The 57,671-nt window shown below is 37.7% G+C and carries 51 protein-coding genes, 1 pseudogene, 1 riboswitch and 1 other annotated feature (1 of these 54 only partly in view); of the genes and pseudogenes, 44 read left to right on the top strand and 8 right to left on the bottom strand.

Annotation, left to right across the window (positions count from 1 at the left end):
• Nucleotides 1–601: 601 nt before the first annotated feature.
• The 12 genes from ACFO3L_RS08620 to rbsU all read left to right on the top strand — a co-directional run bounded on the left by ACFO3L_RS08620 (nt 602) and on the right by rbsU (nt 11,240).
• Complete coding sequence (locus tag ACFO3L_RS08620) at nt 602–1,738, top strand: PIN/TRAM domain-containing protein (RefSeq protein WP_379966043.1); 1,137 nt, start codon at nt 602–604, stop codon at nt 1,736–1,738.
• A 116-nt stretch (nt 1,739–1,854) separates the two neighbouring features.
• Nucleotides 1,855–3,312, top strand: a complete 1,458-nt coding sequence (gene gltX, locus ACFO3L_RS08625) for a glutamate--tRNA ligase (protein ID WP_379966046.1) — start codon at nt 1,855–1,857, stop codon at nt 3,310–3,312.
• 1 nt (nt 3,313) lies between these two features.
• Nucleotides 3,314–3,513 (top strand) — a binding site (T-box leader).
• A 60-nt stretch (nt 3,514–3,573) separates the two neighbouring features.
• Nucleotides 3,574–4,983, top strand: a complete 1,410-nt coding sequence (gene cysS, locus ACFO3L_RS08630) for a cysteine--tRNA ligase (protein WP_379966049.1) — start codon at nt 3,574–3,576, stop codon at nt 4,981–4,983.
• Nucleotides 4,980–5,366 (top strand): Mini-ribonuclease 3, encoded by a 387-nt coding sequence (locus tag ACFO3L_RS08635; protein ID WP_379966052.1) that lies wholly within the window; start codon nt 4,980–4,982, stop codon nt 5,364–5,366. Before cysS ends, ACFO3L_RS08635 begins: the two co-directional genes overlap by 4 nt.
• Before the next feature lie 9 nt (nt 5,367–5,375).
• The gene (gene rlmB / locus ACFO3L_RS08640) at nt 5,376–6,248 is read left to right on the top strand and encodes a 23S rRNA (guanosine(2251)-2'-O)-methyltransferase RlmB (protein ID WP_379966055.1); all 873 of its coding nucleotides are present in this window, start codon (nt 5,376–5,378) and stop codon (nt 6,246–6,248) included.
• Entirely contained in the window at nt 6,245–6,778 is a 534-nt protein-coding gene (locus ACFO3L_RS08645; protein WP_379966058.1) for an NYN domain-containing protein, read from the top strand. Before rlmB ends, ACFO3L_RS08645 begins: the two co-directional genes overlap by 4 nt.
• Nucleotides 6,779–6,864: 86 nt before the next feature.
• Entirely contained in the window at nt 6,865–7,407 is a 543-nt protein-coding gene (locus ACFO3L_RS08650; protein WP_379966061.1) for a sigma factor, read from the top strand.
• 109 nt (nt 7,408–7,516) lie between these two features.
• Nucleotides 7,517–7,765 carry a Veg family protein gene (locus tag ACFO3L_RS08655; protein WP_379966064.1) on the top strand — a complete coding sequence of 83 codons (249 nt, stop codon included), beginning with the start codon at nt 7,517–7,519 and terminating at the stop codon, nt 7,763–7,765.
• Between the two features lie 149 nt (nt 7,766–7,914).
• Nucleotides 7,915–8,907 carry a ribose utilization transcriptional repressor RbsR gene (gene rbsR, locus ACFO3L_RS08660; RefSeq protein WP_379966067.1) on the top strand — a complete coding sequence of 331 codons (993 nt, stop codon included), beginning with the start codon at nt 7,915–7,917 and terminating at the stop codon, nt 8,905–8,907.
• 108 nt (nt 8,908–9,015) lie between these two features.
• Complete coding sequence (rbsK, locus tag ACFO3L_RS08665; protein WP_379966070.1) at nt 9,016–9,921, top strand: ribokinase; 906 nt, start codon at nt 9,016–9,018, stop codon at nt 9,919–9,921.
• 18 nt (nt 9,922–9,939) lie between these two features.
• Nucleotides 9,940–10,335 carry a D-ribose pyranase gene (gene rbsD, locus ACFO3L_RS08670; protein ID WP_379966073.1) on the top strand — a complete coding sequence of 132 codons (396 nt, stop codon included), beginning with the start codon at nt 9,940–9,942 and terminating at the stop codon, nt 10,333–10,335.
• Nucleotides 10,336–10,352: 17 nt separating this feature from the next.
• The gene (gene rbsU, locus ACFO3L_RS08675) at nt 10,353–11,240 is read left to right on the top strand and encodes a ribose/proton symporter RbsU (RefSeq protein WP_379966076.1); all 888 of its coding nucleotides are present in this window, start codon (nt 10,353–10,355) and stop codon (nt 11,238–11,240) included.
• Nucleotides 11,241–11,292: 52 nt separating this feature from the next.
• On the opposite strand, the gene mscL is transcribed toward rbsU, so the two are convergent.
• A complete protein-coding gene (gene mscL / locus ACFO3L_RS08680) occupies nt 11,293–11,721 on the bottom strand; it encodes a large conductance mechanosensitive channel protein MscL (RefSeq protein WP_379966079.1) in 429 nt (142 codons plus the stop codon).
• 156 nt (nt 11,722–11,877) lie between these two features.
• Here mscL and yfmF point away from each other — a divergent pair, with 156 nt between their 5' ends.
• The 7 genes from yfmF to rny all read left to right on the top strand — a co-directional run bounded on the left by yfmF (nt 11,878) and on the right by rny (nt 20,384).
• Nucleotides 11,878–13,146, top strand: coding sequence for an EF-P 5-aminopentanol modification-associated protein YfmF (gene yfmF, locus ACFO3L_RS08685; RefSeq protein WP_379966082.1), 1,269 nt, complete (start codon nt 11,878–11,880; stop codon nt 13,144–13,146).
• Entirely contained in the window at nt 13,139–14,440 is a 1,302-nt protein-coding gene (gene yfmH / locus ACFO3L_RS08690) for an EF-P 5-aminopentanol modification-associated protein YfmH (protein ID WP_379966085.1), read from the top strand. The genes yfmF and yfmH overlap by 8 nt, the downstream gene beginning before the upstream one ends.
• Nucleotides 14,441–14,537: 97 nt before the next feature.
• Nucleotides 14,538–15,431 (top strand): helix-turn-helix domain-containing protein, encoded by an 894-nt coding sequence (locus ACFO3L_RS08695; protein WP_379966088.1) that lies wholly within the window; start codon nt 14,538–14,540, stop codon nt 15,429–15,431.
• A gap of 35 nt (nt 15,432–15,466) precedes the next feature.
• Nucleotides 15,467–16,045 (top strand): CDP-diacylglycerol--glycerol-3-phosphate 3-phosphatidyltransferase, encoded by a 579-nt coding sequence (gene pgsA, locus ACFO3L_RS08700; RefSeq protein ID WP_379966091.1) that lies wholly within the window; start codon nt 15,467–15,469, stop codon nt 16,043–16,045.
• A gap of 99 nt (nt 16,046–16,144) precedes the next feature.
• Entirely contained in the window at nt 16,145–17,389 is a 1,245-nt protein-coding gene (locus ACFO3L_RS08705) for a competence/damage-inducible protein A (RefSeq protein ID WP_379966094.1), read from the top strand.
• 122 nt (nt 17,390–17,511) lie between these two features.
• Nucleotides 17,512–18,561 carry a recombinase RecA gene (gene recA / locus ACFO3L_RS08710; RefSeq protein ID WP_379966097.1) on the top strand — a complete coding sequence of 350 codons (1,050 nt, stop codon included), beginning with the start codon at nt 17,512–17,514 and terminating at the stop codon, nt 18,559–18,561.
• Nucleotides 18,562–18,818: 257 nt separating this feature from the next.
• Nucleotides 18,819–20,384 (top strand): ribonuclease Y, encoded by a 1,566-nt coding sequence (gene rny / locus ACFO3L_RS08715; RefSeq protein ID WP_379966100.1) that lies wholly within the window; start codon nt 18,819–18,821, stop codon nt 20,382–20,384.
• A gap of 46 nt (nt 20,385–20,430) precedes the next feature.
• Here rny and treR read toward each other — a convergent pair whose 3' ends face one another.
• The 3 genes from treR to ACFO3L_RS08730 are packed head-to-tail and all read right to left on the bottom strand — an operon-like array spanning nt 20,431 to nt 24,487.
• Nucleotides 20,431–21,147 carry a trehalose operon repressor gene (gene treR, locus ACFO3L_RS08720; protein ID WP_379966103.1) on the bottom strand — a complete coding sequence of 239 codons (717 nt, stop codon included), beginning with the start codon at nt 21,145–21,147 and terminating at the stop codon, nt 20,431–20,433.
• Nucleotides 21,148–21,189: 42 nt separating this feature from the next.
• A complete protein-coding gene (gene pgmB, locus ACFO3L_RS08725; protein WP_379966106.1) occupies nt 21,190–21,840 on the bottom strand; it encodes a beta-phosphoglucomutase in 651 nt (216 codons plus the stop codon).
• Between the two features lie 13 nt (nt 21,841–21,853).
• Nucleotides 21,854–24,487 carry a glycoside hydrolase family 65 protein gene (locus ACFO3L_RS08730; protein ID WP_379966109.1) on the bottom strand — a complete coding sequence of 878 codons (2,634 nt, stop codon included), beginning with the start codon at nt 24,485–24,487 and terminating at the stop codon, nt 21,854–21,856.
• 141 nt (nt 24,488–24,628) lie between these two features.
• Between ACFO3L_RS08730 and ACFO3L_RS08735 the strand changes: the two are divergent.
• The 8 genes and pseudogenes from ACFO3L_RS08735 to ACFO3L_RS08770 form a co-directional block, all read left to right on the top strand.
• Nucleotides 24,629–25,693 (top strand): annotated as a pseudogene (locus ACFO3L_RS08735) (glucose PTS transporter subunit IIA); the annotation flags it as partial.
• Nucleotides 25,694–26,074: 381 nt separating this feature from the next.
• Nucleotides 26,075–26,932: a 4-(cytidine 5'-diphospho)-2-C-methyl-D-erythritol kinase gene (ispE, locus tag ACFO3L_RS08740; RefSeq protein WP_379966239.1), complete on the top strand. Its 858-nt coding sequence runs from the start codon at nt 26,075–26,077 to the stop codon at nt 26,930–26,932.
• Nucleotides 26,933–27,109: 177 nt separating this feature from the next.
• The gene (locus tag ACFO3L_RS08745) at nt 27,110–28,060 is read left to right on the top strand and encodes a metal ABC transporter solute-binding protein, Zn/Mn family (RefSeq protein ID WP_379966112.1); all 951 of its coding nucleotides are present in this window, start codon (nt 27,110–27,112) and stop codon (nt 28,058–28,060) included.
• 10 nt (nt 28,061–28,070) lie between these two features.
• Nucleotides 28,071–28,751, top strand: coding sequence for a metal ABC transporter ATP-binding protein (locus ACFO3L_RS08750; RefSeq protein ID WP_379966115.1), 681 nt, complete (start codon nt 28,071–28,073; stop codon nt 28,749–28,751).
• Complete coding sequence (locus tag ACFO3L_RS08755; RefSeq protein WP_379966118.1) at nt 28,724–29,551, top strand: metal ABC transporter permease; 828 nt, start codon at nt 28,724–28,726, stop codon at nt 29,549–29,551. Before ACFO3L_RS08750 ends, ACFO3L_RS08755 begins: the two co-directional genes overlap by 28 nt.
• A gap of 156 nt (nt 29,552–29,707) precedes the next feature.
• On the top strand, nt 29,708–30,526 hold the full coding sequence (gene purR / locus ACFO3L_RS08760; protein WP_379966121.1) for a pur operon repressor: 819 nt from the start codon (nt 29,708–29,710) through the stop codon (nt 30,524–30,526).
• Between the two features lie 173 nt (nt 30,527–30,699).
• Complete coding sequence (glmU, locus tag ACFO3L_RS08765) at nt 30,700–32,082, top strand: bifunctional UDP-N-acetylglucosamine diphosphorylase/glucosamine-1-phosphate N-acetyltransferase GlmU (protein ID WP_379966124.1); 1,383 nt, start codon at nt 30,700–30,702, stop codon at nt 32,080–32,082.
• A 114-nt stretch (nt 32,083–32,196) separates the two neighbouring features.
• On the top strand, nt 32,197–33,177 hold the full coding sequence (locus ACFO3L_RS08770; RefSeq protein WP_379966127.1) for a ribose-phosphate diphosphokinase: 981 nt from the start codon (nt 32,197–32,199) through the stop codon (nt 33,175–33,177).
• A 202-nt stretch (nt 33,178–33,379) separates the two neighbouring features.
• On the opposite strand, the gene ACFO3L_RS08775 is transcribed toward ACFO3L_RS08770, so the two are convergent.
• The 3 genes from ACFO3L_RS08775 to ACFO3L_RS08785 form a co-directional block, all read right to left on the bottom strand.
• Complete coding sequence (locus ACFO3L_RS08775) at nt 33,380–33,901, bottom strand: cyclase family protein (protein ID WP_379966130.1); 522 nt, start codon at nt 33,899–33,901, stop codon at nt 33,380–33,382.
• A gap of 144 nt (nt 33,902–34,045) precedes the next feature.
• Nucleotides 34,046–35,929 carry an ABC transporter ATP-binding protein gene (locus ACFO3L_RS08780; RefSeq protein WP_379966133.1) on the bottom strand — a complete coding sequence of 628 codons (1,884 nt, stop codon included), beginning with the start codon at nt 35,927–35,929 and terminating at the stop codon, nt 34,046–34,048.
• Nucleotides 35,916–37,658 (bottom strand): ABC transporter ATP-binding protein, encoded by a 1,743-nt coding sequence (locus tag ACFO3L_RS08785; RefSeq protein WP_379966136.1) that lies wholly within the window; start codon nt 37,656–37,658, stop codon nt 35,916–35,918. Before ACFO3L_RS08785 ends, ACFO3L_RS08780 begins: the two co-directional genes overlap by 14 nt.
• Nucleotides 37,659–37,857: 199 nt before the next feature.
• Nucleotides 37,858–37,958, top strand: a riboswitch (TPP riboswitch).
• Nucleotides 37,959–38,017: 59 nt separating this feature from the next.
• On the opposite strand from ACFO3L_RS08785, the gene thiT reads away from it, so the two are divergent.
• Nucleotides 38,018–38,608, top strand: a complete 591-nt coding sequence (gene thiT / locus ACFO3L_RS08790; RefSeq protein ID WP_379966140.1) for an energy-coupled thiamine transporter ThiT — start codon at nt 38,018–38,020, stop codon at nt 38,606–38,608.
• 144 nt (nt 38,609–38,752) lie between these two features.
• Here the strand turns inward: thiT and ACFO3L_RS08795 are convergent, their stop codons facing one another.
• Nucleotides 38,753–39,520 (bottom strand): hypothetical protein, encoded by a 768-nt coding sequence (locus ACFO3L_RS08795; RefSeq protein WP_379966143.1) that lies wholly within the window; start codon nt 39,518–39,520, stop codon nt 38,753–38,755.
• Nucleotides 39,521–39,769: 249 nt separating this feature from the next.
• Here ACFO3L_RS08795 and ACFO3L_RS08800 point away from each other — a divergent pair, with 249 nt between their 5' ends.
• The 16 genes from ACFO3L_RS08800 to ACFO3L_RS08875 form a co-directional block, all read left to right on the top strand.
• Complete coding sequence (locus ACFO3L_RS08800; protein WP_379966146.1) at nt 39,770–40,480, top strand: class A sortase; 711 nt, start codon at nt 39,770–39,772, stop codon at nt 40,478–40,480.
• Between the two features lie 13 nt (nt 40,481–40,493).
• A complete protein-coding gene (locus tag ACFO3L_RS08805) occupies nt 40,494–40,712 on the top strand; it encodes a YdbC family protein (RefSeq protein WP_379966149.1) in 219 nt (72 codons plus the stop codon).
• A gap of 15 nt (nt 40,713–40,727) precedes the next feature.
• On the top strand, nt 40,728–41,609 hold the full coding sequence (locus ACFO3L_RS08810; protein ID WP_379966152.1) for a YicC/YloC family endoribonuclease: 882 nt from the start codon (nt 40,728–40,730) through the stop codon (nt 41,607–41,609).
• A gap of 130 nt (nt 41,610–41,739) precedes the next feature.
• Entirely contained in the window at nt 41,740–42,354 is a 615-nt protein-coding gene (gmk, locus tag ACFO3L_RS08815) for a guanylate kinase (RefSeq protein WP_379966155.1), read from the top strand.
• A 6-nt stretch (nt 42,355–42,360) separates the two neighbouring features.
• A complete protein-coding gene (rpoZ, locus tag ACFO3L_RS08820; RefSeq protein ID WP_379966158.1) occupies nt 42,361–42,660 on the top strand; it encodes a DNA-directed RNA polymerase subunit omega in 300 nt (99 codons plus the stop codon).
• A gap of 128 nt (nt 42,661–42,788) precedes the next feature.
• Complete coding sequence (gene priA / locus ACFO3L_RS08825; RefSeq protein WP_379966161.1) at nt 42,789–45,200, top strand: primosomal protein N'; 2,412 nt, start codon at nt 42,789–42,791, stop codon at nt 45,198–45,200.
• Between the two features lie 15 nt (nt 45,201–45,215).
• Nucleotides 45,216–45,707: a peptide deformylase gene (gene def, locus ACFO3L_RS08830; protein WP_379966164.1), complete on the top strand. Its 492-nt coding sequence runs from the start codon at nt 45,216–45,218 to the stop codon at nt 45,705–45,707.
• Complete coding sequence (gene fmt / locus ACFO3L_RS08835; RefSeq protein WP_379966167.1) at nt 45,700–46,656, top strand: methionyl-tRNA formyltransferase; 957 nt, start codon at nt 45,700–45,702, stop codon at nt 46,654–46,656. Before def ends, fmt begins: the two co-directional genes overlap by 8 nt.
• Nucleotides 46,643–47,995, top strand: coding sequence for a 16S rRNA (cytosine(967)-C(5))-methyltransferase RsmB (rsmB, locus tag ACFO3L_RS08840; RefSeq protein WP_379966170.1), 1,353 nt, complete (start codon nt 46,643–46,645; stop codon nt 47,993–47,995). Before fmt ends, rsmB begins: the two co-directional genes overlap by 14 nt.
• Before the next feature lie 15 nt (nt 47,996–48,010).
• Nucleotides 48,011–48,754: a Stp1/IreP family PP2C-type Ser/Thr phosphatase gene (locus ACFO3L_RS08845; RefSeq protein WP_379966173.1), complete on the top strand. Its 744-nt coding sequence runs from the start codon at nt 48,011–48,013 to the stop codon at nt 48,752–48,754.
• Nucleotides 48,747–50,945, top strand: coding sequence for a Stk1 family PASTA domain-containing Ser/Thr kinase (gene pknB / locus ACFO3L_RS08850; RefSeq protein ID WP_379966176.1), 2,199 nt, complete (start codon nt 48,747–48,749; stop codon nt 50,943–50,945). Before ACFO3L_RS08845 ends, pknB begins: the two co-directional genes overlap by 8 nt.
• Before the next feature lie 751 nt (nt 50,946–51,696).
• Complete coding sequence (locus tag ACFO3L_RS08855) at nt 51,697–52,164, top strand: CtsR family transcriptional regulator (RefSeq protein WP_379966179.1); 468 nt, start codon at nt 51,697–51,699, stop codon at nt 52,162–52,164.
• A gap of 5 nt (nt 52,165–52,169) precedes the next feature.
• Nucleotides 52,170–54,680, top strand: coding sequence for an ATP-dependent Clp protease ATP-binding subunit (locus ACFO3L_RS08860; RefSeq protein ID WP_379966182.1), 2,511 nt, complete (start codon nt 52,170–52,172; stop codon nt 54,678–54,680).
• A 328-nt stretch (nt 54,681–55,008) separates the two neighbouring features.
• A complete protein-coding gene (locus ACFO3L_RS08865) occupies nt 55,009–55,929 on the top strand; it encodes a peptidase U32 family protein (RefSeq protein ID WP_379966185.1) in 921 nt (306 codons plus the stop codon).
• A gap of 12 nt (nt 55,930–55,941) precedes the next feature.
• Nucleotides 55,942–57,183 (top strand): peptidase U32 family protein, encoded by a 1,242-nt coding sequence (locus tag ACFO3L_RS08870; protein ID WP_379966188.1) that lies wholly within the window; start codon nt 55,942–55,944, stop codon nt 57,181–57,183.
• Between the two features lie 67 nt (nt 57,184–57,250).
• Nucleotides 57,251–57,671 carry the 5' portion of a GNAT family N-acetyltransferase gene (locus ACFO3L_RS08875; RefSeq protein WP_379966191.1) on the top strand. The gene runs 35 nt beyond the window's last position, so the window shows 421 of its 456 coding nt (coding positions 1–421); it begins with the start codon at nt 57,251–57,253; the stop codon falls past the right edge of the window.

The following is a 57,671-nucleotide window of genomic DNA, read 5'->3' on the forward strand; positions in this document are numbered from 1 at the left end:
TGGATCGAGAGATAAGCAAACTTACGAAAAAATCGTTTTTTGATTTTCTTCGAAAGTCAGCTTATCTCCGAGATCCAGCACAAAACATGCCGTTTAAACTAGAGGTCGTACAGGAAGTGTCCAGTGATGAGTAATAAGCAAAGAATCGTTCAAAAGTTTTTTTTTACTTTTGAAAAGATTCAGGCTTATTACCGAATCACTACTTCCTGTACACCGTTTGTAAAAGAGGCTATTTTTTGTGCGGTCTGGATCGAGAGATAAACAAGCTTACGAAAAAATCGTTTTTTGATTTTGTTCGAAAGTCAGCTTATCTCCGAGATCCAGCACAAAACATGCCGTTTAAACTAGAGGTCGTACAGGAAGTGTCCAGTGATGAGTAATAAGTAAAGAATCGTTCAAAAGTTTTTTTTACTTTTGAAAAGATTCAGGCTTATTACCGAATCACTACTTCCTGTACACCGTTTAATCTAGAGGTTGTACAGAAATTGTTTAAGGATGAACTATAAGTAATTATCTGGAAAGCAAGTTCCAGATTTGCTTCTACCGATAGTCTTAAGGAACAAAGATAAATAAAAAAAACAAAAAAATAGGAGGTTAGGTTATGCAAAAAAGAATTATTCGCGCATTGTTAATTTTAGCTGGCGCGAGCTTGGGTATTTCATTATTGCCTGCTGCCTGGACAGCAATGGGTTATGAATCAAATCAGTGGCTGAATAATACAGTAACGAACAGTTTGTTAGGTGCAATTATTTTCTTTTTATTCTCGTTATTAATCGTGAACTATATTTCAGCAGGTATTAAAAAAATTGAGAAAGCGCTGGGTGAATTGAGTTTATCGTTCATTTTATTTGGCGCAATCGGTTCACTTATCGGACTATTAATAGGGGTTATCATTTCGATTCCATTCTTCGCTTGGAACTTGCCTTTTGTAAATAGTGTTGTTCCCGTCATTTTAATGTTGCTTTTTGGTTATTTGGGTTTTCAAATGGGGACAACAAGAGTTGAAGAGTGGATGAAAATTTTCAGCTCTAAAAATAAAAAACAAGAGCAACAAAATGAACAACAAATATTAGAGCGCAAAGTTGATGATTACTTTCATAAATATAAAATTTTAGATACAAGTGTGATTATTGATGGCCGGATTTATGATATTGCTAAGACAGGATTTTTAGAAGGAACGATTTTAATTCCTAATTTTGTCCTTTATGAATTACAATATATCGCTGATTCGGGTGATAACTTAAAACGAGTACGTGGTCGTCGTGGTTTAGATATTTTGAACTCCTTACAAAAAGAAGAAGGCATCTCGGTTGAAATGTATGAAGGTGACTTTGAAGAAATTACAGAAGTTGATAGTAAATTATTGAAATTAGCGAAACTACTCGACGGTGTTGTTGTAACGAATGATTATAATTTAAACAAAGTTGCCGAGTTCCAAAATGTCCCAGTCTTAAACATTAATGAACTAGCCAATGCAGTCAAACCGGTTGTGATTCCAGGTGAAACGATGGAAGTCGTTGTAGTAAAAGCAGGAACGGAACGTCAACAAGGAGTCGCCTACCTAGATGATGGTACGATGATTGTTGTCGAAGATGGTCAGCACTATATGAATGAGAAATTAACAGTTGTTGTCACAAGTGCCTTACAAACGGCAGCAGGTCGAATGATTTTTGCTCGTCCATCACATTCACGCCGAGGGATTACCAAATCGGAAGAAGAGGAATTAAAAGGCAAATAAGTCGATTTATCATGAGCGAGACTTTACTAATCTTCTTATAAAATGTACAATTCTAGACAAGTAGTTGTTCAAATAAACGGATGACTAAAATAGCCTATATAAAAGGGATGAAGAACATGACAAAAATTCGCGTGCGCTATGCACCAAGTCCAACAGGGCATTTACATATTGGAAATGCTCGAACAGCTTTATTTAATTATTTATTTGCACGTCATCACGACGGTGAGTTTATTATTCGAATTGAAGATACGGACCAAAAACGTAACATTGACCATGGAGAAGAAAGCCAATTAGAAAACTTAACGTGGTTAGGCATTGATTGGGACGAATCACCAGATAAGCCAGGCGCTTACGGTCCTTATCGCCAATCAGAAAGAAAAGAAATTTACTTGCCATTAATCGATCAATTATTAGCAAGCAATCGTGCGTATAAATGTTACTGTACAGAGGAAGAATTAGAAGCAGAAAGAGAAGCACAACGTAGCCGGGGCGAAATTCCTCGTTACAGTGGAAAGTGTGCCCATTTATCTGTTGAAGAACAAGCGGCTAAAGAAGCAGCAGGACTGGAATCAGTGATTCGCTTCCGCGTACCACGTAATGTAGAATACCGTTTTAATGACCTTGTAAAAGGTGAAATTGTTTTTGAATCAGACAATGTCGGTGGCGATTTTGTTATTTTAAAACGTGATGGAATGCCAACGTATAACTTTGCGGTAACGGTTGATGACCACGAAATGAAAATTACTCACGTTTTACGTGGGGATGATCATATCGCTAATACACCGAAACAAATGATGATTTATGAAGCATTTGGCTGGAATTACCCTGAATTTGGTCATATGACGCTAATTATCAATTCTGAAACAGGTAAAAAATTAAGTAAACGTGATGAATCGATTTTACAATTTATCGAACAATATCGTGACCTTGGTTATTTACCAGAAGCGATGTTCAACTTTATTTCATTATTAGGTTGGTCACCGGTTGGGGAAGATGAAATCTTCTCGCAAGAAGAATTTATTAAAATGTTTGATACGAATCGTTTAAGCAAATCACCAGCAGCTTTTGATAGTAAAAAATTAGAATGGATTAATAACCATTACATTAAACAAATGGAATTAGCGCAATTAACAGAAATGTGCTTACCTTACCTTGTAAAAGAGGGCTTATTGGAAGCTGAATTGTCAGCCGAAAAACAGGCATGGTTTGAGCGAATTGTGGCTTTATACCAACCACAAATGAGTTTTGCTGCTCAAATTACAGAACTATCAAGCTTATTCTTTGCAGAACATCCTGTTTTAGATGAAGCAGCTAAAGAAGTCTTAGCAGGCGAAACTGTTCCAACGGTTTTAGCAGCTTTTAAAACACAACTTGAAGCGATGGATGTTGTTGAAGCCGCAACGGTTAAAACAGCGATTAAAGCTGTTCAAAAAGAAACTGGCGTGAAAGGTAAAAACTTATTTATGCCAATTCGTGTCGCTGTTTCAGGTCAAACACATGGACCAGAATTACCAGAGACGGTTGAATTATTAGGAAAAGAAAAAGCGTTAGCACATTTAAATCAAGTCTTATAAAACAAACACATTGAACAGACGAAGTACTGATTTCTTTTTTTTAGGAAGATTGCGGCCGCTGAGAGCAATTAAAAAGAAACAGGAAATGCACCTGGGAGTGGCTTTAGTGAAAACTAAAGACGAAAAAGCACGTTACGCGTTAAAGGCAGAAACATTTTTCTGTGAAAAAAAGTGGAACCACGCCAAGCACGCGTCTTTTGAATAAGGGAACTTATTTGAAAGGCGCTTTTTCGTTGCAAATCCGTTGAAAGGGGAAGAAAGATGATTCAAATTTATAACACACTGACACGTCAAAAAGAAGTATTTAAGCCCATTGAAGAAGGCAAGGTTCGGATGTATGTTTGTGGTCCAACAGTTTATAACTACATTCATATCGGTAATGGTCGTAGTGCAGTGGCTTTTGATACGGTTCGTCGTTACTTAGAATACCGTGGTTATAAGGTCAATTACGTCTTAAATTTTACCGATGTTGATGATAAAATTATTCGTACCGCTCAAGAAGTTGGTAAAACAGCACCAGAAATTGCCCAAAAATTTATTGAGGCCTTTAATCAAGATACGGCTGCTCTAGAAGTAAAGCCGGCTTGTTTTAATCCAAAAGTAATGGATCATATTCCAGATATTATTGAATTTATCGAAGCGCTGATTGAAAAAGGTTATGCCTATATTTCGCAAGGTGATGTTTACTATCGAACACGTAAGTTTGAAAAGTATGGTCAATTAAGTGATCAATCCATCGATGAATTGGAAACAGGTGCCAGTCAAAGAATGGGTAACGAACAACAAATTAAAGAAGATCCACTTGATTTTGCTTTATGGAAAAGTGCCAAACCAGGTGAAATTTCATGGAAGGCACCTTGGGGGGCGGGGCGACCAGGCTGGCATATTGAATGTTCAGTTATGGCAACGAAACATTTAGGGGATACCATTGATATTCATGGTGGTGGTCAAGATTTAGAATTCCCACACCATGAAAATGAAATTGCACAAAGTGAAGCGAAAACAGGCAAAACGTTTGCCAATTATTGGATGCACAATGGATTTGTAACCATCGGTGAAGACGAGGAAAAAATGAGTAAATCGTTAGGTAACTTTGTAACGGTTCATGAAATGGTTCAAAAAGTTGATCCACAAGTGTTACGCTTTTTCTTAGCAACGACGCATTATCGTCGACCATTGCGTTATAGTGAGGTAACCTTTAAAGAAGCCGAGACGAATTTAAATCGTTTACGTATTGCCTATGAAAATCTAGATTTTCGTTTAAATGATAGTCAAGTAACAACGGATCAAGATGTAGAATTACTAGAAAAATGGAATCAATCACTAACACAATTTACAACCGAGATGGATGATGACTTTAATGCGGCCAATGGTATGACAATCTTATATGAGATGGCCAAATGGTTAAACATTTATGCGCAAGAAGCAGTCGTTTCTCGTGCGGTCATCGAACAAGTTTTAGTTGATTATCGTGAACTGTTAAGCATTTTTGGTATTTATTTCCAACAAGAACTCGTGGATGCCGAGGTCGAAGCTTTGATTGCTGAAAGAAACCAAGCACGTGCGGAGCGAAACTTTGCTCGTAGTGATGAAATTCGTGATTTATTTAAAGAACAGGGGATTGTCTTGGAAGATACACCACAAGGAACCCGTTGGAGAAGAGAAAAATGAAAGATTACCGTCAATTAAATGGTCTAGCACTGGCTTATGTAGGGGATGCGATTTATGAAATTTATATTCGTCAGCACCTTGTGGCTACGGGACAAGCACGACCAAGTCAATTGCATCGTTTAGCAACCCATTATGTTTCAGCCAAAGCGCAAGCGATGTTAATTCAAAAAATGTTAGATGAAAAAATGTTAACCGAAGAAGAAGAAGATTTTTACCGTCGTGGGCGTAATAGTAAAAGCCAAACTAGTGCTAAAAATACCGATATTAAGACGTATCGCATGTCAACAGGCTTTGAAGCGCTAATGGGATACTTACACCTCACAGAACAAAAAGAACGCTTAGAAGAGCTAATAGAATGGTGTATTCAACACGCCGAAGTTTAGAAAGAAAGGATGGTTAAAATGAGAAAAAACACGCCAAAGTTTGATGGGAAAAAACGTCATTTTAATAAAAACGAAGCCCCTCAACGAAAAAATAAAGCACGAGATGCCTATCAAGAACAAGATTCAAAACATGATAAAAGTGCAGAAGAAATTGCCGAGAACTTTGTCTTTGGGCACCATGCAGTTGCCGAAGCGATTAAAGAAGGTCGCGGAAATAAATTATTTATTTTAGAAGATGCACGTGGCGATAAAATCAATGATTTAAAAGAGTTAGCACAAACGGCTTCTGTCCCAGTAAAATGGGTACCAAAACAGAAATTAGATAGTATGTCACAAGACGCTGTGCATCAAGGTGTTGTTTTGGCAATCACACCGTATGATTATTTATCACTAGCTGATTTACTAGCACAGAAAAAAGAAAATCCATTTTATCTGATTTTAGATCGTTTAGCTGATCCACATAATTTTGGATCAATTTTACGAACCGCAGATGCTTCAGGTGTTGACGGAATTATTATTCCCAAACACCGTTCTGTAGGGATTACACCAGTCGTTGTTAAAACATCAACAGGAGCTGTTGAACATGTTCCTGTCGCTCGTGTGACGAATCTAAGTCAAACGATTAAAGAGTTAAAAGAGCAAGGTTTTTGGATTTTTGGCACCGATATGCAAGGGACTTCTTACAATAAATGGAATGCTCAAGGCTCGATTGCTTTAATTATTGGTAATGAGGGCAGTGGCATGAGCGAAGGTTTGAAAAAAGAAGTCGATGAAATGTTAACGATTCCGATGACCGGTCATGTTCAAAGTTTAAATGCATCCGTTGCAGCGAGCCTATTGATGTATGAGGTGTTCCGTCAGAGAAATTTCGGTGACCTATGAAAAAAGATTTATTAATCGTGGATGGATATAATATGATTGGCTTTTGGCCAGAACTCGTTCGATTAAAAAATCAAGATCGTTTAGAAGAGGCTCGTGAAGAACTTTTAAAACGATTATCAAGTTACGGAAAATATGAAGGCATTGAAATTATTGTCGTTTTTGATGCACAGCTTGTGCCAGGAATTACGCAAAGTTATCGTAAACATCAAGTCGAAGTGATTTTTACCGAAGAAGGGGTGACAGCCGATAGTTATATCGAAAAATTGGCTGGTGAGCGCAACAATATTGTCACTCAAGTCACCGTCGCTACGAGTGATTTAGCGGAACAATGGGTTATTTTCTCGCAAGGGGCGTTACGGACATCAGCACGTGAGTTATATAAACTTGTTGAAAAAAATGATAAAAATATTGAGACCCATCGTAAAGAAATCCATTTTAGTCACTTTCGACGCAATTCACCTTGGAATCAAGAACAACTTGCTCGTTTAGAGGGAAAATTGGATGAATTGAGTCATAAAAAAAGAAAATGACAAAAAGTGACCCATTAAATGAGAAAATTTAATAAATGAACATGTTACGCTCCTTTTAGCAAACAATGAAAAAAGGGGCGTTTTTTATGCAAGAAAAATTGATTTTGGCAGCAAAGCAAGGCGATGAACAAGCACTAGAAGAGTTGTATCGACAATATTGGCCACTCGTGTATGGCTTGCGTAAAAAATATTTTTTACGTGATTTAGATGAACAAGACTGGCTGCAAGAAGGATTCATTACTTTTTATGACTGTTTGTGTGTGTTTGAAAGACACCATGGAGCCTCACTCGGTTCATTTTTTAAACGAGCTTTTGAAAATCGTATTCGTAGTTTAATCCGACGTGAATTTGCCTATAAGCGCCAATCAAATATTGGCGCTGTTTCTTTTGAGCAAACAGTGGCAGATGGCTTTGAAGATTTATGTGAGTATACGAGCTATTCTCAAGATCCACTTCAACAAATTTTAGTCCAAGAAGTATTTGAAGAGAGCAAGAATAATTTATCTACTTTAGAATTGGAAGCGTTATCTTTGTGTTTAGAAAAACCGACTGAAGAATTAAGTAAAAGTTTATTTAGTGCTTATAATCGCTCACGTCGAAAAATTATCGATTCGTTTTACACCAAATAAGAATAATATGAAAAAAATGAGGGAATTCTAATTGTAATCAAAATAAATTTATGATAAACTTGAAATTTTCCGTAAAATATGTTATGATAACACCCGTGAGGTGAACGCAATGCCAACAACGTTAGCGACGATTAAGAAAGATTTAGAAGGACGAATTGGGAGCGAAATCATGTTAGTTGCCCAAACCGGACGTAAACGTCAGACAGAGCGTCGAGGAATTTTAACTGAGACTTATCCGTCTGTCTTCGTAGTAGATTTAGATCCTAATGAAAACTCTTTTGAACGTGTTTCTTATAGTTACTCGGATGTTTTAACCAAAACAGTTGAGATTGAGTTTTTCGGGGAAGAATTGATGTAAATAATGAAATCAGAAGCGCAGGATTTTCCTGAGGCTTCTTTTTTTTAGATTGAGGAAAGAGAATAACTTCCTTTCAAATTGCTTCGATGATAAAATATAGGCTAGTATGAATACTTAGTTAATAAGTATTAGAGTCAGGGGTAAATTAAATGGCAAATAAAAAAGTGACAATTAGAGATGTTGCAAAACAATCAGGGGTATCAATTGCAACGGTTTCCCAAATTTTAAATAACAATCAAGAAAAATTTAGTCCCAAAACAGTAGCAAAAGTGATGGAGGCTAAAGAAAGCTTAAATTATGAACCCGATTACTTTGCAAGGCGTATGATTATGAAAAAAAGTAAAACAATCGGAGTGTTGCTTCCTGATATCACCAATCCGTTTTTTAGTATGCTCTTGAGTGGAATTGAAAAGAGTTTATATCAAGAAAAATATGTAATGATGCTTTGTAATGCGGATTTGGATGCAACACGAGAAATGGAATATTTAGAAGAATTGAGTCGTCGTGGAGTAGATGGTTTTATTATTGCGACATCAGCGATTTCTAATCAAATGATTAATGAAACATTACGTAAGAAAGCTTTGCCTTTTATTGTACTTGACCAAAAAAAGGCGGAAGGTTTTAGCGATGCAGTGTTGACTGAAGACTATTTAGGAGGACAGTTAGCTGCTGAACACCTTGCAAATTTAGGACACCAAAAAGTTGCCATCCTTATGCCGGAAGAGGCGTCGATGAATATCCGAACACGGTTAGCGGGATTTCAATCGATTTTTCCTGAAGCACGAATCATTTATAGTGAATTATCAAAAGTGGCTGGTCGGGATGCTGCTCGGAGAGTTTTAGAAGAAGATTTAACAGGAATATTTACTACGAGTGACGAAATTGCGATTGGTCTTTATTTAGGGTTAAAAGAAGCAGGAAAAAAAATTCCAAGGGATTACAGTATTGTTGGCTATGATAATACTGAAATGAGTGAATTTGTGACTCCCCCATTAACAACTGTGGCACAACCAATCTTTGAATTGGGGCAACAGGCGGCAGAATTACTCTTAGAACGGATTGAATATCCAGAGAAAAAATGGGAAGAAAAAACATTACCAGTACATTTAATAACTCGACTTTCAACAGCACCCTTGAAATAGCTTTCAAGGTGTGCTATATTTTTGACAAGCAATTAAAACGTTTTAATAAAACGTTTTAAAAGAAGCTGGTATCTTATTTAAAAATTGTGAAAAGGTGGAGATAGCAAAATGAATACGATTACAGTCATTGGAAGTATTAACTTGGATCGTACAATTCGAGTAAATCAAATGCCAAAACCGGGAGAAACAATGCACACTAAAGAAATATTTTCATCGGGTGGAGGAAAAGGAGCGAATCAAGCTGTTGCTGCGAAACGTTCAGAAGCGAAGACTCACTTTATCGGAGGAATTGGTAATGATGAAGCGGGACAAGTGATGCTTGAATTATTGAAACAAGAAGAAATTAATGTAACCGGTATCTTGGAATTTGAAAATGAAAACACAGGTCAAGCTTATATCATTGTCGATAATGAAGGGGAAAATAGTATTATGATTCACGCGGGAGCAAATAATGCTTTTACACCCATCCATGTACAAAAACATAGACAAACGATTGAACAAAGTGATTTTCTAATCGCTCAGTTCGAAAGCGCGATTGAGAGTACAATCGAAGCTTTCTCTATAGCAAGGGCAGCCGGCGTGACGACAATTTTGAATCCGGCTCCAGCTTTTTCAGAAGTGCCTCAGGATTTATTAAAAGTAACGGATATCATTATTCCCAATGAAACGGAAACAGAGATTTTGACGGGAATTAAAATTACGGATGAAGTAAGTATGGAACAAGCAGCAACAGTCTTGCATGAGTTAGGAATTCAAGTTGTAATCATTACGGTTGGAAGTAAAGGAGCTTATTATCATACTGCTGATAATAGTGGAATGATTCCGGCATTTAAGGTTGAAGCTGTCGATACAACGGCGGCAGGGGATACTTTTATTGGAAGCATGAGTAGCGTTCTAAAAAAGGATTTTAGTAATTTAGAATCAGCCATTCGTTATGGTAATAAGGCTTCTTCAATTACTGTTCAACGTTTTGGAGCACAACCATCGATTCCGTATAGAAACGAAATTATGTAAGTAGAGGAGAATTTTACGATGAAAAAAAGTTTAGTTATCAATTCAGATATATCAAGAGTGATTGCTCAAATGGGGCATTTTGATAAATTGAGTATAGGCGATGCGGGCATGCCAGTTCCTATGAATACAGAAAAAATAGATTTGGCTGTTTCAAATGGAGTACCCAGTTTTATTGACGTACTGGATAATGTCTTAGAAGAACTAGCAGTCCAACGCATTTTTTTAGCAGAAGAGATTCAAACGGAAAATCCGAAAATTCTACAAGAAATTAAAGAGCGATTCATAGATACGCCAATTGTATTTATACCACATAGTGAAATGAAGCAAGAATTGAGTAATTGTCATGCTTTCATTCGGACTGGCGAAATGACACCATATGCCAACATACTATTAGAAAGTGGCGTTGTTTTTTAACCGAAGGAGGAAATTAAGTGAATACTACTGCATTATTAATTGGATTGGGTCCATTACTTGGTTGGGGTCTTTTCCCAACAATTGCTTCTAAAATTGGTGGTCGACCAGTAAATCAAATTGTTGGAACAACGTTAGGAACATTGATCTTTGCTCTAATTTATTCAACAATCAATCATATTGCCTTTCCAACGGGAATAGACTTAGCTTTTTCTGTTTTATCAGGGATTGGTTGGGGAAGTGCTCAAATTATTACTTTTAAATCATTTGAGTTAGTAGGCTCTTCCAGAGCGATGCCTATCACAACAGCATTTCAATTATTAGGGGCTTCTTTATGGGGTGTCATAGCATTAGGGAATTGGCCGGGGACAACGGCGAAAGTTTTTGGCGGATTCGCTTTAGCTCTAATCGTTTTAGGTGCTTGGATGACTGTTTGGACAGAGAAAAAAACACAAGAAAGTAGCCAACTTTTGAGAAAAGCCGTTATTATGTTAGCTATTGGAGAAATTGGTTATTGGGCATATTCTGCTGCTCCACAAGCAACAACGATTGATGGAGCGCAATCTTTCTTGCCACAAGCAATTGGGATGGTGTTGGTCGCAGTTATCTATGCGATTGTTTTAAGAGTTAGAAAGCAAGAAAGCTTTGCATTATTTGAAGTAGTTTCGTACAAGCAAATTATTTCGGGATTTTTCTTTGCTTTTGCAGCCTTAACTTATCTAATTTCGGCTCAACCAGATATGAATGGATTAGCAACAGGTTTTATCTTGTCACAAACATCAGTTGTTTTGGCAACACTAACAGGTATTTTTATTTTAAAACAGAAAAAAACGAAAAAAGAAATGCTTGTAACGATGGCGGGCTTAGTATTTATTTTACTAGCTGCAGCGATTACAGTGATGATTTAAGAAAAAACGACTATCTTCCACAATTGACAGTGGCGGATAGTCGTTTTATTGATTAAATATTTTTATCGGATTTTTCTTGTAACAAATCGCGAATTTCTCTTAAGTAATCTTCACTTGTGAAGGTTACTTCCTCTTCTTCTTCTGGTGTTTTAGCAGTCAATGATTTTGCGTGGTTAACGGATTTAACGACAAGGAATAAAACAAAACCAGTGATAAGGAATGTAATAATAGCACTAATAATGATACTGAAATTGAAGTCGACCCCATTAATTCTCACATTCAGTACTTTTAAGGCACCTTCCATATCGCCACCGCGATCGACAAATAATGAGATGAACAACTCAATTAAAGGTGTAATAAAGTTTTCAACGACACTTGTCACAATCCCAGTGAATGCTGCTCCAATTACAACCCCAATTGCAAGATTTAACGCGTCACCTTTGATGATAAATTCTTTAAATTCACTACCTAATTTTTTCATAAAAAGACCCCTTTCTTTAAATTTAATTTAAGTATAAACTTCTTTAGAATTTATTTCCAATAAGAATGCTTTTCTTTCGCGCATTAAAAGCGAAGGAGTCTTTTTCCTGTGCTATAATATTATAGAATAACTTTAATTAGAAAAGGGAGCTTTTTTATGACGATTCAAATCCAACCAGGAATTACTTTGACAGTCATTCCAACTGAAAAATATAAAACGATTCGTTTGTTCGCGCGTTTTTCTGCCAAACATACAAGACAAGAAGCGGCAAGCCGGACGTTGTTGACAAGTATTTTAGAAACGAACAGTTTAAATTATCCAACACAAACCGCATTGAGTGCCAAGTTGGCAGATTTATATGGTGCAAGTTTTGGTTTAAATGTTGGAAAACGCGGTAATTTACATCAAGTGAACTTAGCAATGACGGTGGTTAACGGAAAATACATCAATCAACCCCGCGTTTTTGCTGAAGCGGTGGCTTTTTTGAAAGAAATTTTATTTTATCCAAACATTCACGACAAGCAATTTGAACAACAAACATTTGATTTAGAAAAAAATAATTTAATTGCTTATATCGAAAGTATTGAAGAAGATAAGCAAAGTTTAGCTTCTTTAAAATTACAGGAATTGTATTTTGAAGGCGATGAGGATCAAAAGACACCAAGTTTTGGCCGTGTTGAGGAACTAAAAAAAGTGACAGCTCAAACATTAGTTGAAACTTATGAAAAAATGTTAAAAGAAGATCAAATTGACCTTTTTGTAGTCGGAGACGTTACAGAAGAAGCAGTTTTAGAGGAAATCAAAGCATTACCATTTTCTCAGAGCGAACGTGCTAGTTTCGAGATGTTCTATCGTCAACCAGAAAAAAATACGGTAAAAGAAGCGACGCTAACGGAAAATGTTTTACAAGGAAAATTGAATTTAGGTTATGCGACGAATATTTATTATAATGATCCCGAACGTTACGCGTTAATGGTGTTCAATGGTTTATTTGGTGGTTTCCCACATTCAAAACTCTTTATGAATGTCCGTGAAAAAGCCAGTTTAGCTTATTATGCCTCAAGTAGTATTGACACATTCCGAGGATTTCTATCGGTTCAAACCGGAATTGATGGCAAAAATCGTCAAGCAGCAATGACGTTGATTCGCGAACAATTGGAAGCTTTATGCCGTGGTGAAGTAACAGAGGAAGAGTTACAAAAAACGAAAGCCATGTTGAAAAATCAATATTTATTATCACTAGATAATCCGCAAGCTTTAATTGAAACAGCCTATTTAAATGTTTGGCTACCAGAAACGAAACAAAATCAAGAAGAACTAATTGAAAATATTATGAGTGTGACGAAAGAAGAAGTTCAAATAGTCGCACAACAAATTCAGTTAGAGTCCGTCTTCTTTTTAAATGGGGAGCAAATCGATGAATAAAAAAATTTATGAACAAATTAATGAGACATTGTACGAAGAAGTATTGGAAAATGGATTAAAAGTTTATCTTTTGCCGAAAAAAGATTTCCAAAAAACGTATGGTCTCTTTAGCACGAATTATGGTTCAATTGATAATATTTTTGGTTATGCCGGAGAGGAACTTAAAAGTGTTCCCGATGGTATTGCTCACTTCTTAGAACATAAACTATTTGAAAAAGAAGAAGGCGACGTCTTCCAAAAATTTGGCGACCAAGGAGCTTCAGCTAATGCTTTTACGAGCTTTACGCGTACGAGTTATTTATTTTCTGCCAGTAATCGAGTGAAAGAAAATCTATTAACATTATTAGATTTTGTGCAAGAGCCTTACTTTACGCCAGAAACAGTTGAAAAAGAAAAAGGTATTATTGGACAAGAAATTCAAATGTATCAAGATGATCCGAATTGGCGTCAATTTTTTGGTATTTTGAATAATATGTATCCTAAACACCCACTTCATATTGATATTGCCGGAACAATTGAAAGCATTGCGGAAATTACGGCTGACGATTTGTATCGTTGCTATGAAACGTTTTATCATCCAAGTAATATGACACTTTTTGTCGTCGGAGATATCGATCCAAATGAAATGATGACATGGATTAAAGAAAATCAAGCAACGAAAACGTTCAGCCCGATTCAAGAAATTATTCGCCAATTTCCAGAAGAAACATCAGCGGATATTATTCCTTTTTCATCTGTGCAAATGCCAGTTAACCGGACCAAAGCAGTTGTGGGGATTCGCGGGTTTGAAGCAGACTTACCAGAAACAGCCAAAGAACAATTGGTCTTTCGAACTGCGATTCAACTATACTTCCAAATGCTCTTAGGTAATACAAGCGACAACTATTTGAACCTTTATCAAGAAGGGGTAATTGACGATACGTTTGGTTTTGATTTTTCTTTTGATCGTAGTTTTCATTTTGCTGATTTTGCAACTGATACAACCAATCCGGACTTGTTCGCCGAAAAAATGGAAGCTATTTTACTGAATGCTAAACAAGATCCTGGTGTGAATGAAGAAAACTTAGCTTTATTGAAGAAAAAAATGCTAGGAAAATATTTCCAATCCTTGAATTCTTTAGAATATATTGCCAATCAATTTACCCAAGATTTATTCGGAGAGCTAACGTTATTTGATTTACCGGCAGTCATTCAAGCAATCGAGCTAGAAGATTGTCTACGTGCAGGCGAGCAATTTATTAAGAAAGAAAACTTTAGTCGTTTTTATCTAGAACCATTATCAAAAGAAGATTAAAAATTTTTAGAGGTTCTAGAAAAAGACGCTACAAGACGGCTTTTTATGGTATTCTAAATAAAGTAAATTTATGATATAGACTGGAGAAGATGGACGAGTGGGCAACGAGCTTTTAATAGGAGATAAACTTCGGCAAGCCCGATTAAATAAAAATATTAGCCTTGATGAATTGCAACAAAAAACCAAAATCCAAAAGCGTTATTTAGAAGCAATCGAAAAAGGTGCCTTTGATCTGTTACCAGGTGATTATTACGTGCGCACGTTTCTACGGCAATATGCCGAAGTAGTTGGTGAAGATGGAGAGCATCTAATTGCAGTCTTTAATGGAGAAACAGAACTGGATGCGACAACAGCTGTGAAAGCCCGACAACCAATTGAAACGGTTGAAGGTTCACGAATGACGACACATGGGCCAGCTAAAAGTCGGATATGGCTTGATTACTTACCAACGATTTTAATGGCCTTGATTGCGTTAACCATTTTAATTATTGTCGGTTATTTATCAATTCAAGATAAGAAGGCCAATCCAATTATCGCAACACCGAATTCTGTTGAAGTACAAAATGCTGCAACGTCACAATCAACTGAAGAAAAAGAGGTAAAGGAAACAACAACGGCTTCAGAAATGATTGAATCAACGAGCTCGAGCGAAGAAATTAAAATGAAGATAGCGATTAATCATGTCGCACCACGTGTCTCTGAAGTTAAAGTTGAAAATGTTGAAAAACCGGTTCAGCTTGATTTTACAGGACTTAACGATCGGTGTTGGGTCGGTGTGCAAGTAGATGGGGCTTATATTTTACAATATACGTTAGCACCGCAAGAAAAACAAAGTGTGGAGTTACCAGCAGGTGTCACTTCGGTAAAAATCACTTTTGGTGCAAGTAGTAATGTCCAAATGCATCTCAACCAAGAATTACTTGATTTTGCCAAAGATGCACCGGAATTGTTACAAAAAGAATTAAATCTGACACTGGCGTATGCTCAGTAGTCGTAAGTGTTTTTAAATAGAGAGGAGAACGAAAATTGAATTTACCAAATCAATTAACGGTCTTAAGAATTTTGATGATTCCCATTTTTATTATTATTTTAGTTTTACCCTTTGATTGGGGTGTGTTAGCGGTGGCAGGTGTCCAATTGCCGGTTACACATTTAGTTGCAGCGCTTATTTTTGCTGTTGCTAGTTTTACCGATTGGTTAGATGGCTATATTGCACGTGCGCGTGGCCTTGTTACAAATTTTGGAAAGTTTGCTGATCCATTAGCTGATAAAATGTTAGTCATGACTGCCTTTATCATGCTAGTCGGTTTAGGTTATGCACCAGCTTGGATTGTCGCAGTGATTATTTGTCGTGAATTAGCTGTAACAGGTTTACGACTGTTATTAGTCGAAGATGGCGAGGTCATGGCAGCAGCTTGGCCTGGAAAAGTTAAAACAGCGACACAAATGTTAGCAATCATTTTATTGTTAATTCAAAACGTGCCATTTACAATGATTAATTTACCATTAGACCAAATCATGTTGTATGTATGTTTAGCGGCAACTGTTTACTCCGGAGTGGACTATTTCGCAAAAAATACCCAAGTGTTTAAAGGTTCAATGTAATTTTAAAAGCAGAAAGAGTACGCTAACGTATTTTTTCTGCTTTTATTTTTAAAAAATATAAAGGAAAAAAAGAGTATTTTAATGATAGGAGCAAAGCCAATGCGAGCAGAGATTATAGCAGTAGGGACAGAGATATTATTAGGACAAATTGTGAATACGAATGCGACGTTTTTATCGAAAGAATTGGCCAATCTAGGTATAGAGGTCTATTATCAAAGCGTGGTGGGCGATAATCGTGACCGATTAAAAGGGCAACTAGAAATTGCTGAAAAAAGAAGTGATTTAATTGTTTTGTGTGGCGGATTAGGGCCAACAGAAGACGATTTAACGAAACAAGTTGTTGCAGAACACGTGGGAGAAAGTTTGATTCAAGACCCTTTAGGTTACGAAAAATTAATCGACTATGGAAAAAAACAAAATCGGGCTTTAACAGAAAACAACTTCTTACAAACGCTGATTTTAACGAATAGTCAAGCTTTACAAAATCCAACTGGTTTAGCCGTAGGCATTTTTTATACCGCCGAAGAGAGTCAAACAACATACTTATTATTACCGGGTCCGCCAAAAGAATTACAACCAATGATGGTACAATCGGTACGTCCAATTTTAAAACAAGTTTATCAAGAATCAAGCCAATTGTACTCACGTGTGTTACGTTTTTATGGAATTGGAGAATCACGCTTAGTCACCGAATTATCTGATCTAATCGCGACACAAGTAAATCCGACAATTGCACCATATGCCAAAGAAAATGAAGTCACTTTACGCTTAACAGTTAAGACAACAAGTGAAGAATTGGCTGGACCATTATTAGATGATTTGGAAACAAAGATCCAGACTCGTGTGGGGAATTATTTCTATGGCTATGGAGAAGATAATTCTTTAGTTAAAGTTGTTGTCGCGCTCTTAGAGGAAAAAGGGAAACGTGTTACGGCAGCTGAAAGTCTGACTGCGGGTGCTTTTCAAAGAAGCTTGGGTGAACTCTCAGGTGTCTCTAGTGTCTTCCCAGGTGGTTTTGTAACGTATTCAGCACAAACAAAAATTGATTTTTTACAAATTGATTACACCTTAATTGAAGAATTCGGGACTGTTAGCCAAGAATGTGTTGAAGCGATGGCGATTCAAAGTCGTAAACTTGCTCAAACAGATTATGCTTTGGCTTTTACAGGTGTCGCTGGACCCGATGAGTTAGAGGGACAAGCTGTGGGAAGTTTTTGGATAGGTCTGGCTTCAAATGAAGGTGTATCGAGTCATTTTTATCAAGTCGCCGGTAATCGTGAAACGATTCAAAACCGGGCAGTCATGGCTGGCTTTGAGTTATTGAGAAGAGAATTAATTAAATAAAGGCGAATGTTTGTTCGTTTTTTCTTGCCTTTTGAAAAAAAAAAAGCTATGATAAGGTTACGAATTATAAAACCAATACAATTAAACATAAATGAGAAGTTTTAAATGAGGAGGAAAATTAAGTGGCAGATGATCGTAAAGCAGCCTTAGATGCAGCGCTTAAAAAAATTGAGAAAAGCTTTGGTAAAGGCTCAGTCATGAAACTAGGAGAAAAAGCGGATCAACGTATTTCAACAATTCCAAGTGGTTCTTTAGCATTGGATGTTGCCTTAGGTGTAGGTGGGTATCCAAGAGGGCGTATTATTGAAGTTTATGGACCTGAAAGTTCAGGTAAAACAACTGTCGCACTGCATGCTGTGGCAGAAGTACAAAAAAATGGTGGAACAGCAGCTTTTATTGATGCTGAGCACGCATTAGATCCACTTTATGCTGAAAAATTAGGAGTTAACATCGATGAATTACTATTATCACAACCAGACACTGGTGAACAAGGCTTAGAAATTGCCGATGCTTTAGTTTCAAGTGGTGCCGTTGATATTATTGTTATTGACTCGGTCGCAGCTTTAGTGCCACGCGCAGAGATTGATGGCGAAATGGGAGCATCTCACGTTGGTTTACAAGCACGCCTAATGTCGCAAGCATTGCGTAAATTATCTGGAACAATCAATAAAACGAAGACAATTGCTATTTTCATCAACCAAATTCGTGAAAAAGTTGGTGTAATGTTTGGAAATCCAGAAGTAACACCAGGTGGACGTGCATTAAAATTCTACGCAACGGTTCGTCTAGAAGTCCGTCGTTCAGAGCAATTAAAATCAGGTACGGATATTGTCGGTAACCGTACAAAAATTAAAGTCGTTAAAAACAAAGTTGCACCACCATTTAAAATCGCGGAAGTTGATATTATGTATGGTGAAGGAATTTCTCAAGTTGGGGAATTACTTGATATGGCTGCTGAAAAGGATATTATTGACAAGAGCGGTGCTTGGTACTCATATAAAGACGATCGTATCGGCCAAGGTCGTGAGAACGTTAAGAATTATATGAAAGAACATCCAGAAATGGTTGCTGAAGTTTCTGCACGAGTTCGTGATGCTTACGGTATCGGAACAGGTGAGACACTAGTTGAAGAAGAGGTTCAAGAAGAATTGAATTTCGAAGACAAAGAATAATAATAACTTGTAAAGAGTCGTGCAGAAATTGCTACGGCTCTTTCTTTCAAGTATTTACCTAAGTAAAGGCTCGCATTGGCTAAAAGACAAGGTTACGCCTTTTTTAAGTTGACACTTACTAGGATAAACATTAGAATAAAATTGTGTCTTACACACATATGCAAGTAGGCATATTGATAATTGATTATTTTTTGGTTTATCAGAAAACTACAAAAAGTTTAAAAAATAAAAGAAGATAGTATGGAGGTGAATCACCAATGGGATTGAATATTCTCCTCGCTATCGTCGGTTTAGCTGTCGGTCTAGGTTTAGGGTTAATGTATGCAAAAAAGGAAAAAGCACGTAGAGAACAAGAGCTATTAGTCGCAAACAAAACAGCGGAAGCAATTGTTAACACGGCAGAAAAAGATGCAGAAACTTTAAGAAAAGAAGCGTTACTAGAAGCTAAAGAAGAAAATCAGAAGTATCGTTCAGAAATTGAAAGTGAGTTGAAGGAAAGTCGAATTGAATTAAAAGCACAAGAAAATCGCTTACTACAAAAAGAACAATTACTAGATCGAAAAGATGATTCTTTAGATAAACGTGAACAAACACTAGTTGGAAAAGAAGCCAAATTAGGTGACCAACAGCAATTAATTGATGAGCGAGAAAAAGAAGTAGCCATCTTAATTGAAGAACAAGCAAAAGAATTAGCAAGAATCGCTGCTTTATCAAAAGATGAAGCCAAAGCAATCATCATGAAAGAAACAGAAGAAGAATTGAGTCATGAGTTAACATTAATGGTGAAAGAATCTGAAAGAAAAGCGAAGGAAGAAGCGGATCGTAAAGCGAAAAACTTACTTTCATTAGCGATTCAACGTAGTGCAGCCGATCAAGTTTCTGAAACAACCGTTTCGGTGGTCACTTTACCAAATGATGAGATGAAAGGTCGCATTATTGGTCGAGAAGGACGTAACATTCGTACACTAGAAACATTAACAGGTATTGATTTAATTATTGATGATACACCAGAAGCAGTCGTTTTATCGGGATTTGATCCAATTCGTCGTGAGATTGCTCGAATGACTTTGGAAAAATTAATCCAAGATGGACGGATTCATCCAGCTCGGATTGAAGAAACCGTTGAAAAATCTCGTAAGGAAATGGATGAACGGATTCGTGAGTATGGTGAACAAGCAGCCTTTGAAGTAGGCGCTCATACGCTACATCCGGATTTAATCAAAATATTAGGTCGTTTACGCTTTAGAACAAGTTATGGTCAAAATGTTTTAAAACACTCACTGGAAGTTGCACGCTTAACGGGTGTCTTAGCCGCTGAGTTAGGAGAAGACGTCGCATTAGCCAAACGAGCAGGTTTATTACACGACATTGGAAAAGCGCTTGATCATGAAGTTGAAGGTTCTCACGTTCAAATTGGTGCAGAACTTGCAGCGAAATACAAAGAAAATAAAACGGTAATTAATGCTATCGCATCTCACCACGGAGATACGGAACCGACATCAATTATTTCAGTCTTGGTTGCAGCTGCCGATGCTCTATCTGCTGCTCGCCCAGGAGCGCGTAGTGAGTCACTTGAAAACTATATTAAACGTCTACAAAACTTAGAAAGCATTTCAAATAGTTTTGCCGGGGTTGACTACAGCTTTGCGGTTCAAGCCGGACGTGAAGTTCGTGTCATGGTTAAACCAACTGAAATTAGTGATTTAGATGCCGTACGTTTAGTTCGTGATATTCGTAAGAAGATTGAGGACGAACTCGACTACCCAGGAAACATTAAAGTTACCGTTATCCGCGAAACAAGAGCAACGGATTACGCAAAATAAACCAAAAAAGAAGCCCACAAGGGCTTCTTTTTTGGTGTGTAAAAGACTAAACTTTTTTACGTCTGGCAAAATCAACAAAGCGGAATTTATCGAGGCGATGAATCGCTTCAGAATATTCGAAACAGCGAGTATCCTCTAAATAAACCAAACTTCTAACCACCACTACATGTGTATCGGTCATAGCTAAAGACATTAGCTCACGCAATTCACTAGTAACCGGCTCAACAACAATTTCCTTTCGGGCGTATGCAATATCCAAGCCTAAATCATTTTCAAAATAAGCATAAATGGAATCTTTCGCTTTTTCAACAGGTAATTCAGGAATGATTTCTGTCAATAAATAGTCTTTATCAACTAAGACAACTTGTCCATCGATTTTGCGTTGGCGAACAAGATGCCACACTTCAGTATCTAGTGGCCAATCGGTAATTTTTTGCAATTTTTCATTGACCGATTTTTTTTCTAATGTAACCACAGTTGTTTCATTTGGGATGTTTTGAGTTTCTTGTAGCTCGCGAAAACTAGTCAAACCAGAGATTGGAAATTCAAAGCGATTGACATCTAATACAATTGATCCTTTGCCTTGTTTCTTTTGAATATAACCAGCGTTACGTAACAAATTTAAAGCTTTACGTACTGTTTCACGTGAAACACCATAAATTTGAATTAATTGGTTTTCACTAGGTAATAGACTGTGAGAAGGGTATTCTCCTGCTAAAATTTTTTGTTCTAAATCTAAAAAAATTTCTTTGAATTTGTTCATAAGCTCCCTCTTTATCTTGTTGTTTTTTCAATGATAAAAGGATTATTTTGCTAAAAGTGTGTCAATTGATAACTCATCTAAACGATGGACAAGAATATCGGCACCATGAAGCTCTTCACCGGACAGGACACCAACAGCGTACATACCTGCTGCTTTAATCCCATCAAGACCCGCTTGAGCATCCTCAAATCCAATTGCTTCATCGGGCTTAATACCTAACATTTCTGCAGCTTTTAAGAAGATCTCAGGGTCTGGTTTGCCATTTTTCAAGGTTGCTGGATCGACAACAATTTGGAATTCATCAGCAACGTCTAATTTTTCTAGAATAAAAGGCGCATTTCGTGAAGCAGAAGCAATGGCACATGGAATTTGCTTTTCTTTTGCTGCAGTTAAGAATTCTTTTACTCCCGGTAATAAATCGGCGGGTGTTAGTTGTTGTAGAAGTTCAACATAATGCGTGTTTTTTTGATGAGCTAAAGCTTCTTTTTCACTTAAAGTAAAAGCATCACTTTTATTTCCGTGGGCCAAAATTCTTTCTAAAGAATCCATTCGACTAATCCCTTTTAATTGTTCATTAAATACGATATCAATCTCGATGTCAATGGTCTCTGCCAAATCTTTCCATGCTAAGTAATGGAACTTGGCAGTATCGGTAATTACGCCGTCTAAATCAAAAATAAATCCTTTTTTCATGAGTAACGTCTCCTTAATATGTCTGTGTAGTTGTTTGGTTTTTGGTTAGTGCAATCGTTTGTTGGTTTAATTCAATCGTGCAGTCTTGTGTTGCGGTAATCGTTAAGGCTGATTTTGTCATTGATACACGGAAATCAATTTGTTTCCAACAAAAAGAAAATTGAATGCTGTCCCAATGTTTTGGTAATTTTGGTTGAAACTGGACTTTGTTTTGACGCAAATCAAGTCCCGCAAAAGTACTAAGAGGAATCCAAAGTGTGGCAGCCATGACACCGGCATGAATTCCTTCAGCTGTGGTGCCGCCTTGAATGTCACGATAATCAGACCCTAAAGCTTCTTTAAATAATTGCCAAGCAAAGTCATCTTGATCTACCATGGAAGCCAGTTGTGCGTGGACGACACGGGATAATGTGGAACCATGGGATGTTCGTTTTAAGTAGTAGTCGAGATTTTTTTCAACATAGTCACTTGGTAATGAATAATTTAAGTCGTTTAAAATTTGATCAACTTGTGCTTTAGCAAAGTTATAGAAAATCATTAAAGTGTCGGCTTGTTTAGCAACTTTGTAAGTATCAGCTGATTTTCCTTCGGCGTTTAAAATACGATCCATCCGATAAATGTTACCATATTTTTCTCGGTAGGCTTCCCAATCGAGTTCTTTTAAATCAAAGTAACCAGAAAATTGGGCAATCACGCCATCGGAATCGATTTCGAGCGTTAAGCGTTGTTTTATTTGTTCAAGTTGTTCAATAAAATCATCAGGAACTTCCGTTTTGATTAAGAGTTCACGAAAATCTGCTTCATTAAAATCGTTTTGTAAGGATTGGATCGTTTCAAAGAGCCAAACGACCATCATATTAGTATAGGCATTGTCGGTGAGACCACCTTTTTCAGCATCCGGATAACTTTCATGGAACTCATCGGGTCCCATAACACTAGGAATGGAATAACGATGTGTTGTTTCATTGTAGATAACCGTACTTTGCCAAAAATGAGCAATCTCTAGCAACATTTCTAAACCATACTGTAACATAAATTCTTTATCATCCGTTTGATTATAGTACTGCCAAACGTTATAAGCGACGGCTAAAGAAACGTGACGTTGTAAACGACTATGATCTTCTTTCCATTTTCCACTAATTGGATTTAAGTGGAGTTTTTGCGATTGCTCTGTACCATCTAGACCAGATTGCCATGGGTACATACTCCCTTGATAGCCGGCTTCGCGTGCATTGATTTTCGCTTGTGGTAAACGTCGATAACGATACATTAAGAGTTCTTTGGCAGTTTCTGGGAAGTGAGCAAGGTAAAAAGGCATAATAAACAGTTCATCCCAAAAGATATGTCCTCGATAAGCTTCTCCGTGTAAGCCGCGTGCCGTCACACTAGCATCTAAGTTTTTGTTGGCATTTGGTGAGGCTGATGCTAATACATGATACGTATGGAGATTAAGTAGTTTTTGTGACATTAGATCACCTTCAACGACAATCGCCGCACGTTCCCACAATTGTTCCCAAGCGAGTTTCGATGCTTGATAAGCGGTGGTAAAATCTGCATAATCTTGCGTCCAACTCACTTCAGGTAGAGCTTCTTCCTTCCGGTATTGTTGTGTTGTTGTAGTACGTTCAAACGTATAGCTTTGATTTTTTTCAGCCATAAATTGGAGTTTTTGTGTTAATTTTTGATCCTCCATATCACTAGTCAAATGATCAATTAAAACATCATTACTACGTAACGTTCCTTGTTGAACAATTGTGATTTTTGATTCTTTTGTCCGAGTCATTAATAAAAAGTCATTCTCACGTTGCTCAAGAGTAAGGACATCTAAATGTTTTTGATTTAATTCACGGTAGCGAGCAACATTGTAGTTATAGACGTCGCCGTCAACTTCTGTGATAAGGGTCATTTCACCTGAAAAATTCAAAGGTGTAACCGTATAGGAGACATGTGTTTCGTGAACATTCTTCATACTAACAAAGCGTTTCGTATGAAGTGCGATTTGTTTTCCTTGTGATAGTTCGACCGTTGCCCAACTTTTAAAAAGGCCTGTTTTTAAGTTTAATTCACGTGTTAATGAGTGAAGTTGTCCTTTTGAAAAGTCAAACCGTTCCTCATCAAGACAAATCGTCATTTTTTGAACATTCGGAGCATTGACGAAGTCTTCGTTGGCAATCATTTGTCCGCTAACTTCTGAATAGGCGGTATTATAAAGACTAGCCAAGTAAGTAGCAGGATAATGGTCTTCACTAATGGCCATTTCAGGGGTTGTTCCGCGAATGCCCATAAATCCATTGCCGACTGTTAGTAGTGATTCGACAGAGTATTCATCTTTTCCAGGAGTGTAGCCTTCATAAGTGATTTTCCAAGGAATTTCACTTGCTTTTTCTGTCCATTGATCAGCATCTCCGATTACAAAGGGGCGATTTAATTTTTCCGTTAGATAGTCAGCGAGTTCGGCTGTTAATGCTTGTTCATTTGTAAAAAGAATTTTTTCAGCGATGGTGCCACCAACGACTTGTTGTTCTTTTAGCCAGTTGAGTAGGAGCGTAACGTTTTCTAGGTGCCAGTCGGTGACGGTCATTTTTTTCTGATTGCTTAAAAGAGCAATCCATTGGTCTTTTGTTTTCGAGAGGTGTAAAATATTCATAAGAAGAAGCTCCTTTTCTTTACTTGACTATACATGTATAGTATATGAAAATGAAAAGGATTTCAAGTGAAAACCCATTTAGATGAGGAATTTATGACTGGAGGCAATGAAAACCTTTGGAAGGCTATAGTGACCCCCAAAAGTTGGTTGTTTAGTTTCATATTTGGGGCGCTCTACTCGCCACTTGTTATTACAGGACTGCATCATATGAGTAATGCGATTGATATGCAGTTGATTTCATCATTTGGAACAACGAACTTATGGCCAATGATTGCCTTATCAAATATTGCGCAAGGTTCAGCAGTATTGGCAATTATTTTCTTACATCGTGGCAATGAAAGAGAAGAACAAATTTCGATTCCATCGACGATTTCAGCTTATCTTGGAGTAACGGAACCTGCGATGTTCGGGATTAACTTGAAATATGTTTATCCATTTGTCGCAGCAATGATTGGTTCAGGATTTGCGGGTATGTTCAGTAATATTATGGGTGTACGTGCCAATGCAATCGGAGTTGGAGGATTGCCAGGAATTTTAGCGATTAATCCAAAAGAAGGTGGCGGATGGTTAGCATTCGGTGGGGCAATGGCGATAGCAGTCGTTGTACCAATTATTTTGACAGTTATTTTTGAAAAACAAGGAATCTTTGGTAAAAAAGAAGAAGTAGCTGTAGCGACTGCAGCTGTTACACCGCAAGCAACTCAAACGACTTCAACTGAAAATTCAGCGAATCAAACAACACAAGTCGAACCTTTTTATGCACCAGGTGAAGGAACAATCATCGCTCTAGAATCAGTTAAAGATCCAGTATTTTCAACAAAGATTATGGGCGAAGGTTTTGCTTTACGACCAACGACCAATCAAGTATTTTCACCGGTTAATGGTGAAATTCTTAGCATCTTTGAAACGAAGCATGCAATCGGCATCTTAACAAAAACTGGAGCTGAGATTTTAGTTCATATGGGCTTAGACACAGTTGAATTAAAAGGGGAGCCGTTCAATGTCCATGTGACGGTTGGACAAAATGTTACACCGCAGACATTACTTGCGGATATGGACCTTGAAAAAGTCAAAGCAACTGGCAGAGAAACCGATATTGTAGTTGTGATGACGAACAATGAAAAAATGGCAGACTTCAAATTAGATCATCAAGGAGAGTCAACACCGGGGCTAGTTATTGGTGAATATAAAGTCAAAGGTCATTAATGAAATGCGAATATCCAAGAGATAAGTAATTCCCCTGAAAAAATCGTTTTTTGATTGATTCAGGGGAATTGCCTTATTTTCATAGCGTTTACTTCATCAATACTGTTTCAAACAGTTTTTTAGTTAACGAGGTTTTATTGGTTCTGGTCTTTTTTTACTAGAAAATTAAAATTGTACGCAAAGGAAGTCTATGGAGGATTTCTTTGTTAGTACTAAATATGATACAGCTTAAATAGTCAAAGCCTGAGTATCTTTTCTTTCAGAGGAGAGACTCAGGTTTTATTAATTTCTAATCTTAAAGTGTGAATTATTCGCCTTAACTATACAGTTTTTTCTAGCTATGATAGAATAAATCAAATGATTGAATTGATAGGTGATGAGATGGAGATAATAGAGAAAGCACCGGCAAAAATCAATTTAGGTTTAGATGTTCTATATAGGCGCGAATTAGATGGGTATCATGAGTTGGAAATGGTCATGTCGAGTGTCGATTTGTCCGATCGCTTAACGATTGAAGAATTGCCAGAAAATCAAATAGTGGTTGAAACCAATAAAGCTTTTTTGCCAATTGATAAACGAAATAACGTCTATCAGGCAGCTGCAATGTTAAAAGAGCGTTATGGTATTGAGCAGGGAGTTAAAATTTCAATTGAGAAAAAAATCCCTGTGGCAGCTGGTTTAGGCGGTGGTAGTACCGATTGTGCTGCGGCTTTACGTGGGATGAATCGTCTCTGGAATTTAAACTTATCGATGGATCAATTGATTGAAATCGGTGTTGAAATCGGTACGGACGTTCCTTATTGTCTTCATGGTACAACTTCATTTATAGGGGGAAAAGGTGAGATTGTCCGACCCTTAAAGCCAATGCCTCAATGCTGGGTGGTGTTGGTTAAACCACGTCTCAGTGTGTCGACCCGTAAAATTTTTCAAAAAGTCCAAGATCCAAATCAGTTACAACATCCAGATATGGAGTGTTTGTCACAAGCCATTTTGGATGAAGATTATGAAGCGATGCTACAATATATGGGCAATAGTTTAGAAGATATTACGATTCCTAAATACCCAATTGTACAACAAATCAAGGATCGGATGATTAAATACGGTGCGGATATTGCTTTAATGAGCGGTAGTGGGCCAACAGTTTTTGCTTTATGTCGTCAACATTCACGTGCACAAAGAATTTATAACGGCCTAAAAGGTTTTTGTGATGAAGTGTATTTGGTGCGAACATTAAAATAATAAAAAAAGAAGTTGTTTGAGTAATGTTTTCCCTTGTTGGCAAAAACATTTGAAAAACAGCTTCTTTTTCTTGACGAATAAGAGTGAGTTTGGTAAATTAATCTTCGTGGAACTAAATCGGAATGGTTACGATTTAGAAAAAGGAACAAAAAATAAAAAATAATGACGAGGAAAAAGATGAAGAATAGAGTAATTACTGGGATGATTGTCCTGTTTAGTTTATTATTAGTGGCATGCAGTCCCACAAAAGAGAATGAAAAAGAGGATGGGAAAATTCAAGCCATCGCGACTTTTTATCCAATGTACGAGTTTGCAAAAGCAGTTATTGGCGAAGAAGGCGAAGTCGAGTTACTAATTCCTGCGGGAACGGAAGCACATGATTATGAACCTAGTGCAAAAAGTGTTGCTCAAATGAGTGATGCGGATGCGATTATTTATAATAGCCACGCTTTTGAAACATGGATGGAAAATATTTTGTTAAATTTAGATTCAGATAAAACAGTGATGATTGAAGCTAGCCGTAACATTCCGTTACTTTCATTTGAATCCGAGCACGAAGAAGAACATGAAGCAGATCATGAAGAGGCTGGCCATTCACATTCGCACGATGAGGACCCACATGTTTGGTTAGATCCAGTGTTAGCCATGGAGCAAGTTGCTCAAATTCGTGATGATTTGAGTCAAAAATACCCAGAAAAGCAAGAAATTTTCACTGAAAATGCTGCGAATTATTTAACAGAGTTGTCTCGACTAGACCAAGAATACCAAAAAGCGTTCAAAGATGCGACTCAAAGGACTTTTGTGACACAACATTTAGCTTTTTCATATTTAGCTAAGCAATATGGTTTAACTCAAGAATCAATGGCTGGATTGTCATCTGAGGAAGAGCCGACACCGAAGCGTTTAGCCGAATTAAAAAATTTTATTATTGATCATGAAATTGAATACTTATATTTTGAAGATAACACAGCCGGTAAGATGGCGATGACTTTAGCTGAGGAAACAGGCGTTGAACTGGCTGTACTTTCAACAATTGAGAGTGTTTCCAACGATCAGCAAGCTGCGGGGAAAACGTACCTTTCGTTAATGGAAGACAATTTAAAAGCGTTGCAGTTAAGCCTACGATAGGAGGAGAAAAATGCGTTATATTGACGTGAAAGATTTAACTTTTTATTACGATGATGAACCAGTCTTAATGGATGTAAATTATCACGTAGATGAAGGTGAATTTGTGATTTTAACTGGCGAAAATGGCGCGGCCAAATCAACTTTGATTCGTTCGACACTGGGCCTTTTAACACCAGCTAAAGGGACAATTGATGTGGCGAAAACAAATGCAAAAGGCGAGAAATTAAGTATTGGCTATATTCCTCAACAAATTGCATCGTTTAATGCGGGTTTTCCGAGTACGGTTTTAGAATTGGTTTGTTCAGGACGTTATCCACGTAATGGATGGTTTAAAAAATTACAGAAAAAAGACCATGAACATGTTCAAAAAGCGTTAGAATCCGTTGGAATGTGGGAAATGCGTCATAAACGAATTGGTGATTTATCTGGGGGACAAAAACAACGAATTAGTTTAGCAAGAATGTTTGCGACTGATCCTGATTTACTCGTTTTAGATGAGCCAACCACAGGGATGGATGAAGAGTCACGTAAAAATTTTTATCGGCTCTTACGTCACAGTGCCCATCAACATCAAAAAGCAGTATTGATGATTACACATGATCATGAAGATATTAAAGAATTTGCGGATCGCGAAATTCGCTTAGTTAGAAGGGAGGATACTCCATGGCGTTGCTTTCATATGAATTCATGAGAAGAGCCTTGATGGCAGCCGTTTTAATTGCAGGAATAGCGCCAGTCTTGGGTGTTTTTTTAGTGATTCGTCGGCAATCGCTAATGGCCGATACCTTATCACATGTCTCACTAGCAGGGGTAGCTTTAGGATTCTTCTTACACCTAAATCCAACCTTAACAACGGTCATCGTCGTAGTAATTGCGGCTGTTGTTTTAGAATATTTACGAAGCGTTTATAAGACGTATTCAGAAATTGCAACGGCCATCTTAATGTCGGGTGGTTTAGCACTTGCCCTTATTTTAATGAAGTTGAGTGAAGGTGCATCGACTTTAAGCATGCAATCCTATTTATTTGGTTCGATTATTACGATTACACAAGAACAAGTTTGGTTGTTAGCTGGTTTATTTATCGTATCACTCATCGCATTGATTTTATTTAAAAAGCCAATGTATGTCTTGACGTTTGATGAGGATACGGCTCATGTGGACGGGTTACCGGTTCGTTTAATGTCAATCATCTTTAATGCATTAACTGGTGTTGCGATTGCAGTGATGATTCCGATTGCGGGAGCTTTGTTAATTTCAGCAATTATGGTTTTACCGGCAGCAATTAGTATGCGTTTAGGAAAAAGTTTTAATCTTGTAATCTTAATTAGTATTTTTATTGGTTTAATTGGCATGGTCAGCGGTCTGACAACTTCCTTTTATTTAGATACACCACCGGGAGCTACAATCACGCTAATTTTTATTTTGTTATTCTTAATTGTTAGTGTGTCGCGCCGATTATTCTTCTTTTATAAGAAGAACCAAAGAGTTTGATGAGAAAGAGAAGACTTAAAAACGAAGGTTTCTAAGTCTTCTCTTTTTCTTGTTCATAAAATACGAACATTTTTTCTGAAAAAGGGAGATAATACTCGAAATAAGTTGTAAAACACGATATAATAACTATGAAGAAAAATAGAGGAGTTGAATTTTTTGAAAATACGTCGTAGTGAGCGCTTAATAGACATGACACATTATTTATTGGAAAATCCACATAAATTAATTTCATTAACTTATTTTGCGAAAAGATATGCATCTGCAAAATCATCGATTAGTGAAGACTTAGCAATTGTAAAGAAAACATTTCAAGAAAGAGGGACTGGAATTTTAAATACGATTCCAGGTGCTGCAGGTGGTGTGATTTTTATTCCAATGATCACAAAAGAAGCTGCTAGAGAATATATTGAAGATTTATCAGAGCGCTTGTCAGAACAGGACCGCCTATTACCAGGTGGCTATGTTTATTTATCTGATTTATTAGGCGATCCGGAGTTATTACGCCAAGTGGGTCGCATCATTGCATCGAATTACTTAGATAAGAAAATTGATGCTGTTATGACAATTGCTACAAAAGGTGTGCCAATTGCCCAAGCGGTTGCTTATTACTTAAATGTTCCTTTTGTCATTGTTCGTCGTGATTCAAAAATTACAGAAGGTTCAACAGTTAGTGTGAACTATGTATCGGGATCATCTGAACGTATTGAAAAAATGGAACTTTCAAAACGTAGCTTAAAACGTGGTTCACGTGTATTAGTAGTCGATGATTTCATGAAAGGCGGCGGTACAATTAATGGTATGCAAAGTCTGATTGAGGAGTTTGAAGCGGAATTGGTTGGTGTAACGGTCTTTGCCGAAGGAAACTTTAAAGGCAAGCGTGCTATCGCTGATTACAATTCACTACTATTTGTAGAATCAGTTGATACTCAAACGAAAACAATTGAAGTGGTACCAGGCAATTACTTTAACGATTAACAGTAATTGCAGTGGTATAATGATTTCTAAAAAATATGAAAATAACAATCCCATGGAAGTATTGAACTTCTATGGGATTGTTCGTCTTTATACAGCATGTTAATCTTTTATTGAAAATAGTAGAAAATTAAGCTACACTTAAACAAGCAAAATACGGAAATGGAGTGGTTCTCGTGGAAACACGTTACGCAATTATTCTAGCTGCCGGTAAAGGCACACGAATGAAATCAAAATTATATAAAGTCTTGCATCCAGTTTGTGGCCAGCCAATGGTTGAGCACATTTTACAAAGAGTAACAGATACAAATCCTTCTGAAATTATTACGATTGTCGGTCATGGAGCTGATAAAGTTCAAGCACAATTAGGCGAGCGTAGTGTTTACGCGTTGCAAGAAGCACAACTTGGAACTGGTCATGCGGTTATGCAAGCAGCTGAATTTTTAGAAGGTAAAAAAGGGACGACTTTAGTAATTAGTGGCGACACTCCGTTATTGACAAGTCAAACATTAAATCATTTATTTGAATACCATCAAGGAAAAAATGCTTCTGCGACTATTTTAACAGCGCAAGCGGAAGATCCAACCGGTTATGGTCGCATTATTCGTGACCATGTTGGGATTGTTGATCGAATTGTTGAACAAAAAGATGCAACGATTGAAGAAGCGCGTGTCCAAGAAATTAATACAGGGACATACTGTTTTGATAATGAATTACTTTTTAGTGCTTTAGCGAATTTAAACACCGACAATGCCCAAGGTGAGTATTACTTAACGGATATTGTTGAAATTTTAAAAGCTCAAGGCCATAGTGTAGCAGCTTACCAAACAGAAGATTTCAATGAATCATTAGGTGTCAATGACCGTGTAGCTTTAGCGAATGCGAATCAATTAATGCGTGAACGGATTAATCATCAACATATGATTAATGGTGTCACGTTAGTTGATCCAGCAACGACTTATATTGATACTGGCGTAGTCATTGGTAGTGATACGGTAATTGAAGGCAATGTGACAATCAAAGGGAAAACGGTGATTGGCGAAGATTGTACTGTGACAAATGGTTCACGAATTGTGGATAGTGTGATTGGTGATAATGTCGAAATCAAAGCGTCAGTTGTTGAAGAAACAAGCATTGCTCAAGGCACTGATGTGGGACCTTTTGCACACTTACGTCCAAGCACAGTCCTTGGAGAAAATGTTCATATTGGTAACTTTGTTGAAGTCAAAAAAGCAACGATTGGTCATGGAACGAAAGTTGGGCATTTAACGTATGTTGGTGATGCAACATTAGGTGAAGACATTAATATTGGTTGCGGGGTTGTGTTTGTTAATTATGACGGTAAGAACAAATATCAGACAACCGTTGGCGATCGTAGTTTTATTGGATCAAACGTGAATTTGATTGCACCGGTAACGGTTGATGCAAACACGGTTGTAGCAGCTGGTTCGACAATTACGAAGGATGTTCCTGAGTTTGCGATGGGAATTGCTCGAGCAAAACAGGAGAACAAAGAAGAATTTGCTAAGAAATTTCCGTATTTCCAAGATTTCCAATAATATTACTTGATTTATTAGAAAAAAATGACTACTATTTATGAGGAAGATGATTCAAGTCTGATACATAATTAGTGGTCATTTTTTAATGGAAGGGAAAAGAAAGTGGAGGTTCTCATGTCAAATCATTATTTCGATCCAAGATTAAAAATTTTCGCGTTAAACTCAAATCGACCTTTAGCCGAAAAAATTGCAGCATCTGTTGGAGTAGAACTAGGGAAATGTACGGTCAAACAATTTAGTGATGGTGAAATTCAAGTCAACATTGAAGAAAGTATTCGTGGTGCACACGTTTATATTATTCAATCAACAAGTAGTCCAGTAAATGACAATTTAATGGAGTTACTAATTATGATTGATGCTTTAAAACGTGCGAGTGCAAAAACAATTAACGTCGTAATGCCATACTATGGTTACGCTCGTCAAGATCGTAAAGCGCGTTCACGTGAACCAATCACTGCAAAACTTGTTGCGAATATGCTTGAAATCGCTGGAGCAGACCGTATGGTAACATTAGATTTACATGCCGCTCAAATTCAAGGATTCTTTGATATTCCAGTTGATCATTTAATGGGCGCACCATTAATTGCCAACTATTTCTTAGAAAAAGGAATTGAAGGCGATGATGTTGTTGTTGTTTCACCAGACCATGGTGGTGTGACACGTGCCCGTAAACTAGCACAATTCTTAAAAACACCAATTGCAATCATTGACAAGCGTCGTCCAAAAGCGAACGTTGCTGAAGTGATGAATATTATTGGTCACGTTGAAGGAAAAACGTGTGTCTTAATTGACGACATGATTGATACGGCTGGTACAATTACATTAGCAGCCAATGCACTGAAAGCAGCAGGAGCAAAAGCGGTTTACGCTTCTTGTACACACCCTGTTTTATCAGGTCCAGCATTGCAACGTATCCAAGATTCAGCAATTGAACGTTTAGTTGTGACAGATTCAATTAACTTACCAGCGGATCGTCGTATTGATAAAATCGATGAAATCAGTGTCGGTAACTTAATGGGTGAAGCAATCAAACGTATCCACGAGAACAAACCCGTGAGTCCATTATTTGAATCAATTGATAATATAGAAAAATAAATAAAAGAAAAAGACAAAATCGTTCAGATTTTGTCTTTTTTTGGCTATTCATCGTTTGAACCATTAAAATAATTATCGATGGTCTTTTTAATGTATACAATGTCTTTAGTAAAAAATAGATGGGCCGAAATAGAAATTTCGGGGACTGTGATTGTAACCATATTTTTATTTTTAATCTACTAATCCCTTCAAACGTTGGGAGTTACTCTTCTAAAATAGCGATTGCCCGCACGGGAGAACCGTCGCCTTCTTGAATTTTTAAGGGTAGCCCATAGAAAGTAAAAGAATAGTCAAAAGGCAGTTGCTCTAAGTTGATTAGATCGGTATAGGTAATGATTTCATTGGCTAAAAGTGCTCTTTCTAAATCTTCTGTGAGATGACCGCCAACAAAATTTGGTTTTGCTTGGAGTAAGGTATCAAGCATTTCTAAAGAAATTTCTTCTACAAAAAACAAACCAATTCTTTGTTTTAAAGGGATTTTATCCGAGACAACACGCGCTTCACCAAAGAAACGCTCAAGTGGAATCTCATCTAAGGATGCAAGTGATTCATGCATATGTGAAAAAGCATCCACGTGTGTGCCTGTATGTGTGCTCAATTCGAGTTTACGTAAGGTCCAAGAATGGGTTTTATAGGTGTGAACAAGCGAAACTTTCACTTCAGGATCGCCTGGATAAACGGGCATATCTGAATGAATCGTTTGAGATAAATCAATGATTTTCATAGCATCCTCCACTTTATCGTGTGATTAATTAAATTGTAAGACAAAAGGTTCAATCAAACAAGAAAAAGCATAATCAAAATGGGCGTTCAAGCCAAATTGATTATGCTTTTCATTTAAGTATTAGATTTTAAAAAGGCGAGGTACTTAATCGAGTTCCAATTGGCCAGTTGCCAGTTGATAGTACGTGCCTTTTTTTGCAAGTAATTCGTCATGGTCGCCACGTTCGATAATTTCACCTTGGTCTAAGACGATAATGGCATCGGAGTTTTGGATAGTCGATAGGCGATGGGCGATAACAAAAACCGTCCGACCTTTCATCAAGGCATCCATTCCTTCTTGAACAATTCGTTCAGTCCGGGTATCGATACTTGAAGTCGCTTCGTCTAAAATCATAACCGGTGGGTCAACAATCGCAGCACGTGCAATTGAAAGTAATTGACGCTGACCTTGAGATAAACCTTCACCATCACCGGTAATGACCGTGTCATAACCTTGTGGTAAATGCGAGATAAAGTAATCGGCATTGGCTAATTTAGCAGCGGCAATAACTTCTTCATCGGTTGCATCAAGTTTACTGTAGCGGATATTTTCTTTAATAGTCCCAGTGAAAAGATGGGTTTCTTGTAACACAATCCCTAGAGAACGGCGTAATGAATCTTTTTCGATGTCTTGAATGTTAATGCCATCGTATAAAATTTCTCCGTGTTGAATATCGTAGAAACGGTTAATTAAGTTGATAATCGTTGTTTTTCCGGCACCTGTTGCTCCAACAAAAGCAATTTTTTGTCCTGGCTTAGCGAACAAGGTGATCTCTTTCAAGATTTTCTTTTTAGGTGTATAAGAGAAATCAACTTGATTAAAGCGTACGTCACCGGTTAATGGCACATAAGTAAAAGTCCCATCCATATTTGGTTTTTTCCAAGCCCAATGCTGCGTTTGTTTTTGACATTCCACGAGTTGCCCATCGATATATTCCACGTTGGCGAGGGTGACATTTCCGTTATTAACCTCAGAAGGCTCATCCATCAAATTGAAAATACGTTCTGCACCGGCTAAGGCCATAATAATAAAGTTAATTTGTTGTGAGATTTGACTAATAGGCATATTCAATGAACGGCTTAATTGTAAGAATGCTGCGATGCCACCAATTGTTAGGGCACCAACACCATTAATACTTAATAACCCACCGATAATCGCAATTAAAACATACTGGATGTTCAGTAAGTTCATCATGACTGGCATTAAAATGTTCGCATAACGATTAGCTTTTGTGACATTTTCAGCGAGTTCATTATTTAGTTTTGTGAAATGTTCAATGGCATTTTCCTCGTGATTGAAAACTTTAACGACCTTTTGACCATTCATCATTTCTTCGATGTAACCATTTACTTCACCCAATGACTTTTGTTGACCGGCGAAATACCGACCACTTAAGCTGCTTAATTTACGAATAGTAAAGCCCATTAAAGTAATCGAAATTAATGAAAATAAAGTTAACGGTAAACTTACCGAAAACATGGCGATTAATACACTGAAAAGGGTCACAATTGCTTGTAAGAGCTGTGGTGCACTTTGTGAAAGCATTTGGCGTAACGTATCAATATCATTCGTGTAATGGCTCATGACATCGCCTTTTGGATGTGTGTCAAAGTATGAAAGTGGTAAAGTTTCCATATGTTCAAAGAGTTCATCACGAATTTTCTTTTGTGAGCCTTGGGAGATAGTAACCATCAATTGGTTAAAAATAATTGAAGTAATGACCCCTGCTAAATAAATCAAGCCCATCGTTATTACAGCTTTTAATAACCCGGAAAAGTCTTTTTGACCAGGTGTATTGAGTAAAGGCGTCACGTGGTCGTCAATCACGACTTGTAAAAAGAGTGAACCTTTAACGGTTGCAAACGATGTGACAAAAATAGCTAACGAGACAATAATTAATTGAATCGGATAATCTTTAATTAAATAACTGAGTAGTCGTTTTAACGTTTGGACTTGGTGGGTGGCTTTCATTTGTTTATTCGGCTTCATTTGCAGTACCAAATCCTTTCTGTTGCGATTGATAAACTTCTTGATAAATCTGATTGTTTGCTAATAATTCGGCGGGTGTGCCAATGCCGTTAATTTGCCCTTCGTCCATAACAATCACAAGATCAGCTTTTTCAACCGAAGTGATGCGTTGAGCGATGATAATTTTAGTCGTATTTGGAATAGTTTCATAAAAAGCTGCTTGAATTAGAGCATCCGTTTTTGTATCAACAGCACTGGTTGAATCATCTAAAATTAATATTTTAGGATTTTTTAATAGTGCACGGGCGATGGTTAAGCGTTGTTTCTGTCCACCAGAGACATTACTACCACCTTGTTCGATATACGTATCATAGCCATCAGGGAAGCCTTGGACAAAAGAATCAGCTTGGGCTAAACGGCTAGCAGCGATAATTTCTTCATCCGTTGCATGCTCATTCCCCCAGCGTAAGTTTTCTTTAATCGTGCCTGAAAAGAGTACGTTTTTTTGTAAAACAACGGCGACGGCATCACGTAAGGCATGTAGACTATAGTCTTTAACATTTCGACCACCGACACGGATGTTACCGTTAGTCGCATCATAAAGTCGCGGAATTAATTGGATTAGGCTAGTTTTACCGCTACCGGTTCCGCCAATAATACCAACAGTCTGGCCAGATTGAACCGTGAAACTTAAATTCTTCAAGACAAGTTTATCTGGGTCATTCGTGTAGCTAAAATCAACGTTTTCAAATGAAATTGAACCGTCAGGGATTGTTTCAGTCGGATCTAACGGATCAGTCAAATCACTCTTTTCATCCAACACTTCAATCATTCGTTCAGCTGAAGGGCGTGAAATAATTAAGATGACAAAGACCATCGACATCATATTTAACGCAACTAAAATTTGCATGACATACATAAACATACTCATTAATTCACCAGTGGTCATTGAGCCGACAACGATTAGATTAGCCCCAATCCACGAAATAAGTAGTAAGGCTGTATAAATAGCAATTTGCATTACCGGTTGATTTAACGCTACAATTCGTTCTGCTTTTGAGAAAGCCTTGTAAATATCCTGAGAAACATCGCTAAATTTCTTCACTTCATGTTCTTCTTTGACATAAGATTTAACAATTCGAATTCCTTGTAAGTTTTCTTGTACAACTTGATTTAAACGGTCATAAATTCGAAAAACGTGTTTGAAAGCTGGGTGGGCGAATTTAATAATTAAAAACAACCCGATGGCTAAGAAAGGAATAACGATTAAAAAGACCATTGCTAGTTCACTATTTAAACGAAAAGCCATAACGAGAGAAAAAATAAAGAGTAAAGGGCTACGAACCAAAATTCGGATCGTCATTTGAAAGGCATTCTGTACGTTGGTTACATCGGTTGTTAGACGGGTTACTAAACTCGGTGTAGAGAATCGATCGATGTTTGAAAAGGAAAACTTTTGGATGTTTTCGAAGACTTGTTGACGCAAGTTTTTAGCAAAACCAGCGGATGCGGTAGCAGCATAACGGGCAGACAGCATCCCGAAAATGAGGGCTAGTATCGCACTGGCAATCAGGGCCGCACCAATCCATAAAATATCTTTTTGGCTGCGACCGTTAATCCCTCGATCGACAATCATCGCCATTAAAAGCGGAATGAAAATATCTAAAATCACTTCGAGCGTGACAAAAAGCGGGGTTAAAAGCGTTGCCTTTTTGTATTCGCCGACATGACTTAGTAATTTTTTAATCATAAAATACATACTCCTTAAATTTAATTTATTCAATGTAAGTGCTGATTAAGACGTCACTTAACATTATTCCTTTTGTTATTGTCGTTAATTTTATAGAAAAAGTCAATTATTGGAATTCACAAGCGAGCACAAAAATCTAAAGACTGTCTTTCTAAGGAAACTATGTTAGAATGTAATGGTATTAAAAATAGAATAGAATCTAATCACAAAGGGGAGCCTTCGAGCTGAGAATGAGTATTACTCTAAACCCTTCGTACCTGTTTCGGTTATGCGAACGTAGGAATTGTGACGAGTTGAAGTATAATATTATGCTTCTCCTTTGTGAATTGTGATGATTCTGCAAGGAGGAGTTTTTTTATATGCAAGGGAGAACAAGAGTGATGATGGAAGGAACAATCATTGCGGCATTGGCGATTACTTTATCGATGCTGCCAACGAATATCGGTTCCAGTTTTACGATTTCGTTAGGGCAAATTCCATTAACGATTTTTGCCTTACGACGGGGGTTGAAACCAGGATTGATGGCGGGATTTATCTGGGGGATCATTCATTTTCCCTTAGGCCAAATTTATTTTTTGAGTGTCCCTCAAGTATTAATTGAATATTTACTAGCCTTTTTATTTGCAGGATTTGCAGGGTTATATGCAAATCCATTGAAGCAAGCAATTGCTGAATCCAATCAAGGAAAAGCATTGCAGGCGATTGTTTTAGGTGGATTGGTTGGTGCACTGGCACGTTTCTTCTGGCACTTTGTCGCGGGGTGGATTTTCTGGGGTTCGTATGCACTTTGGGGCATGTCACCTGCAGTCTTTTCACTTGTAATGAATGGTATCAGTGGTTTAGCAACTGGGGCTGTAACGATAGTCGTGACGATTATTTTATATAAAATGGTACCAAAGTTGTTTATTCCAACCGATTCATTCGCGATTAAAACCGAAAATTCAAAATAAGAAAAAGGATGTGGCTGAAGTCGCATCCTTTTTCTTATACAAATTTTTGATTGCTCATCAGGTGAAAATAATACCGTGAAAGTGCGAATATTTAAAAGAGGATAAAAAAAGGAATGTAACATCGGTTACATTCCTAGTAAATGGCTAATTAATACCTATTAACTCATCTTCAACATCGAGTGTCCAAGATCCTAAATCTTTATGATAAATGAGGTAACCTAATAAATAATCGGCATTATTTGTTCTTTTTTTGATTGACAAAGGACCATCTTCTGAATAAAGCAATGGAATTTGCAACTCGTTTTTTGTTGATTCTGCTTGGTTAATAGCGATAATCACGCCTTCTTTAAAGGCTTCCTTGAGTGTTTTTAATAATTCAATGTTAATTTTTGCGACCGGTTGGGCTTTACGGAAAAAGGTTGTTCGTGCGTTTAATAATTCTAACGTCATATGATTAATTTTGAGGGCTAAAATGCGATAAAATTCATCTAAATAGCGATAATAAGTGCGATTGATGCCACCTTCAAGTTCAAAAAAAACAAAGTTGTTTTGTAATTTATAGAAAAAAGGTGAGTACAGGTGGGTTTTCATGTGACCAAAATATAACAATTCAGAAATTTCTAAAGGTGTTAACTCTTTCAACATATCTAACTCTGTGAAATCAATCCAACGTTTGTCTAATAAAGAGGAACTCTTGTGTAAGTTATCAAAATAGTGAGTAATGTCAGCATAGCCACGAATGATTTTCATCGTTGTGTGACTCTCAAATTCACCTTGGTCGCTACTTGCATTTAATAACAAAATATTTTTTGGCTGGTGGGTAATACCATGATAAAAATCGCGCGGTGTTATCCCTTGCGTTAAAACGGTATTGCTCGTCGTGTCCAAATGAACATAAAGTGGCGCTGTCATTTTCTCCCCTCCTATTTGTAAACTCTCTATTCTTTCATTTTACAATATATCAAAGTAAAATGCTTGTTTCTTTTCCGTTAAAATAAGATTACAAAACATTGTAGTAAGCGTTATCTTTTGTAAAATAATTTGGTAAAAAATAGTTCTGTTAGCAGTTAAGCATTAAAGAAAATAACGGATTAAAATCAAGTCATGTGTTAAAATGAATAACAAGACGATAAATGATCGAAAAAGGAGGGGAAGAGAAAGATGAAAGGTAAAAAAATTAAAAATTTGCTGATTAATAGTGGGCTGTTTCTTTTATTTTTAGTCGGATTAGCTTTAATTTTTAATCAACCAATCAAAAATTTCCTCTTGAGCCGTTCTAAAGACGATTATCAAGTTTCAGCGATTAGTCGTGAACAAGTTGAAAATGGGCTAACCCAAGAAGCAACATTTGATTTTGATCAAGTCAAGCCGGTCGATTTAGACGCGGTGATTCGAGCCCAGCTAAGCGGTAAAATCTTACCGGTAATTGGCGGTGTGGCAATTCCTAGTATTGAAGTGCAGCTGCCTATTTTTAAAGGTCTAAATAATGATGCTTTATTATTTGGTGCAGGGACGTTTGATCCAGAACAAAAGATGGGTGAGGGCAATTATGCTCTAGCTAGTCATCGAATTGAGGACACGACGATTTTATTTACACGATTAGATGAAGTAAAAATAGATGAAATCGTTTATTTAACCGACTTAGAAAATATTTATACGTATAACGTAACGGTTTCTAAACGAATTGAACCAACGGAAGTCGAAGTTTTAGATTTGGTTGAAGATAAAAATATGGTGACATTGATTACTTGTGGTGAACGCGAAGGCGTGACCCGTTGGTTAGTCCAAGGTGAATTAACTGAGATAACTTCTGTCAAAGAAGCTACGAAAGACATGTTAGCGGCTTTTTCCATGGAACAACAAACATTTTAAAGGAGTGAAAAAAATGAAGAGTGAATTTTCATATGAAATTTTAGAAGAAATTGGTGTATTATCAGAAAACGCAAAAGGTTGGCGTAAAGAATTGAATTTAGTTAGCTGGAATGGTAATCCGGCTAAATTTGATTTACGTGACTGGGCACCGAACCATGAAAAAATGGGTAAAGGTGTTACGTTGAGTAATGAAGAATTTGAAAATTTAAAGAAACTCATCCAAACGATGTAAGAAGGAAGGCAACTCATGAAAAGTATGACCGGTTTTGGCAAAGCATTGAAAGTAACGGATAATTATCAAATCGACATTGAGATTAAGAGCGTCAATCATCGTTTTTTAGATTTCCAGTTACGGATGCCTCGCCAGTTAAATGCTTATGAAAATCAAATTCGTCAAACAATTAAAAATTATTTAAATCGTGGACGAGTGGAAGTCTTTATTACATTGACTGAAAAAAACGATTTACGCAAAGAGGCGATTGTTCACTGGGATTTGATTGAACATTTAGTCCAATCTGTTGAATCAGAAATGACACAACGCTTTCAAACACATCTAAATGTTGAACGTCTCGTTGAGAATTTTTTGCAAAAAGACGCTTTTTTAGAAATTCAAGAAAAACCGATGATGGATGATTCACTTGAGCAGATTGTAGTAGAAGCGATCAAAGAAGCAACTTTGGCAAATCTTGTCTCGCGCGAAATTGAAGGGATAGGAATTCATAAAGTCTTGAAAGACAATCAGGCCGTCTTACAAACGCATTTGATGGCACTTTCTGACTTTACCGCTACTTTTGAAGTGGAATACAAAGCGCGCTTTGAGAAGAAACTTGAAGAATATCTGGGAACGACCGTTGAGCAAGAGCGCTTATTAACAGAAATGGTGATTTTACTTGAAAAAAGTGACATTCACGAAGAATTGGATCGTTTAACGATTCATTTGCAAACCTTTGAGGAGCTTTTACATCGTACGGAGCCGGTGGGTCGCGAAATTGACTTTTTAGTTCAAGAAATGAATCGTGAGGTTAATACGATTGGTTCGAAATCTAGTACGATTGAAGTCAAACACCACGTCGTTCAAATGAAAACAACCCTTGAAAAAATCCGTGAACAAATTCAAAATATTGAATAATAGCCTTAATTATGAGAAAAAGCAACTAAAAAATTAAGAAAAAAGCGTTATATTAAACTAAATCTTGAAAATTGCTGAAAAAAAGTGCACAATAGGGAATAGTGAATCTTTAAAACGAAAGGACTTCAACATGACAGAGCGTGGATTATTAATAGTATTATCTGGCCCTTCCGGTGTCGGAAAAGGTACAGTTCGTAAAGCCATTTTTGAAAGTGAAGGGAACGAATTCGAATACTCGATTTCAATGACGACACGAAAAAAACGCATTGGAGAAATCGAAGGCGTTGATTATTTTTTCCGTACACGTGAAGAATTTGAAGAATTAATAGCAGCCGGCGAAATGCTAGAGTATGCCGAATACGTCGGTAATTACTATGGTACGCCGCTATCTTATGTTCAAAAGACTTTAGATGAAGGAAAAGATGTATTCTTAGAAATCGAAGTTCAAGGTGCGCAACAAGTAAAAGAAAAAGTGCCAGATGGCGTTTTTATTTTCTTAACACCGCCTGATTTAGTTGAGTTACGTTCACGTATTACCGGTCGTGGTACCGATGCACCTGATGTGATTGACGAACGGATGCGTGTTGCTCGCGAAGAGATTGAAATGATGGCCTTATACGATTATGCCGTTGTAAATGATCAAGTTCCGTTAGCAGTGACTCGAATCAAAGATATTATTGTCAGTGAACATTTTCGAGTAGAACGTGTAATTGGAAAATATAGAAAAATGTTAGAGGAGTTGTAAGAAACCATGATGTTAAAACCGTCGATTGATAAATTGTTGGATCGTGTAAACTCAAAATACTCATTAGTGATTTTAGCTAGTAAACGTGCACACGAATTAGAAGCAGGCGCACAAGCAACTGTTGATAAATTTGAATCCGTTAAGAGCGTGGGAAGAGCATTAGAAGAAATCGAAGCAGAAACGATTGTCAATGATCCACATCCAGAAGTTAAACGTGCTCGCTTGAAGCTTGAAGAAGAAGAACGTCAAGCTGCGAAAGAACAAGAACAAAAAGATTTGGAAGCAAAAGTTCGCCAAAATCAATAAAAGTTGCTAAAGTCTGGAGAAATCATCCAGACTTTTTTATATTTAAAAACCAATAAGGATTTAAGTCCTTTACAGACAAATAGATTGAACTTTAGTAGAATAAGAAGAAAGAAGGAGGAGGAAGGGTCATGTCAAAATATGCGGCAGTCATTGTTGACGTACCAACGATGCAAACCGATCAGCCATACACCTATCGTGTGCCAGATAAATGGCAAGCAATAATCGCACCAGGCATGCGGGTTGAAGTGCCTTTTGGTGATGGGAATCGACACATTCAAGGCTTTGTTATGGCTCTATCTGACCAAGCACCGACCAACCAAGCACTTGTTTTAAAAGAATTGACTCGCGTGATTGATTTAGCGCCAGTTGTCAATCAAGAATTGTTACAATTAGCGGACTATATGAAAGACGTGACTTTTTCATTTAAAATTACCTGTCTTCAAACGATGTTACCAGCTGCAATGAAAGCGGCCTACGAGAAGAAATTTGTTTTAATTGATGACTCGAATGACGTAAGTGAAACCTACTTTCAAAATCAAAAGGAAATTGCATGGCAGGTAGTCGAAGACGCGGGAGAACTTCCACGGTTCCAACGTTTACGAGCAGCAGGAGTAGTCGATGTTCGCTATGTAGTCAAAGAAAAAACGAAGAAAAAAATGGTTCGCCATGTTACTAGTTTGATTACAGAGGCTAATTTTTCCGATTTTAAGGCTACGATTCGGCCCAACGCTTTGCGCCAACACCAATTAATTGAGACCTTAAAAGTAACACCACGAGAAACAGTGGCTTTTTATACTGCCCAAGGATTAACGACCGCTCATTTGAATCAGGGACAAGCGCTGGGCTGGTTACAATTTGAAGAAGTAGAGACGTATCGTGATCCTTTTAAGGACCACGATTTTCCCATGACACAACCTTTTGAACTGAATAGAGAACAAGCCCATGCCGTCGAACGAATTGTCAGTGCCGAATCAAACGCGGAGGCCACAACCTTCTTGCTAGAAGGTGTTACGGGTAGTGGAAAGACCGAGGTCTATTTACAATCCATTGCCCAAATTTTAGCTAAAGGGAAAACAGCGATGATGCTCGTTCCTGAAATTGCGCTAACGCCGCAAATGGTCCAACGTTTCAAAAGCCGTTTCGGGAAAGCTGTAGCGGTCTTACATAGTGGCTTGTCTCAAGGAGAAAAATACGATGAATGGCGTAAAATTGAACGGGGTGAATCACAAGTTGTAGTCGGTGCACGCTCAGCGGTCTTTGCTCCACTTGAAAATATTGGGCTGATTATTATTGATGAAGAACATGAAGCGACGTACAAACAAGATGAAGCGCCTCGTTACCATGCACGTGACTTAGCCATTTGGCGTAGTCAATACCATCATTGCCCGGTTGTGTTGGGCAGTGCAACGCCATCTTTAGAATCACGGGCACGGGGTCAAAAAAAACGCTATGAACTCCTTTTTTTAACGCAAAGAGCCCATAACGCCGCACAATTACCACAAGTGACGATTGTGGATTTAAAAGATGAATATGCGCAAAAAAATACGAGTACTTTTTCTTATCTGTTACAAGAAAAAATTGCTGATCGGCTAGCAAAAAAAGAACAAATTGTTTTGCTTTTAAATCGCCGGGGATATTCCTCGTTTATGATGTGTCGTGATTGTGGTTATGTTCAAGATTGCCCCAACTGTGATATTTCGTTAACGCTACATATGGATATTAAAAAAATGGCTTGTCATTACTGCGGCCATCAAGAACCGATTCCGCAAATTTGTCCAGACTGTAAGAGCCGCAAGATTCGTTATTATGGCACAGGGACACAAAAGGTTGAAGAGGAATTGCAAGCACTCTATCCAGAAGCACGTATTTTACGCATGGATGTCGATACGACACGTAAAAAAGGCGCGCATGAACGGATTTTAAAGACTTTTGAAGAGCAAAAAGCGGATATTTTATTAGGCACACAAATGATTGCTAAAGGGCTCGACTTCCCGAATATTACGCTAGTCGGTGTTTTAAATGCGGATACCGCCTTGAATTTGCCTGATTTTCGTTCGAGTGAGCGGACTTTTCAATTGTTAACACAAGTTAGTGGCCGAGCGGGTCGTGGTGATAAGGCAGGAGAAGTAATTGTTCAAACGTTTAATCCCGAGCATCATAGTATCGTCTTAGCTCAAGCCCAAGATTACGAAGCCTTTTATCGGCAAGAAATGCATTTACGTCACCAAAGTGGTTATCCGCCATATTACTTTACAGTTAAAATTTCAGCGAGTCATCCATCCGAAGAAATGGCAGCAAAAAAAATGTATCAGATTGCTGAAAAATTAAAGCAAGGCTTAAGTGCGAACAGTCAAATCCTGGGTCCGATTCCAAGTGGGGTTGCCCGTGTTAAAAATCGTTACCATTATCAACTCATTTTAAAATACAAACAAGAACCGCAATTGCATCAGATGTTGCGTGAAATTTTAGAAACAAGTCAAGTAGAGCAACGTCAAAATTTATTTGTTGCGATTGACTATGAACCATTAAACTTTATTTAAGGAAGAAGGGCTCTTATGCGCTATCCAGTTATTATCCACCCAAATGAAAAATTAACGAAAAAAAATCGTGAAGTGACTGAAATTACGGAAGAATTATGGACGCTATTAGACGATATGCATGAGACTATGATTGCTCATGATGGCATTGGAATTGCCGCACCACAAATTGGTAAAAATATTCGCGTGGCACTCGTTGAGGTTGAAGAAGGCGATTTATTCGAATTAATTAATCCTACGATTATTTCGGCTAAAGGTGAAGACATTGATGTCGAAGGTTGTTTAAGTATTCCCCATGTCTTTGGAACCGTTAAACGCCCAGATGAAATCGTGGTCCGTTATTATGACCGAGAAGGTGATGAAATGGAAGTAGAAGCTTATGGCTATTTAGCACGCGCTTTTCAACATGAAATTGATCATCTGAACGGTGAACTTTTTATTGATAAAATCATCGATCGTATTCCGGAAGAAGAATTAGAAAGGTATATGGAGGAACATCAAAATGACTAAAATTGTTTTTATGGGCACACCGCAATTTTCTGTTCCAATTTTAGAAAGCTTGGTCGAAAATGATTATGATGTCGTAGCAGTCGTGACGCAACCGGATCGTCCAGTAGGTCGGAAAAAAGTGATAACAGCTACACCTGTTAAAGAGGCGGCATTGCGTTTAGGCTTAAAAGTGTTACAGCCAGAAAAAATTAGCAATTCTCCAGAAATGGCAGAGATTGTAGAATTAGCACCGGATCTAATCGTCACGGCTGCCTTTGGTCAATTTTTACCGGAGAAATTATTACAAGTACCAAAACATGGCGCGATTAACGTGCATGCTTCGTTGTTACCAAAATACCGTGGTGGCGCGCCTGTTCACTATTCAATTATGAAAGGTGAGAAAGAAACGGGCGTAACGATTATGGAAATGATAAAAAAAATGGATGCCGGTGGAATTTATGCGCAACGCGCGATTCCGATTACAAAAACAGACGATGTTGGAATAATGTTTGATAAGTTAAGCCAAGTCGGAATGGAATTATTAATTGAAACCTTACCAGGGATTTTAGCAAATGAAATTAAGCCAATCCCGCAAGATGAAAGTTTAGTGACTTTCTCTCCAAATATTACGCGTGAAGAAGAAATCATCGACTGGAACAAAACCGCAGAAGAAATTGATTGGCAAGTCCGTGGAATGCGACCATGGCCAGTTGCTCATACAACATATGAAGGTACGCGTTGGAAAATTGTTGCGGTGACCCCACTAGATGAGACAACAACTGAATCTGCGGGTACAATTATTTATCGAGATAAAAAACAACTGAAGATTGCTTGTGGTCAAGGAACGGTCTTAACGGTTGATCAATTACAACCAGCTGGTAAAGGATTACAAGAAATAGCGGTCTTTTTAAATGGTAGTGGTCAAAAAGTAGCAGTCAATCAAAAGGTGGGGCAAGATGAAGCCAAGTAAATTAAGAAAAACGGTGCGTTTTGTCGCACTTGAAGCCTTAGAAAGAGTCAATAAAGGGGGAGCCTACTCGAATCTTTTGCTAAGAGAATTAATCACAACTAGAGATCTTAATGAAAAAGATGGACGCTTATTAACAGAACTTGTTTATGGCACAATCGCTCGTCAACAACTGTTGGATTATTATCTGCAACCATTTATCCAAAATGCGAAAAAAGTGGAAGATTGGGTGCGGCTATTATTGCAGCTCTCGCTTTACCAATTATTATATTTAGATAAAGTACCGAGTCATGCGATTTTAAATGAAGCAGTCGAGATTGCTAAAGTTCGTGGCAATATTGGAACAAGTAAATTCGTCAATGGCGTCTTACGTAATGTTCAACGCCAAGGAGTCGCAGATTTAGAGCAAATCAAGGATCCAATCAAACGCTTAGCAACAGAAATCAGTATGCCACGTTGGCTAGTCGAAAAATTTATCACGGCAATGGGTATCGAAGAAACAAGAAAATTAGGTCTGTCTTTGTTTAAACCAAGCCACGTTAGTGGTCGGATTGACCGTCGAAACATCACACGTGAAGCTGCAATTGAACAGTTAGCAGCTGAAGGGATTGAAGCGACAGCTAGTCCGATTAGTCCAGATGGCATCATTGCTGAACGAGGATTTTTAGCGGGAAGCCAATTGTTTGCTTATGGTTTATTGACGATTCAAGATGAAAGTTCAATGCTTGTCGCGCCAACTTTACAGTTAGAAGCGAGTCATCAAGTATTGGATGCTTGTGCGGCACCTGGCGGAAAAACAACGCATATTGCGATGTATTTAGATGCTGAAAAAGGTGGCAAGGTCACAGCGTTAGACATTCATCAGCATAAAGTGCGTTTAATTGATGACAACGCCAAACGTTTACACGTCACAGATGTTGTCGAAACCAAAGTCATGGATGCACGCGCGACGGATGAGGCTTTTCCAGCAGAGTCATTTGATCGTATTCTAGTCGATGCACCTTGTTCAGGTCTAGGCTTGATGCGTCGCAAACCAGACATTAAATACAATAAAACAGCGAGCGATTTTAAGAAATTGCCTGAAATCCAATTAGATATTTTAAATCATGCAGCACCAACGTTAAAACCAGGTGGTATTTTAGTCTATAGTACGTGTACAATTGTGTCAGATGAGAACCAAAATGTGGTGAAACAATTTTTAGCGACACACCCAGAATTTGAGCAAGCACCGTTAGCTGTTTCATCTGTTTTGGATGCAAGTATTCAAGAAAATATGTTGACGCTTTATCCTCACTCATTTATGACGGATGGATTCTTTATTAGTTGTTTATGTAAAAAGTAACGAGGTGGAAAGAAGATGGAATTTTATTTTCAAAGTGACCAAGGCAAAAAACGTAGGAATAATCAAGATTACGCAAATGTTTTTACCAACCAGTCCAATAAAGTATTGGCCTTACTAGCTGATGGAATGGGCGGACATCAAGCGGGGGATATTGCTAGTCAATTAACGGTGAATGAAATTGGCAAGAGCTGGGAAATGACTGATATCACTTCGAGTGAAGCAGCTGTTAAGTGGCTGATTCAAAAAATTCAAAATGAAAATCAGCGGGTTTATGAACACGGACAACAAGATATGGCTTTGTCTGGTATGGGAACAACACTCGAAGCCGTATCAATTTTAGAAAACAAATTAACATTAGCCCACGTCGGTGATAGTCGGATTTACGTTTTAAGAGAAGGTCGTTTGTTACCTTTGACTGAAGACCATTCCCTTGTTAATGAACTTGTAAGATCGGGTGAAATCACTCCGGAGATGGCAGCAGTTCATCCACGTAAAAATATTATTACGCGTTCGGTTGGGATGCCTGGAACGATAGAGGTAGATGTGGCTATTCATAACATTCGACCAAATGATCGCATTTTAATGTGTTCAGATGGTCTGACCAATATGTTATCTGAAACAGAAATTACAACGATTATTAGTCAAAATACTTCCTTGCAATTGGCGAGCCAGTCATTAATTGATGCCGCTAATCAACGAGGGGGGACAGACAATATCACGGTTATATTAATTGATTTAGGAGGAAGCAACCATGATTGAAGTGGGTAAAAAGTTAAATGGACGTTACTTGATTTTAGGTACCATTGGCAGTGGTGGTATGGCACATGTTTATTTAGCAAAAGACTTAATCCTAAATCGAGAGGTAGCGGTGAAAGTCTTACGTTTTGATTTTCAAAATGATCAAAATGCGATTCGTCGCTTTCAAAGAGAAGCATTAGCGGCGACGGAATTAGTTCATCCCAATATTGTCGCGGTTTATGATGTTGGTGAAGAAGATGGTATGCAGTATTTGGTCATGGAATATGTTCGGGGCATGGATTTAAAACGTTACATTCAAACGCGTTATCCGTTACCATTCCAAACAATTGTCAGTATTATGCAACAAATTTTGTCGGCGGTTGCTTTAGCCCACCAACATCGAATTATTCATCGTGATTTGAAACCACAAAATGTTCTAATGGATGAAGACGGAACTGTTAAAATTGCCGATTTTGGGATTGCAATTGCACTTTCAGAAACATCGATTACACAAACGAATACAATGCTTGGTTCGGTGCACTATTTATCACCAGAACAGGCACGTGGGAGTATGGCGACGAATCAGTCCGACATTTATGCGTTAGGTATTATTTTATTCGAGATGTTGACCGGCCAAGTACCATTTGATGGCGAGTCAGCCGTTACAATTGCTTTAAAACATTTCCAAGAAGATGTACCAGGATTACATTTATTTGATCCCAATATTCCACAATCGTTAGAAAATGTTGTGTTGAGAGCAACAGCTAAAGAAACGGCCGATCGCTACCAAAGTGCAGATGAAATGTGGGAAGATTTAGCTACCGTTTTATCGCCAGACCGTTTAAATGAGCCTCGTTGGGAACCAAAAGCAATATTAAGTGAGACGAAAATTTTAACGACATTAGCGCCAGATGCACCGATGCCCGAATCTTTTGCTAAAATGGCTACATCTGAGATAAAGTCGGAAGCAGAAGAAGTCGAAGATGTCCCAGTAAAAAAAGGCAAGAAAAAATGGCTATGGTTGTTACTACTGCCACTGATTGCTGCAGGTGCATTCGCTAGTTTCTATTTGTTTAACGGTAATGGCCAAGTCAAAGTTCCCGATGTTAGTGAAATGACTGAAGTTGCTGCTCGTGACGCGCTACGTGAAGTAGGCTTACAAGTCGCTGCCGAAACGAAAGAAATTGCCGATGATACGATTGAAGAAGGCCGTGTAGTTAAAACGACACCCGAAGCGGGTGCACAAGTAAAAGAAAAAAGAGAAATTACTTTATATTTAAGTAGTGGCAGTAAAAAAATTAAAATGCCGGACGTGACGGGACAAAAGTTAACAGATGCTAAACGTGATCTACGTAATGCGGATTTTGTTGATGCCAATATTAAAACAAAAGAAGATTACGATGATGAAGTTCCTGAAGGTGAAGTAATAGAGCAAACACCTGAAGCAGGTACGGAAGTTGCTGCCAAGGACACGGAAGTTGAATTAATGGTCAGTCAAGGACCACGTCCAATTTCAATGATTGATTACATTGGTACGACAGAAGACATTGCGCGTGCAAGTCTTGACGACCTGGGCTTAGGTGAAAATAAAGTGACGGTGACAGAAAAAAATAGTTCTGAACCAGTCGGTCAAATTATTGAACAGACGCCTCCTGGTGGAGCAGATGTGATTCCCGGAAAAACGAAAATTTCTTTTGTTGTTAGTAAAGGTGAAGAAAAAACGAAAGTTCCAAATTTAGATAATTTAACGGAATCAAGCGCGCTAGATGAACTAAAAGATGCAGAATTAAAAGCTGGGAATATCAGCAATGCATTTGATGAAAATATTGCAGAGGGGCGTGTAATTAGTTACAGTCCATCTGCCGGGACAGAAGTTGCTAAAAACTCTACTGTGGATTTAGTCATCTCAAAAGGACCAGAACGACAAGATTCGAGCGAACCCAAAGCAACTAAAACGTTCACTGTCAACGTGCAAGCAAGCTTTAAAAAGGACGGACCAGCAACCCAAACGGTGACTATTTGGGTAACTGATAATAATGGCGACCATCGCCAAGCACAACAACTAGAGCTAACTGCCAATTCAACGCCACAAACAGTCGGTATTTCGATTACCGTCTATGAAGGCGAAGTCGCGACCGTTTTTGTTGGTCGTGATGGTGGCGAAGAAATTAGCCAAGAAGTTGGAAATGCAACGACTGTTCAAGTTCCATAGATAAATAAAAAAAGAGCGCTCAATCGATATTTTAATCGGTTGGGTGCTTTTTTTAGTAGGTATGATTTATAGAGAGTAAGTCCCGAACTTCATAGTCGAAAGTATGCAAAAAAATATTTTTTCAATCTTTGAATATAAAGTGAGAGCTCCGAACAAAGTAGTAAAATTCAGAAATTATTCTATTCGAACAGATAAATACAGATTCAAAAGACAACCTCAAATATATAAACGAATTATCATTTTTGTTACAAATTATCATAACGAGTGATAAAGTTTGTTTATCATGATAAATTAGTGGGCGATTCAGACTTTTACAAAATTGTTAGAATCTGTGGTATGGAAGGAAAATGAACTTTTATGTGTTTTTTATGAGCGGAATCAGGTCTTAAGAAGCTCGTAAAGCTTCACAATTCCAAAACATTAATATCATATATATCAATGTTTCAAGACGTTTTCCAATTTGTTGTAAGGTGTCTTTTTTAATACATCCGACATGGGTGGTGTAATATATAGGGTGGAAGTCCCGAAAAGTGAAGGTAGAAGTAACATTTCACTTAATAGAAGGGGAGAGAGATTGGAAATTAATTATTTCCCCTACTTTATTGGATCTTAAAAGTCAGAATTTTTTGTAAGAGGGACCTATTTTATAACTTTTCATTGTTTTAAAAGACAGAAGCAACCCTTCTCCTTTCCAAGTTCATTAAAATTCAGTATAATGAAGGTCAACATTAGTCAAGGGAGGGTATGAGTGATGAATCCGCGTAACACATCTGATTTAATTGAAGCTTATTTGAAAAAGATTTTAGAAGAGCGATCGATGGTTGAAATTAGGCGAACTGAAATGGCAGATTTATTTAATTGTGTCCCTTCGCAAATTAATTATGTAATTAATACGCGCTTTACGATACAACGAGGCTATGCAGTTGAGAGTAAACGAGGCGGCGGCGGTTATATCCGCATCGAAAAAGTCCAAGTTTCGAGTCGACACCAATTCTTGAAACAAGTCAACCAACTATTTGAAAATGAGATAGATGAACGAGATGGGCATGCGATTATCCATCGATTATTTGAAGAAAAACTAATCACAAAGCGTGAAGGAAATTTACTATTAACGATTCTAAGTAAACAAATATTATCAAAATCAAAAGACGAATCAAAAGTTCGCGCATCGATTTTACATGGTGTTTTAGAACGTTTAAGTTATGAAGAGAAGGAGTGAATCTTATGGATGAATTATTTACAGCACGAGCAAAAGCCGTTTTGGCCATCTCTCAAGAAGAAGCCAAATTTTTTAAACACCAGTCTGTAGGATCGGAGCACCTTTTGCTCGCTCTAGTTATTGAGCAAGATGGCATTGCCGGTAAGACATTAAGAGAAATGAACGTCCAAGAAAATGATATTCGTGAGGAAATTGAACACATTACAGGTTATGGTCTAATGAAGGACTACCCTGTTGGTGGATTTTTACCATACTCTCCTCGCGGACGCCAAATTTTTGCATACGCAGGTGACGAAGCCAAGCGTTTAGGGAGTCAACAAATCGGCACGGAACATTTATTACTAGGGATGTTACGTGATGAAGAAATTTTAGCAGCTCGTATTTTATTAAATCTTGGTTTTAGCTTAGCTAAAATGCGTCAATTATTAAATAAAAAAATGGGTATGAGTGAACCTCGTGGTATGGCTGGAAGACGTCAAGGTCAAAAAGGTCCACGTCAAGCACCACAACAGCCACAAACGGAAGGAACACCTGTTTTAGACTCATTAGCACGCGATTTGACAAAACTAGCTTACGATAAGCGTTTAGATCCTGTCGTTGGGCGTAGTAATGAAGTCCGTCGTTTAATCCAAATTTTAAGTCGTCGGACAAAAAATAATCCTGTACTAGTCGGGGAACCGGGTGTTGGTAAAACAGCGATTGTGGAAGGCTTAGCACAAAAAATTATTGCAGGTGAAGTTCCAAGGGATATGCAAAATAAGCGTTTAATGATGCTTGATATGGGAGGACTTGTAGCGGGTACGAAATACCGTGGCGAGTTTGAAGATCGGATGAAAAAAATCATTGATGAAATTTATCATGACGGACAAGTTATTTTGTTTATTGATGAATTGCATACGTTAATTGGAGCCGGTGGTGCAGAAGGTGCAATCGATGCAGCCAATATTTTAAAACCAGCCTTAGCTCGTGGAGAACTACAAACAATCGGTGCAACAACCCTAGATGAATATCAAAAATATATTGAAAAAGACTCCGCCCTCGAACGTCGTTTTGCTCGCGTACAAGTCGATCAACCCACTGCAGCTGAAGCAGAAGAAATCTTAATAGGTTTACGACCACGCTACGAAGAACACCATGGCGTCAAGATTTTAGACGAAGCTTTACATGCAGCGGTCCAATTGTCAGAGCGCTACATTAATTCCCGTCAATTACCAGATAAAGCGATTGATTTAATGGATGAAGCCGCGGCAAAAGTTCGATTAGATAAATCAGATGAAGTAGCCGATACTGTACGAATTCAAACGGAATTATTAGCGTTAACCGAAGCCAAAGAAGCGGCCATTCGCGATCAGGATTTTACGCAAGCTGCTCAAATTCGTGTGAAAGAAAAAGCGCTGGCGAAACGTTTAACTGAAGCAACTTTACTTGAAATGAAAGAAAATGGTGGCTATAAAGATACGGTGACTGAAGAAGATGTGACCGCTGTTGTTTCTCAATGGACGGGTGTACCGTTGCAACAAATGGAGAAAAAAGAAACGGAACGTCTACTCGATTTAGAAAATGTGTTGCATCAACGGGTAGTTGGCCAAGATGAAGCAGTTCGAGCAATTTCTCGAGCGATTCGTCGTGCGAGAAGTGGATTGAAAGATCCGAATCGTCCGATTGGTTCATTTATGTTCTTAGGCCCAACAGGAGTCGGAAAAACCGAGTTAGCTAAAGCATTAGCCGAAGCGATGTTCGGTAGCGAAAATTCGCTGATTCGTGTCGACATGTCTGAGTTTATGGAAAAATACAGTACGAGTCGTTTAATTGGTTCGCCTCCAGGTTATGTTGGCTATGATGAAGGTGGTCAATTAACTGAAAAAGTTCGTTCAAAACCGTATTCAGTTATTTTGTTAGATGAAGTTGAAAAGGCGCATCCTGATGTCTTTAATATTTTATTACAAGTCTTAGATGATGGTCATTTAACCGATGCTAAAGGTCGTAAAGTTGATTTTAGAAATACGATTTTAATTATGACTTCAAATATCGGAGCGACACAATTACGTGAAGAGAAAAATGTTGGTTTTAATGTTGTTGAAACCTCAAAAGATTACAATGCGATGCAAAAACGTATTTTAGAAGAATTGAAAAAAGCTTATCGACCTGAATTCTTAAACCGAATCGATGAAACAATTGTCTTCCGTTCGTTAGAGCAAAAAGAAATTCATCAAATCGTGAAAATTATGAGTCGTTCCATTATTAAACGTTTAGAAGAACAAGATATCCAATTGAAGATTACACCAGCAGCAATTGATGTAATTGGTAAAGCAGGATTTGATCCTGAATATGGTGCCCGTCCAATTCGTCGTGCTTTACAAAAAGAAGTGGAAGACCGACTAAGCGAGGCTCTATTAATGGGGCAAATTCATTTAGGCGATCATGTAACAATTGGCGCTTCAAAAGGTACGATTACACTGAACGTTAAAGAAAAAAAGGTTCAACCAGTAACAAAAGTTGCGTTACAAAAAGTTTAATATAACAAAACATCAAGCGAATCCGATTGGAAGCTTGATGTTTTTTTGTGTAAAAATAACATATGCAAACTTTGTCTTTACCTTTAATCGCTGATTCGTGCACAATAAAACAGTTAGTGGTGGAAATAAAAGAATTAAATATCACAAACAAATAAAAGAATAGCTTGAAAAAACGCTTAAATAAAGAATTTAACTTTATTTCGGTCAATATTAATTGTAATCAGGTGAACATAAGACTGTGAAATTATCGTGAAAAAACACACGAACACTCTTGGAAACAAGCGCCGCATGTGATACGATTAGTTCGTTGCAAGGAGGGTATATGAATATGATTGAAATAATCGCAACAGTTGAATCCGTGGAACAAGCAAAAGCTTTGTTGCCGGTTGTCGATACGATTTACTTTGGGGAAGAAACCTTTGCGTTACGCTTACCCCATTCCTTTACAAGAGAAGAGCAACGTGAATTGGTCAAACTTGCTCATCAAGCAGGTAAAAAAGCGATGGTTGCTACCAATGCATTGATGCATCCTGAAAAAATGAAATTAGTTCCAGAATATTTAGCCTTTTTAAAAGAAATTGAAATCGATCTGATTACGGTTGGGGAACCTGGCGTGATTTATGTGATGGGACAAAAAGAAGAACTGCAAATCCCGTTTATCTATGCTGCAGAAACACTCGTTACAAGTGCCCGTCAAATTAACTTCTGGGGTCGCAAAGGTGCGCAAGGTGCTGTTCTAGCACGTGAAGTGCCTTTTGAAGAGATGAAAGTACTAGCACCACAATTAGAAATTCCAGCTGAAGTCTTGGTTTATGGTGCGACCTGTATTCATCATTCAAAACGTCCGTTACTTGATAATTATTATAATTTCACGAAACAAGAGGAAGGCACGTCGAAACATCGGAATTTATTTATTTCTGAACCGAAAAAAGATGAGACGCATTACTCTATTTTTGAAGATTCACATGGCACACATATTTATGCAAATAACGATTTAAGTTTGATGCAAGAATTAAACGAACTTGCGACGACGAATTTAACGACATGGAAGCTTGACGGGATGTTTACACCAGGTGAAAATTTCGTAGCCATAGCGAAAATATTCAACGAGGCGCGTCAAGCGATTGAAAATAACAATTGGACAACGAAACTGGGTGAAAAATTGAGCCAACAAGTAGCTGAATTACATCCGGAAAATCGCGGTTTAGATACTGGTTTTTATTACGTTGATCCAAAGAAAATTAAGTAAGGAAGTGAACTTATGGCAACAACAAGAAAGCTTAAACGTCCAGAAGTTTTAGCACCTGCGGGTACATTAGAAAAATTAAAAGTAGCGATTCATTACGGAGCAGATGCGGTTTATATTGGCGGAAATGCTTATGGTTTAAGAAGTCGTGCAGGAAACTTTACCTATGAGCAAATGGCTGAAGGTGTCGCTTTTGCGAAAGAACATAATGCCAAAGTTTATGTAGCAGCCAATATGGTGACGCATGAAGGAAACCAAGAAGGTGCGGGCGAATTTTTCCGTGAATTACGTGATGTTGGTATTTCGGCGGTGATTGTATCCGATCCAGCTTTAATTGAAATTTGTATTACAGAAGCACCAGGTTTGCCGGTTCATCTGTCAACGCAGGCTTCAGCGACCAACTATGAGACGCTTGAATTTTGGAAAAATGAAGGGCTAGAGCGCGTAGTTTTAGGCCGCGAAGTCTCAATGGAAGAAGTGGCGGAAATCCGTAGAAATACAGATGTTGAGATTGAAGCTTTCATTCATGGGGCGATGTGTATTTCCTATTCTGGTCGTTGTACGCTATCAAATCATATGTCGATGCGTGATGCCAATCGTGGAGGTTGTTCGCAATCTTGTCGTTGGAAATACGATTTATATGATCTTCCTTTCGGTGAAGAGCGCCGGAGCTTAACTAAAAATGGTGAAGTTGCGGAAGAGTTTTCAATGAGTGCGGTCGATATGTCAATGATCGAACACATTCCAGATATTATTGAAAATGGTATCGATTCCTTAAAAATTGAGGGAAGAATGAAGTCCATTCATTATGTTTCAACTGTTTCAAACGTTTATAAAGCAGCAGTTGATAGCTATATGGCTGACCCAGAAAATTATGTTTGCAAACAAGAGTGGATTGATGAATTGTGGAAAGTTGCTCAACGTGAGCTGGCAACTGGTTTTTATTATGGAACACCAACAGAAAACGAACAACTTTTTGGGGCGCGTCGCAAGATTCCTGAATATAAATTTATCGGAGAAGTTTTAAGTTATGATGAGGCAACGAAAATTGCGACAATCCGTCAAAGAAATGCCTTTGAAGTAGGCGATGAAATTGAATTTTATGGTCCAGGCTTCCATCATTTTGAACAAAAGATTGAAGTTATGTATAATGAAGATAACGAAAGCATTGATCGTGCACCAAATGCGATGATGATCGTGACAATGCCGGTTAACGAGAAAGTTGAACCAGGTGATATGATTCGTAAACGTAAATAATCAATAATGAAGAGCCGTTCTTTTCTTAATTGGAAAGAGGCTCTTTTTTGACAAAGGAGCCCAACTAATGTGTAAATTTAAGTGGCGTAAACAAGTATTATCGGAAGATTGGCCGTTACTATTAGAAGCCGATCCCTCAAAAGGGATGGTTGAAATATATCTGGAGCAAAGTGATATATTGGAAGTACGAGAACAAAAGGAATTAATTGGTATTTTAGTTTTAAAATCAAATGATATACAAACTAGTGAAATCATGAATCTTTCAGTCCGTGAAGATTGCCGGCAAAAAGGAATTGGTCGCAAGCTAATCGAGCAGGCGCTGGCTTTTGGTCGAACGAAAAATGATCGAAAAATCATGATTGCAACCGGGACGACAAGTTTGTCTGCTTTGTTGTTGTATCAAAAATGCGGGTTTCGCGTCGAAGCGGTGGAACGTGATTATTTTACCCAACATTATGCAGAAATACTGATTGAAAATGGTGTTGTTT

This window comes from Enterococcus eurekensis, assembly GCF_042654605.1.
GTDB lineage: Bacteria > Bacillota > Bacilli > Lactobacillales > Enterococcaceae > Enterococcus_I > Enterococcus_I eurekensis.

What these genes read in the sequence shown, in the direction of transcription:
- ACFO3L_RS08730 (WP_379966109.1), bottom strand. Translation starts at nt 24,487, where the DNA reads ATGAATATTTTACACCTCTCGAAAACAAAAGACCAATGGATTGCTCTT.
- ACFO3L_RS08810 (WP_379966152.1), top strand. Translation starts at nt 40,728, where the DNA reads ATGAAAAGTATGACCGGTTTTGGCAAAGCATTGAAAGTAACGGATAAT.
- ACFO3L_RS08870 (WP_379966188.1), top strand. Translation starts at nt 55,942, where the DNA reads ATGGCAACAACAAGAAAGCTTAAACGTCCAGAAGTTTTAGCACCTGCG.
- yfmF (WP_379966082.1), top strand. Translation starts at nt 11,878, where the DNA reads ATGACGATTCAAATCCAACCAGGAATTACTTTGACAGTCATTCCAACT.
- ACFO3L_RS08770 (WP_379966127.1), top strand. Translation starts at nt 32,197, where the DNA reads ATGTCAAATCATTATTTCGATCCAAGATTAAAAATTTTCGCGTTAAAC.
- rbsR (WP_379966067.1), top strand. Translation starts at nt 7,915, where the DNA reads ATGGCAAATAAAAAAGTGACAATTAGAGATGTTGCAAAACAATCAGGG.
- rlmB (WP_379966055.1), top strand. Translation starts at nt 5,376, where the DNA reads ATGGTTAAAATGAGAAAAAACACGCCAAAGTTTGATGGGAAAAAACGT.
- ACFO3L_RS08805 (WP_379966149.1), top strand. Translation starts at nt 40,494, where the DNA reads ATGAAGAGTGAATTTTCATATGAAATTTTAGAAGAAATTGGTGTATTA.
- ACFO3L_RS08620 (WP_379966043.1), top strand. Translation starts at nt 602, where the DNA reads ATGCAAAAAAGAATTATTCGCGCATTGTTAATTTTAGCTGGCGCGAGC.
- gltX (WP_379966046.1), top strand. Translation starts at nt 1,855, where the DNA reads ATGACAAAAATTCGCGTGCGCTATGCACCAAGTCCAACAGGGCATTTA.
- ACFO3L_RS08705 (WP_379966094.1), top strand. Translation starts at nt 16,145, where the DNA reads ATGCGAGCAGAGATTATAGCAGTAGGGACAGAGATATTATTAGGACAA.
- ACFO3L_RS08775 (WP_379966130.1), bottom strand. Translation starts at nt 33,901, where the DNA reads ATGAAAATCATTGATTTATCTCAAACGATTCATTCAGATATGCCCGTT.
- pgmB (WP_379966106.1), bottom strand. Translation starts at nt 21,840, where the DNA reads ATGAAAAAAGGATTTATTTTTGATTTAGACGGCGTAATTACCGATACT.
- priA (WP_379966161.1), top strand. Translation starts at nt 42,789, where the DNA reads ATGTCAAAATATGCGGCAGTCATTGTTGACGTACCAACGATGCAAACC.
- gmk (WP_379966155.1), top strand. Translation starts at nt 41,740, where the DNA reads ATGACAGAGCGTGGATTATTAATAGTATTATCTGGCCCTTCCGGTGTC.
- thiT (WP_379966140.1), top strand. Translation starts at nt 38,018, where the DNA reads ATGCAAGGGAGAACAAGAGTGATGATGGAAGGAACAATCATTGCGGCA.
- mscL (WP_379966079.1), bottom strand. Translation starts at nt 11,721, where the DNA reads ATGAAAAAATTAGGTAGTGAATTTAAAGAATTTATCATCAAAGGTGAC.
- ACFO3L_RS08645 (WP_379966058.1), top strand. Translation starts at nt 6,245, where the DNA reads ATGAAAAAAGATTTATTAATCGTGGATGGATATAATATGATTGGCTTT.
- ACFO3L_RS08845 (WP_379966173.1), top strand. Translation starts at nt 48,011, where the DNA reads ATGGAATTTTATTTTCAAAGTGACCAAGGCAAAAAACGTAGGAATAAT.
- ACFO3L_RS08755 (WP_379966118.1), top strand. Translation starts at nt 28,724, where the DNA reads ATGGCGTTGCTTTCATATGAATTCATGAGAAGAGCCTTGATGGCAGCC.
- ACFO3L_RS08795 (WP_379966143.1), bottom strand. Translation starts at nt 39,520, where the DNA reads ATGACAGCGCCACTTTATGTTCATTTGGACACGACGAGCAATACCGTT.
- fmt (WP_379966167.1), top strand. Translation starts at nt 45,700, where the DNA reads ATGACTAAAATTGTTTTTATGGGCACACCGCAATTTTCTGTTCCAATT.
- ACFO3L_RS08865 (WP_379966185.1), top strand. Translation starts at nt 55,009, where the DNA reads ATGATTGAAATAATCGCAACAGTTGAATCCGTGGAACAAGCAAAAGCT.
- ACFO3L_RS08655 (WP_379966064.1), top strand. Translation starts at nt 7,517, where the DNA reads ATGCCAACAACGTTAGCGACGATTAAGAAAGATTTAGAAGGACGAATT.
- rbsD (WP_379966073.1), top strand. Translation starts at nt 9,940, where the DNA reads ATGAAAAAAAGTTTAGTTATCAATTCAGATATATCAAGAGTGATTGCT.
- ACFO3L_RS08780 (WP_379966133.1), bottom strand. Translation starts at nt 35,929, where the DNA reads ATGAAGCCGAATAAACAAATGAAAGCCACCCACCAAGTCCAAACGTTA.
- ACFO3L_RS08855 (WP_379966179.1), top strand. Translation starts at nt 51,697, where the DNA reads ATGAATCCGCGTAACACATCTGATTTAATTGAAGCTTATTTGAAAAAG.
- ACFO3L_RS08860 (WP_379966182.1), top strand. Translation starts at nt 52,170, where the DNA reads ATGGATGAATTATTTACAGCACGAGCAAAAGCCGTTTTGGCCATCTCT.
- rbsK (WP_379966070.1), top strand. Translation starts at nt 9,016, where the DNA reads ATGAATACGATTACAGTCATTGGAAGTATTAACTTGGATCGTACAATT.
- rsmB (WP_379966170.1), top strand. Translation starts at nt 46,643, where the DNA reads ATGAAGCCAAGTAAATTAAGAAAAACGGTGCGTTTTGTCGCACTTGAA.
- pknB (WP_379966176.1), top strand. Translation starts at nt 48,747, where the DNA reads ATGATTGAAGTGGGTAAAAAGTTAAATGGACGTTACTTGATTTTAGGT.
- def (WP_379966164.1), top strand. Translation starts at nt 45,216, where the DNA reads ATGCGCTATCCAGTTATTATCCACCCAAATGAAAAATTAACGAAAAAA.
- ACFO3L_RS08785 (WP_379966136.1), bottom strand. Translation starts at nt 37,658, where the DNA reads ATGATTAAAAAATTACTAAGTCATGTCGGCGAATACAAAAAGGCAACG.
- ACFO3L_RS08635 (WP_379966052.1), top strand. Translation starts at nt 4,980, where the DNA reads ATGAAAGATTACCGTCAATTAAATGGTCTAGCACTGGCTTATGTAGGG.
- yfmH (WP_379966085.1), top strand. Translation starts at nt 13,139, where the DNA reads ATGAATAAAAAAATTTATGAACAAATTAATGAGACATTGTACGAAGAA.
- rpoZ (WP_379966158.1), top strand. Translation starts at nt 42,361, where the DNA reads ATGATGTTAAAACCGTCGATTGATAAATTGTTGGATCGTGTAAACTCA.
- ispE (WP_379966239.1), top strand. Translation starts at nt 26,075, where the DNA reads ATGGAGATAATAGAGAAAGCACCGGCAAAAATCAATTTAGGTTTAGAT.
- ACFO3L_RS08750 (WP_379966115.1), top strand. Translation starts at nt 28,071, where the DNA reads ATGCGTTATATTGACGTGAAAGATTTAACTTTTTATTACGATGATGAA.
- ACFO3L_RS08800 (WP_379966146.1), top strand. Translation starts at nt 39,770, where the DNA reads ATGAAAGGTAAAAAAATTAAAAATTTGCTGATTAATAGTGGGCTGTTT.
- ACFO3L_RS08650 (WP_379966061.1), top strand. Translation starts at nt 6,865, where the DNA reads ATGCAAGAAAAATTGATTTTGGCAGCAAAGCAAGGCGATGAACAAGCA.
- rny (WP_379966100.1), top strand. Translation starts at nt 18,819, where the DNA reads ATGGGATTGAATATTCTCCTCGCTATCGTCGGTTTAGCTGTCGGTCTA.
- ACFO3L_RS08745 (WP_379966112.1), top strand. Translation starts at nt 27,110, where the DNA reads ATGAAGAATAGAGTAATTACTGGGATGATTGTCCTGTTTAGTTTATTA.
- treR (WP_379966103.1), bottom strand. Translation starts at nt 21,147, where the DNA reads ATGAACAAATTCAAAGAAATTTTTTTAGATTTAGAACAAAAAATTTTA.
- cysS (WP_379966049.1), top strand. Translation starts at nt 3,574, where the DNA reads ATGATTCAAATTTATAACACACTGACACGTCAAAAAGAAGTATTTAAG.